Here is a 54653-nt window from a genome sequence, read left to right on the forward strand (position 1 = left end):
GCCGGACTTCCAGCGCCTGATCGACGGCGGTCAGCTGCTCGAATGGGCCGAGTTCGCCGGCAACCTCTACGGCACTCCGCGAGCCCAGGTCGACGCCTGGATCGCGCAGGGCTGGCCGGTGCTCCTGAAGATCGACCTGCAGGGGGCCCGGCAGGTGCGGGCCTCGATGCCCGACGCCCAGCTGGTGTTCCTGGCCCCGCCCAGCGTCGAGGAACTCAAGCGCCGCCTGATCGGCCGGGGCACCGACGACGAGGAGACCATCCGCCGTCGCCTGGCCCACGCCGACGAGGAACTGGCGGCCGAGAAGGAGTTCGACCGCACCGTCGTCAACGACTTCGTCGAGCGGGCGGCCGATGAGCTGGTAGGATTGCTCGGTTCGTCATTTCTGACGCCCGCGCAAGCCCCAGAACACTAAGGATTTGAGAAACTGTGGGAACCATCGCGAACCCCGAAGGCATCACCAACCCGCCGATCGACGAGCTGCTCGACAAGACCTCGTCGAAGTACTCGCTGGTGATCTTCGCGGCTAAGCGCGCCCGCCAGGTCAACGCCTACTACAGCCAGCTCGGTGAGGGCCTGCTCGAGTATGTGGGCCCGCTGGTCGAGACCACCCCGCAGGAGAAGCCGCTCTCGATCGCCATGCGTGAGATCAACGCCGGCCTGCTGACGGCCGAGGCGACCGACAACCCCTGATTGCGGGTTACCGACTCTCCGCGACACCCATCGATCCCGCGTCCCGTTCCGGGCGCGGGATCTTTGCTGCCCGCCCGCTTCTTCGCCGTCCGCCCGCGTCGCCGTCCGCCCGCGTCGCCGTTCGCCCGCGTCGCCGTCCGCCTGCGTCTTCGCTGTTCGGTCGCGTCACGTGCCTACCCCGCCCGACCAGGGGGCGGGCCAGACCCTACCCGGATCGTGAGGCTGCCGCGGGTTGTCCACAGGCCGTTTTCCGCGCCCGCCCGAGTTGTCCACAGGGCCGGCATCCGCACGACGCTTCGGTGCGCGCCGGGCTAGCGTGGTCAGCGTCGTCCGGCGTACGGAAGGTGGGACCACGGTGACCGAAGTGGTGTTGGGTGTGGGTGGGGGCATCGCCGCCTACAAGGCCTGTGAGCTGCTGCGCCTGTTCACCGAGTCGGGGCACAAGGTGCGTGTGGTGCCGACCGCGTCGGCGCTCCAGTTCGTGGGCGCACCGACCTGGGCCGCGCTGTCCGGGCGGCCCGTGTCGACCGAGGTCTGGGACGACGCCCACGAGGTGCCGCACGTGCGGATCGGGCGGGCGGCCGAACTCGTCGTGGTCGCCCCGGCCACCGCCGACCTGCTGGCCAAGGCGGCCCACGGCATCGCCGACGACCTGCTGACCAACACGCTGCTCACGGCCACCTGCCCGATCGTGTACGCGCCGGCCATGCACACCGAGATGTGGGACAACCCGGCCACCCAGGCCAACGTGGCCACCCTGCGCTCGCGCGGTGCCGTGGTGATCGAGCCCGCGGTGGGCCGGCTCACCGGGAAGGACACGGGCAAGGGCCGGCTGCCGGAACCCGTCGAGATCTTCGAGCTGGCTCGACGCGTACGGGAACGCGGGCTTGATCTTGATCTGGCCGGTCGGCATGTCGTGGTGACCGCGGGTGGGACGCGCGAGCCGCTGGATCCGGTGCGTTTCCTCGGGAACCGTTCGTCCGGCAAGCAGGGGTACGCGCTCGCCAAGGCCGCAGCCGCGCGCGGTGCCCGAGTGACGTTGATCGCAGCGAACGTCACCCTGCCCGATCCGGCCGGCGTCGACATCGTGCGCGTCGGCACGACCGAGGAACTGCGGGTCGCGGCCGTGAAGGCGGCCGTCGACGCCGACGTCATAGTGATGTCGGCCGCACCCGCGGACTTCCGGCCCGCCACCGTCGCCGGCGAGAAAATCAAGAAGAAAGACTCGGGCGCCCCCGAACCGATCGCACTCGTCACCAACCCGGACATCGCCGCCGAACTGGGCGCGGGCAAGCGGCCCGGGCAGGTCCTGGTGGCGTTCGCGGCCGAGACCCACGACGCGCTCGAGCACGCACGGGCCAAGCTGGTCAAGAAACGTGCCGACCTGATCGTCGTTAACGAGGTGGGAGTGGACCGCGTCTTCGGCGCCGACCACAATGAGGTCACGCTGCTCGGGGCCGACGGGAGCACGTCCGCCTCCGCCGAAATCCCCAAAGACGACGTGGCCGATATGATTTACGACCATGTCGTGACGCTCCTGGATCGCCAGGTCGCGCACGATGGGACGGCGTAGCACCCAGGCGACTCCGGTCAGGCGCGGTGGCTACACTTCCGCGTTACGTTGTATTCGACAAATCTGAGGAGCACCGTGGCACGCCGCCTGTTCACCTCCGAGTCGGTCACGGAAGGCCACCCGGACAAGATCGCTGACCAGATCAGCGACGGCATTCTCGACGCCCTGCTGGCGCAGGACCCCCGCAGCCGTGTCGCGGTGGAGACGCTGATCACCACCGGCCAGGTGCACGTGGCCGGCGAGGTCACCACCCAGGCGTACGCCGACATCCCGAGCATCGTGCGCGAGACGATCCTCAAGATCGGATACGACTCGTCCAAGAAGGGCTTCGACGGCGCGTCCTGCGGCGTCAGCGTCTCGATCGGCTCGCAGTCGCCCGACATCGCCCAAGGCGTGGACAGCGCGCTCGAGCTGCGCGAGGGCGACAGCGAGCACGTGCTCGACTCCCAGGGCGCCGGCGACCAGGGCATGATGTTCGGTTTCGCCTGCTCCGAGACGCCCGAGCTGATGCCGCTGCCGATCGCGCTGGCCCATCGCCTGGCCCGCCGGCTGTCGGCCGCCCGCAAGGACGGCACGATCCCCTACCTGCGGCCCGACGGCAAGACCCAGGTCACGATCGAGTACGACGGTCTCAAGCCGGTCCGCCTCGACACCGTGGTCGTCTCGTCGCAGCACGCGGCCGACATCTCGCTCGAGTCGCTGCTGACGCCCGACATCCGCGAGCACGTGATCGCGCCCGAGCTCGAGGGCCTGGGCATCGACACCGAGGGCTACCGCCTGCTGGTCAACCCGACCGGCCGCTTCGAGATCGGCGGCCCGATGGGCGACGCCGGCCTCACCGGTCGCAAGATCATTGTTGACACGTACGGCGGTTACGCGCGCCACGGCGGCGGCGCGTTCTCGGGCAAGGACCCGTCCAAGGTGGACCGCTCGGCGGCCTACGCGATGCGCTGGGTCGCGAAGAACGTCGTGGCGGCCGGGCTGGCCGAGCGCTGCGAGACCCAGGTCGCCTACGCGATCGGCAAGGCGCACCCGGTGTCGCTGTTCGTCGAGACGTTCGGCACCGAAAATGTGCCGGTCGAGCGGATCGAGAAGGCCATCAACGAGGTGTTCGACCTCCGGCCGGCCGCGATCATCCACGACCTCGACCTGATGCGGCCGATCTACCAGCAGACGGCGGCCTACGGGCACTTCGGGCGGGAGATCCCGGAGCTGCGCTGGGAGAGCACGGACCGCGCGCAGGACCTGAAGAACGCCGCGGCCTGATCCACGCTTGATCGAACGGCGTCCCGCATCGCGCGGGGCGCCGTTCGTCGTTTCCGCCGGGCGGTCGCCGGGCCGCGGTGCGTCGTGCTGCGGTGGCCGGGACCCGACTTGCGCATGTCGTGAGTGATGACGCGCGCCAGACCGTGTCGTCCTCGACTGCGCCGGGCGGCGGTGCGTCGTGCGGCGCTGGCGTGCGGTCGGGCCGCGGTGCGTCGTGCGGTCGTGCGGCGCTGGCGTGCGGTCGTGCGGCGTCGGCGTGTGTCGGGCGGAGTTGGCGTGTGCTGGGCGACGTCGGCGTGCGTCGGGTGGCTAGAAGAGGGCGGCGGGGTCGATCTCGATGCGTACGGTCAAGGGGGCTTTTTTCGCACTTCGGACTGCGGCGGTCTCGTGCAGGGCGCGGGCCAGGGGCGCGGCCTGGGACCGGGGGACCCGCAGGAGCATGCGTTCCTGCTCGTCGTCGGCCGGGACCGGGCCCAGGATCTCGGTGTCGGCCGGCAGCCGCGCGATGTCGAGGAACTCGGCCACGGCCTCGGCCTTGCCGGTGAGGCTGGCCATCCGCGAGGCCGGCGGGAACGACAACTCGCGCCGCTCGGTCAGCTCGCGCAGCGCGAACCAACCCGGATCCCAGCGGATCAGCGCCTGCACCGTGGCGAGCGACCCGTCGGCCACCACGACCACGCGCCCACCCTCGGGAGCCGGCTTGGCCAGGGCGGCCGCGTTGAGCCAGCGGCGCATCGTCTCTTCGGCCGCGCGCAGGTCGGAGCGGGTGAGCAGGGCCCAGCTGTCCAGCAGCAGAACCGCGCCGTAGCCGCCCTCGGCCACCGGCTCGGCCCCCGGCGTGGCCACGACGACAGCCGGATCGGAGTTGACCGTGTCGAGGATCTCGTCGCGCCCGGACGTGCGTACGGCTGCGCCCGGGAAGGCTCGGCCCAGTTCCTCAGCCGTACGACGGGCGCCGGTGATCGAAGCCCGCAACCGCCGCCCTCCACAGGTCGGGCAGGAGTAGGCGGCGGCCGCGCGGCCACACCAGTTGCAGGTGGGGACGTCGCGGGCGCCGTGCAGGGCCAGCGGCCCCGAACACTGTGGACAGCGGGCCGGGGTGCGGCAGTCGTTGCAGGCGATCGACGGCAGATAACCGCGCCGGGGAACCTGGACCAGCACCGGGGAGCCGGCCTTGAGTGCCTGGCGGGCGGTCTCCCACACCAGGCTGGGCAGGCGGGCGGTGGCGGCGCCGGGGTCGCGGGCCATCTGCGGGTCGTCGCCGGTGGGTGCGATCGCCGGGGCGTGGGCGCGGAGCACCTCGCGGGATGCGCTGATCTCGCGGGCCCAGCCGGTTTCGAGCAGGAGCTGCCCTTCCCCCGTACGGGCGAAGCCGGCCACCAACGCAGCGCAATCGGCCAGCTGGGCCCGGGTCAGCAGCACCTCGCGGGCATGCGGATAGGGCGAGCGGGGCTCGGCGTGCAGGTCGTCCCCGTCGTCCCAGATGACGACCAGGCCCAGCTTGGCCACCGGCGCCCACATGGCGGCCCGCGTGCCGACCACCACCGGCACCTGGTGACGGCTGGCGGCGAGAAAACGCCGGTATCGCTCGGCGGGCCCGAGCGCCGCGTTCAGCGCAACGTGGCGGCCGGGGCCGAGCGTCTTGGCCAGCGCCCGATCCATCCGGTCGAGATCCCGGGCATCGGCGACCACGATCACCACGCCGCGCCCGCCGCGCACCGTCGCCTCGGCCGCCTCGGCGATGCGGTCCGCCCAGTTCTCACCCGGGAGCGCCGCCCACACCGCGCGGGCGTTGCGTCCCTCGGCCAGGGCCCGCAGAAACGCAGGTCCGGCGACGTATTCGCTCCACCCGCCCGGCGCCGCTTCATACGGAACCGGCTGCGCGTCGCCCGCAGCCGCCGTGCTGGGGACGTGTGTGCCTGGGTCGGCTGCGGTGTTGTCGCTGCTCGGTGTGCTGGGGACGTGTGTGCCTGGGTCGGCTGCGATGCCGTCGCTGCTCGCTGTGCTGGGGACGTGTGTGCCTGGGTCGGCTGCGATGCCGTCGCTGCTCGCCGTGCTGGGGACGTGTGTGGCTGCGGTGCCGTCGCTGCTCGCTGTGCTGGCGTGGGCCGTCGGAGCTAGTCCGGCCGCCGTCTCGCTGGCGGCCGGCTCCGGGTGGGGCGTCTCGCTGTCGAGGCTGTCCTTCGGAGTTTTGGTTTGCTGGGCCTCGACCCGGGCGTGGCGGGGCGGGACGGCCAGGCGGAGGACGTCGATCAGGTTGCCCGCGTAGCGGTCGGCCACGGCCCGGGCCGCATGCGCCACCTCGGGGTCGAGCACCTGCTCGGCGGAGACCACCTTGTCGAGGTAGGCCAGCTTGCCGCCGTGGGGTGACGACTCCACCCGTTCGAGCAGAAAGCCGTTGATCAGCTGGCCGGCGAACCGGACCTTGACCCGTACGCCCGGCTGGGCAGCCTCGTCGTCATCGGCCGACACAAGGTAGTCGAACGGCCGGTCGAGGTGGGCGAGTGGCACGTCGACGCACACGCGGGCCACCGGCAGCCGCTCGGCCGGCTCCCGTTCGCTGCGTCCACGTTTCGTCGCCATCGCCGAACATTCTGCCCGCCGCCCCCGACATTTCCCGGCGTCCCACCCCGCCGGCCGCCGCGCAGCCGCCCAAGATCCGCGGAGCAGCCGCCGCGCAGCTGCCCAAGATCCGCGGAGCCGCCGCCGCGCAGCCGCCCAAGATCCGCGGAGCAGCCGCCGCGCAGCCGCTCAAGATCCGCGGAGCCGCCGCCGCGCAACCGTTCAAGATCCACGGAGCAGCCGCCGCCTCCCCCGCCCACCCAGGGACGTGGAGGGGACGGTACGCCGAAGTCAAGCCGGGGCGCCGAGTTATCCACAGGGCGCGGGCGCTGCGCCCCGGTCGGACCACCGACACCGCCGACTCCATCTGCCGGCGCGACGCGATAGAACATATTGGTGACGATCACTGACGATGGGCGGATGAGCGCCGCCCAGGCCGTGGCGGTGCTGCTTGACCCCAAGGCCAACCACGAACCGGTCGCGGCCTATGAAGCCCTTCACGCGCACGGCCCCATCGTGCAGGTGGCTGACGGCTACTACTTCGTGTCGGGATATGAGGCCGTCGCCGGTGTGCTGCGCGATCCGTCGACCGAGGCGTACGACGCGCGCCGTCTCGATCAGCAGTGGTCGGACTGGCGGGAGAACCGGGCGGTGGAGATCTTCGCCGACTCGATGTTGCGGACGAATCCGCCTCAGCACACCCGGATGCGACGGCTGGCGGCCGGCGTGTTCACCGCCCGCCGGGTCGCCGCGCTGCGTGACGTGATCACGGCCCAGGTCGAGGAGGCCCTCGACGCGCTGCCACCGGAGGGTGACCTGGTCACCCATCTGACCTATCCGTTGCCGATCGGGGTGATCACGGCTCTGCTGGGGGTTCCGGCCGAGGACCGGGGGAGGTTCCGGCGGCTGGCCGAGGCGCTCACCGCCGTGCTCGAGGTGCGCTGGACGGCCGAGGATCGGCGGCTCGCGCATGAGGCCGCGCTGGAGCTGGAGGACTACTTCACGCACCTGCTCGCGCAGCGCCGGGCCGAACCGCGGGAAGACCTGGTCACGGCCCTGGCCGCGGCACACGACGCGGACGGTGGGCAGCTGACCGCGGCCGAGCTGATGGCCAACCTCACCCTGTTGCTGGTCGCCGGGTTCGAGACGACGACCAACCTGCTGAGCAACGGGATCGTGCTGATGCTCGAGCACGGGAACAAGATTGACGACCCCGCGGCGTACGTGGAAGAGGTCTTGCGGTTCGACTCGCCGGTCCAGTTGACCGAGCGCTACACCTCCAAGAAAACCCTGGTCGGTGGGGTCGAGGTGCCCGCCGACGCCGAGCTGGTGCTGCTGCTGGGGGCGGCCAACCGCGATCCGGCCCGGTTCACCGACCCGGGCGTGTTCGATCCGGGGCGTACGGGAAACGCGCCTTTGTCCTTCGGCGCCGGCGCCCACTATTGCCTGGGTGCCCCGCTCGCCCGGCTGGAGGCGCAGATCACCCTGCCTGCGCTGGCACGGCGGTTTCCCGGCCTCACACCACAAGGAAAGCCGGTGCGGCGGCCGCGGATGAACCTGCGCGGGTGGTCGTCGGTGCCGGTCACTCTGGAAGGGTCCGTAGACTAGTCGGGTGCCGAGCCGAGATGTCAGGAGTCTGCCCGCGTGACCGTCCAGTCCATCCGTCTGTTCGGCGACCCGGTGCTCCGGTCGCCGGCCGATCCCGTCGTCGACTTCGACAAGGAACTGCGCACCCTGGTCAAGGACCTGACCGACAGCATGCAGGAGGAGGGCGGGGCCGGTCTGGCCGCGCCGCAGATCGGTGTCGGCCTGCGCGTCTTCACGTTCGACGTGGATGACGTGGTCGGGCACATCATCAACCCGGCGCTGTCGTTCCCCGACGACGAGGAGCAGGACGGGCCGGAGGGCTGTCTCTCGATCCCGGGCATCTACATCGACACCAAGCGGCGGCAGAACGTGGTGGCGGCCGGTTTCAACGAGCTCGGCGACCCGATCCAGATCGTCGGCACCGGCCTGATGGCGCGTTGCGTGCAGCACGAGACCGACCACCTCGACGGGGTGCTGTTCCTCGACCGGCTCGACGCCGCCTCCCGGAAGGAAGCGATGAAGCAGATCCGCTCGGCCGACTGGTATGACGCGGCCAAGCCGCCGACGGTCAAGGCGAGCCCGCACGGTCGCGGCCTCTTCGGGTTGGGGCGGTGAGTGGCATGAAGATCGTTTTTGCCGGTACGCCGTCAGTCGCGGTCCCGAGTCTCGACGCCATCGCCGCTTCCGGTCACGAACTGCTCGCCGTCGTCACCCGTCCCGACGCCCCGGCCGGGCGGGGCCGCCGTCTGGTGCGCTCGCCCGCCGCGGCCTGGGCCGACGAGCGGGGCATCGAGGTGCTCACGCCCGAGAAGCCGCGCGAGCCCGAGTTCCAGGAGCGTCTGCGCGCGCTGGCGCCCGATTGTGTGCCCGTGGTGGCGTACGGCGCCCTGGTGCCCCCGAGCGCCCTCGAGATCCCCAAGCACGGCTGGGTCAATCTGCACTTCTCGCTGCTGCCCGCCTGGCGCGGCGCGGCCCCGGTGCAGCACGCCGTCCTGCACGGTGACGAGGTGACCGGCGCCAGCGTGTTCGAGCTCGAGGCCGGCCTCGACACGGGCCCGGTCTACGGCACCCTGACCGAAGACATCCGCCCCACCGACACCTCCGGCGACCTGCTCGACCGGCTCGCCACCGAGGGCGCGGGCCTGCTCGTGGCGGTGCTCGATGCGATCGAGGCCGGCACTGCCCGGGCCCACCCGCAGCCGGCCGACGGCATCTCGCTGGCCCCGAAGCTGACCGTCGACGACGCGCGCATCCGCTGGAGCGACCCGGCGTTCGCGGTCGACCGGCGCATCCGGGCCTGCACCCCGGCCCCGGGCGCGTGGACGACGCTGCGCGACGACCGGCTCAAGCTGGGCCCGGTCAAGCCGGTGGCCAACGGTCCCGATCTCAAGCCGGGCGACCTGCTGGTCGAGCGCACCCAGGTGCTCGTCGGCACGGCCACCACGCCGGTCTTGCTGGGCGAGGTGCGGGCCGCGGGCAAGAAGCCGATGGCCGCCACCGACTGGGCCCGCGGGCTCCGCATCCAGCCGGGGGAGCAGCTCCAGTGACCGAGCACAAGGCCGATCGCCCGCACGGTTCGGGACGTCCGCGGCGGCCCGGTGGCCCCGGCGGCGGCTACGACCGTGACGCACGCTCCGGCCGGGCACCGCGGGCCGGGCGCCCGCCGTCCGACCCGGCCCGCCAGGCCGCTTACGAGGCGATTGCGGCTGTGCACCGCGATGACGCGTACGCAAACCTGGTCCTTTCCGACATCTTGCGGGGAATGGCGCTCGACGGACGTGATGCCGCGTTCGCGACCGAGCTGACCTACGGCACGCTGCGCATGATGGGCACGCTGGACCGGATCGTGGCCGACGCGGCCGGGCGCGACGTGGCCCGGATCGACCCGCCGGCCCGCGACGCGCTGCGGCTGGGCGCCTATCAGCTGCTGCACACTCGCGTTCCGGCGCACGCCGCGGTCAACCAGACCGTCGACCTGGTGCGTTCGGTCGCGCCCGGGGCGGCCGGGTTCGCCAACGCCGTGATGCGCACGATCGCCGAGACACCGCTGGAGAAGTGGCTCGAGAAGCTGGCGCCCGACTACGAGACCGACCCGATCGGCAACCTCGCGGTGCACCACAACCATCCCGAGTGGATCATCCGGGCCTTCTCGGAGGCGCTCGGCGGCGATCTGGCCGAGACCACCCGGCTGCTGATCGAGGACAACCAGGCGCCGGTGGTGCACCTGTGTGCCCGTCCGGGGCGGGTCGATGCGATCGAGCTGGCCGATGAGGTCGGGGGAGTTCCAGGAGCGTTTTCCCCGTACGCCGTATATCTCAACGGTGGCTCCCCACGTGAACTGAAAGCGATCCACCAGGGCCGCGCCCACGTGCAGGACGAGGGCTCCCAACTGGTGGCGGCGGCCCTGCTGGCCGCTCCGCTCGAGGGGCGCGACACGCGCTGGCTCGACCTGTGCGCCGGTCCGGGCGGCAAGACCGGTCTGATCGGCGCGATCGCCGCGGCCCGGGGCGCCGAGGTGACCGCGGTCGAGGTGGCCGAGCACCGAGCCCGCCTGGTCGAGCAGGCCACCACGGGCATGCCGGTGACGGTGCTGCCGATGGACGGCCGGTCGGTCGGCCGCGACCCCGATCTGCCCGAGGAGTCGTTCGACCGGGTGCTGGTCGACGCGCCGTGCACCGGTCTCGGCTCGCTGCGGCGCCGGCCCGAGTCGCGCTGGCGCCGGTCGCCCGCCGACCTGCCGCCGCTGACCAAGCTGCAGCGGGAACTACTGGTCGCGGCCCTGCGCGCGGTCCGGCCGGGCGGCGTGGTGGCCTATGTGACCTGCTCGCCCCACATGGTCGAGACGCAGGTGACGGTGACCGAGGGGTCGCGGCGCAGCGGGGTCGAGGTCGACTTCGTGGACGCGCGTCCGCTGCTGCCGCCGGGCATGCCGGGGCTCGGTTCGGGGCCGACGGTGCAGCTCTGGCCGCATCGCCACGGCACCGACGCGATGTTCCTGGCCGTGCTGCGGAGGACCAGCTAGCGACTCACGTAGTGGATCTTCAGCTTGCGGGGGCCGGCATCACGATAGGTGCCGGTCATCCGCTCGCCGTTGAGCCACAGGAAGCAGCGGACCGCGCGGTCGCCCAGCTTCCACGACGCGGCGTCGGGCGGGAAGCCGAGCCAGCCGACCCGGTTGCGCACGGTCCCGTCGTCGGCCAGGCCGGCGAACTTCGCGATCACCGTGTGGCAGCCCTTCTCGAGCTCACCGGCGCTCGTGCCCCGGCTCGAGAAGACGCCGGCGAACTCGGCGGTGTGCTCCCGCGCGCAGTTCACCGCCACGAGCGCCGTGACCCGCTCCTTCACGACGGTGGGGTTCGCGCACGTCATCCGTACCGGTCCGGCGCCTTTCAAAGATCCACGGAGGCTTCCCGTACGCCGTACGAGCTCCCCGCTGACCGGCGACGTCTGCACCAGGTCGCAGCGGTACCAGCGTGCGCCCCCGGTCCACGCCGCCGCGCTCGGCAGCACGGGCTGCAGGACCAGCCAGCCGGTTCGCCAGTCGGCGCCCAGGAAGTCGCCGACCCGCTTCGAGCACTCGCGGAAGGCCCGGCCGCGGCCGGTCGCGACGGTCTCGGACCCGGGCAGGTCGGCGATCACGGCCGTCTCGGCGAGATGTGGCTCGTCGCACCCGACCGGTGCGTAGTCGTCGGCCGACTCCCGCTCGACGACGTCGGCGTGACACGCGAGCGCGGGCCGGAACTGTTCGGCCACCGGCACCGCCGGCCACCCGTCGGTCAGGTCGCCGTCGACGCCCGCGGGCAGATCGGCGCAACCGGCCAGGGCGAGCACGAGGAGGCCGGCCAGCCACCGTCGCATCGCGTTCTCCGCCCGCTGTTCGAATCAAGGGGCGTCACTCTATCCCGGCGGTTATCCACAGGGTCGCGAGCGCGTAGTGCTCGACGCCATAGAATTCCTCCCGTGGAGCCATCACTGATCATCGCCCCGAGCATCCTGGCCGCCGATTTCGCCCGTCTCGCCGACGAGGTGCACGCCATCGAGGGTGCGGCCGACTGGGTGCACGTCGATGTCATGGACAACCACTTCGTTCCCAATCTGTCGATCGGGCTCCCGGTTGTGCAGAGTCTGCGCAAGGCGACGACCATCCCGTTCGACGTGCACCTGATGATCACCGACCCCGAGCGCTGGGCGCCGGGCTACGCCGAGGCCGGCGCCTACAACGTCACCTTCCACGCCGAGGCCACCAACGACCCGGTCGCGCTGGCCAAGACGCTGCGGGCGGCCGGAGCCAAGGCCGGCCTGGCGATCGACCGCGACACCGACGTCACGCCCTATCTCGATCTGCTGCCCCATGTGGACACCGTGCTGATCATGACGATCAAGGCCGGCTTCGGCGGGCAGAAGTTCCTGCCCGAGACGCTCGACAAGGTGCGTGCGGTGCGCCGCCGCATCGACGCCGACGATCTCGAGATCCGGCTCGAGGTCGACGGGGGCATCGCGGCCGACACCATCGAGCGGGCGGCCGAGGCAGGTGCCGACGCGTTCGTCGCGGGCACCGCCGTCTACGGTGCTCACGATCCGGCCGAGGCCATTCGTAAGCTGCGAGCACTCGCGGGAGGTGCCGGGTGACCACCGGGATTGTCGACCCCAAGCCCGAGGAGTTCGGTCCCGAGCCCGAGGACCAGCCCGACCTGATCCTGGTCGTCGACGACGACCAAGACATCGCCAGTTTCGTCGAGTTCAACCTCAAGGTGCACGGCTACGACGTGATCCGCGCCCGCGACGGCGAGCACGCGCTCGAGGTGATGGACACCCGCCGCCCCGACCTGGCCGTGGTCGACTGGATGATGCCGCGGATGGACGGTGTCGAGCTGACCCGCCGGCTGCGCGCCGAGCCGCTCACGTCGGCCCTGCCGGTGATCATGCTGACCGCCAAGAGCATGACCGTGGACAAGGTGGTCGGGCTGACCGCCGGGGTCGACGACTATCTGGTCAAGCCGTTCGACACGGCCGAGCTGATCGCCCGGGTGTCCTCGACGCTGCGCCGCAACAAGGAGTTCCGCGAGGTCTCGCCGCTGACCGGCCTGCCCGGCAACGCGCGGGTGCGGCGCGAGATCGCCGACCGGATGAAGGCCGGCGGCGAATACTCGGTGGGCTACATCGACATCGACCGGTTCAAGAGCGTCAACGACGTGTACGGGTTCGACCGGGGCGACGAGTTCATCACGGCGCTCGCCCGCTGCCTGCACCGCGCGGTGACGACGGTGCAGCCGCCGTCGATCTTCCTGGGGCACATCGGCGGTGACGACTTCGTCTTCATCTGCGCGCCCGACCAGGTGCTGCCGCTGACCAAGCGCACGGTGACCGATTTCGAGCAGGCGGCCGACCAGCTCTACGACGCGCGCGACGCCGAGCGGGGCTACATCGAGGTGCCCGACCGGCGCGGCAACAAGAACCGGGCCGCCCTCATCACGCTCTCGATCGGGGTGGCGCAGGCGACGGTCGACGGGCGGCGTTTCACCGACCCGCGGGTGGTCATCGCGGTGGCGTCCGAGATGAAGAAGGTCGCCAAGTCGCAGCCGGGATCGTATGTGGCGATCGACCGCCGCCGCGCCGAGGGCGACGAGGGCTGACCGGCGACCCGGCGCGGGCGGGGCCTGAGCTGCGCCGTGCGGGCGGGGCGGGCCTGAGCTGCGCGTACTCCGTGTCCGGGCGGCCGGGTTGTGAGATGGCTCGCCCTTGGGGTGGCAAAAACTGGTTGTCGTGTCAAACTCGGGGGTGACCCACCACGCGCTGGCGGGACTCGGTGAAATTCCGAACCGGCGGTGATCCAGTCGTTGACTGGTAAGCCCGCGACCCGGACGTCGTACCAACGACGGACGGTGGACCTGGTGAGATTCCGGGGCCGACGGTTGATCGATAGCGATATCGGTCAGACAGTCCGGATGGGAGACAGCGCGCGGAATCGGACCCTGGGCTGACCAGCTCATGGCCGGGGTGCGCGAAGCGTACCCTCCTGCCCGATTCCCGGCGTTTTCTCCCATTGCTCTCCGCGCGTGAACGCACCGCGCCGTGAGAGGAACGACCGATGGTGACCGAGGACGAGGCGATGCGCCGCGCGATCGCGCTGGCCGCCCGGGGCCTCGGCACGACCAGCCCCAACCCGGTGGTCGGCTGCCTGCTGCTCGACACCGAGGGCGAGGTCGTCGGCGAAGGCTTCCACGCGTACGCCGGTGGCCCGCACGCCGAGATCGTCGCGCTCGCCCAGGCCGGCAACCGCGCCCGCGGCGGCACGGCGATCGTCACCCTCGAACCCTGCAACCACACCGGTCGCACCGGTCCCTGCAGTCAGGCCCTGATCAACGCCGGCGTGCGGCGCGTGGTGATCGCGGTCGACGACCCCACACCCGTCGCGGCCGGTGGCGCGGTCACCCTGCGCGCGGCCGGGGTGCAGGTCGAGACGGGCATGCGCCGGCGCGAGGCGAGCGAGGGCAACGTGGCCTGGCTGACCGCCGTGCGGCGCGGGCGCCCGTACGTGACCTGGAAGTTCGCCGCCACCCTGGACGGCCGCTCGGCCGCGTCGGACGGCACCAGCCAGTGGATCACCTCGTCGCCCGCCCGCTCCGACGTGCACGTGCTGCGCGGCACGGTCGACGCGATCGTGGCCGGGGTGGGCACGGTCATCGCCGACGACCCCCAGCTCACCGTGCGCGACCTGCGTGACAACAGCCTGGCCATCAAGCAGCCGCTGCGTGTGGTTGTCGACTCCGGGGGGCGTACGCCGGAAAAAGCGCGAGTGCGCGACGCCGCCGCACCCACCTGGATCGCCACCACCGGCGAGCTCGGCGCCGGCCCGGACGGCCGCGTCGACCTGAACGCGCTGCTCGGCGCCCTGTTCGGCCGGGGGATCCGCTCGGTGCTCCTCGAGGGTGGCCCGACGCTGGCCGGCGCCTTCCTCGAGCAGGGGCTGGTCGACCAGGTCATCGGCTACGTCGCGCCCAAGCTGCTCGGCGCCGGGAAGCCCGCGCTGGTCGACGCGGGCGTCGCCACCATCGGCGACGCGATCGAGCTCGACCTCAAAGACATCACGCAGATCGGTCCCGACCTGCGCTTCACCGCATCGCTCCGCGCGAAGCCGTCCGACCACCCCGCCCGCCACCCTTATTCGGAATAGGGAGCCTCCGTCTATGTTCACCGGCATCGTCGAGGAAATGGGCGACATCGTCCGCCTCGAGCACACCACCGACGACTCCGCAGTGCTGGCCGTCAGAGGCCCGGTCGTCACCGAGGACGCGCGGCACGGCGACTCGATCTCGGTCAACGGCGTCTGTCTCACCGTGATCGACAACGTCGACGGCGTCTTCACCGCCGACGTCATGGGCGAGACCCTGCGGCGTTCCTCGCTGGGCGCGCTCGAGGTGGGCAGCCAGGTCAACCTGGAGCGGGCGGCCGCGCTGGGCAGCCGACTCGGCGGGCACCTGGTGCAGGGCCACGTCGACGGGGTGGCGCGGATCGTCGCCCGCGAACCCGCCGCCGACTGGGAGGTCGTGCGCTTCTCGCTGCCCGCCGAGCTGGCGAAATACGTGGTCGAGAAAGGCTCGATCACCGTCGACGGGGTGTCGCTGACCGTCATGGCCGTCGACGACGAGACGTTCAGCATCGGGATGATCCCGACGACGTCGAAGCTGACCGTGCTGGGTTCCAAAGCCGTCGGCGACCCCGTGAACCTCGAGGTCGACGTGATCGCCAAGTACGTGGAGAAGATGCTGGGAGGCCGCAATGTTTGAGCAGGTCGAGCGGGCCATCGCGGACATCGCGGCGGGACGCCCGGTGATCGTGGTCGACAACGAGGACCGCGAGAACGAGGGTGATCTGATCTTCGCGGCCGAGAAGGCCACGCCGGAGCTGGTCGCCTTCATGGTGCGGTACACGTCGGGCTACATCTGCGTGCCGATCACCGAGGAGGAGGCCGACCGGCTCGACCTCCCGCCGATGTTCCACACCAACCAGGACGCGCGGGGTACGGCGTACGCGGTCACGGTCGACGCCCGCGAAGGTGTGGCCACCGGCATCTCGGCCGCCGACCGGGCCCGCACCATCCAGCTGCTGGGCTCGGCCGACACCAAGCCGTCCGACCTGTCCCGCCCGGGCCACGTCGTGCCGCTGCGGGCCAAGCCGGGCGGGGTGCTGCGCCGCCCCGGCCACACCGAGGCCGCGATCGACCTGGCCGTGATGGCCGGTCTGCGTCCGGCCGGGGTGCTGTGCGAGATGGTCAACGACGACGGCACCATGCAGCGCCGCCCCGACCTCGAGAAGTTCGCCGTCGAGCACGACCTGGCGCTGATCAGCATCACCGAGCTGATCGCCTACCGCCGGCACCGCGAGACCCAGGTCGAACGGGTCGTCGAGACTCGGCTGCCGACCGAGCACGCCCTGTTCACCGCGGTCGGCTACCGCTCGCTGACCGACGACAGCGAGCACGTCGCGCTGGTGCTGGGCGAGATCGGCGACGGCGAGGACGTGCTGGTCCGGGTCCACTCCGAGTGCCTGACCGGCGACGTCTTCGGCTCGCACCGCTGCGACTGCGGCCCCCAGCTGGACGCGGCGATGCAGCGGGTGGCCGAGGTGGGGCGCGGGGTGGTGCTCTACATGCGCGGGCACGAGGGCCGGGGGATCGGTCTGCTGCACAAGCTGCAGGCCTACCAGCTGCAGGACCGCGGGTTCGACACGGTCGACGCCAACCTCGAGCTGGGCCTGCCCGCCGACGCCCGTGACTACGGCACCGGCGCGCAGATCCTCTACGAACTCGGCGTGCGTTCGATGCGCCTGCTCACCAACAACCCGGCTAAGCGGGCCGGGCTCGAGGGCTACGGCCTGACGATTACCGGTCGCGAGGCGCTGCCGGTGCGCCTGCACCCGGAGAACGTGCATTACCTGCGCACCAAGCGGGACCGGATGGGCCACCTGTTCGAGGCATTGGGCTGATTTCCCACCCGTACGGGGTGAGGATGGTTTTACTCAAGAGGGGGACATATGGCCGGCTTCGGCGATCCGCGTATGGAGAATGTCGACGCGTCCGGGCTCAAGCTCGGCATCGTCGGCTCCCGCTGGCATGACGAGCTGGTCGATCACATGATCGAGCGGGCCAAGGCGGCGGCGGAGGAGTGTGGCGTCACCGACGTGGTGGTGGCGCGCGTGGCCGGTTCGGTCGAGCTGCCGATCGTGGCTCAGGCCATGGCCCGCAAGTTCGACGCGGTGGTGGCCCTGGGCGTGGTGATCAAGGGCGAGACCGACCATTTCAAGTACGTCTGCAACTCGGTGACCGACGGCCTGACCCGGGTCGCCCTCGACGAGAGCACCCCGGTCGGCCACGGCGTGCTGACCGTGATGAGCCTGGGCCAGGCCCGCGACCGGGCCGGCCTGGAGGACTCGGTGGAGGACAAGGGCTGGCAGACCACGGTGGCCGTGCTCGACGCCGCCCTCGCCCTCCGCGAGCTGGCTAAGCCGTAGGGCTAATTCTGCAGCCGGGTGTGCTGACGGAGCGGCGTGGTGAAGCACGTCGCGCCGTCGCACCCGGCGATCACGATCTCGAGCTTGGCCCCGCCGCGCTCGAAGGGTGCTCCGGTGACGGCCGCGGTGGCCCGCGAGATCTCCAGCTTGCCGGAGCCGGTGCAGAGCTGGTCGTCGGTGACCTTGCCGCCGGCGAGCAGGCCGTCGTCACGGGTCTGGGTGACCGAGACGGTGGCGGTGCCGGTGAACCCGGCCGGACAGGTGACGCCGAAGTTCACGTCGACGGCGACGCCCCGGGCCACCAGCGTGGTCCAGAAGACGTCGATCTGAGCTCCGGCTGTCTCGTCGGCGCGGGCCGGTGCGGCTACGAAGGCGATGGTCACGAGGGCCAGGACAATGGCGAGCAGTTTGCGCATCAGCTGATCCGAATCGTCTCGTCGATGGCGGTCACGTCGCAGGCCGAGCTGTCGCAGACCTTCCGTACGGTCCGCGCGGTGGCCTGACCCACGATGAAGATGGCGCCGACCGGGTCGCGTTCCACCCGCATCTCGGTGGTCTGGGCGACACCTGTGCAGTCGAGACGCTTCACCCGGCTGCCCTGAGCGATCCGGGTGTCGTTGGCGGCGGTGACGGTCACGTCGAGCTTGATCGTGGCCCCGGCCGGACAGGTGACGGCGAGATGCACCACGACCCGCTCACCCTGAGCGGCCCGATCAACCGAGTCGATGCGAGTGGTGGCCGGCCCGGTGTCGGCCTGAGCGGCCGGCGAAACCAGCAGCGCACCCGTGATCACGGTCGACAGAAGAGTAGGAAATACCAAGGAACGACGCATAGCGGTCCTCTCAGCTGACAGAGGGCCGCCTTCCCCGTTATTCGGCGGTTCACCCCCGTGCCCGCCGTAACACGATGTCACGCGATCGACGCGCTGCGCGACACCTTTACATCCAAATATTCAAGACCTTCGACCAGACCCCTAATTTCCCAGCCGGGTGTGCTGACGGAGTGGCGTGGTGAAACACGTCGACCCGTCGCACCCGGCGATCACGATGTCGAGCCTGGCCCCGCCACGGTCGAAGGGCGCCCCGGTGACGACCGCGGTCGGCCGCGACAGTTCGGGCCGGCCGGTGCCGGTGCACACCAGATCGTCGGTCACCTGGCCGCTCGCGGACAGGCCGTCGTCGCGGGTCTGGGTCACCGAGACGGTCGCGGTGCCGGTGAACCCGGCCGGGCAGCTGACGCCGAACGAGACGTCGACGGCGACGCCGCGGGCCACCAGCGAGGTCCAGAAGACGGTGATCTGGGCCGTGGCCGGCTCGTCGGCGCGGGCCGGGGCGGCCACGAACATGACGGTGGCGAGGGCCAGGACTGCGGTGAGTACCTTGCGCAGGTTCATCAGCTGATCCGAATCGACTCGTCGAGGGCGGTGACGGCACAGGCCGAGGCGTCGCAGACCGTCCGTACGGTCCGCGCGGTGGCCGGACCGACGATGAAGAGGGCGCCGACCGGGTTGTGCTCGGCCCGCAACTCGGCGGTCTGAGCGGCACCGGTGCAGTCGATCCGCTTGACCCGGTTGCCCTGCGCGATGCGGGTCTCGTTGGCGGCGGTGACGGTCACGTCGAGTTGCATCGTGGCGCCGGCCGGACAGGTGGCGGTCAGTTGCACCACGACCCGTTCGCCCTGAGCGGCCCGGTCGACCGCGTCGATGCGTGTGGTGGCCGGCGCGACGTCGGCCTGCGCGGCCGAGACGGCCGGCAGGGCACCGAGCGCGATGGCGGTGAGAAGGGCGGGTAAGAGCCAGGCACGACGCATGACGGTCCTCTCAGCAGGGCAGAGGGCCGCCTTCCCCGTTATCGGCGGTTCACCCCCGTGTCCGCGGTGCACGATGTCACGCGCCTGACCTGCGGCACCACCCGTTTGCATCGAAATATTCAAGATCTTTGCCCGTTCGGCCGCGCGGAAAACGGGTCGGGCTCGATCGGGCGTCGGTGCTACGGTTCCGGCGCTGAAAAGGGGTCACCGTGCCGAAGCTGAACCAGATCATCGCCGTGGAGAAGGGCGTCAAGAGCAAGGCGTTCGCGGAACTGAGCGACGCCCATCACGCCGTGCAGAAGACCGCGCCGCTGGCCGGTATCTCCCGGACCTATCAGCCCAAGGACGAGGAGGGTGAGCAGCTGCCGCCCGAGTCGACCCGGGTGCAGATCAAGGCGGAGGACATTCTGCGCGACGTGTCGGGGACGCTGACCCGGCTGTTCGACGTGACGGCGACCAAGGACTGGACGAACTGTGAGGCCCGCGCCGACGTCGTGGTGGACGGTCGCACGATTGCCGCGCAGGTGCCGGTCACCTATCTGCTGTTCCTCGAGAAACAGCTCGTCGACCTGCACACCTTCGTCAAGAAGCTGCCGGTGCTCGACGCGGCCGAGTCGTGGATCCGGGACGACTCCACCGACAGCTGGCGGACCGAGCCGGTGCGTACCAACCGCACCAAGAAGGTGCCGCGCAACCACGTCAAGGCCGAGGCCACCGAGAAGCACCCGGCCCAGGTCGAGGTGTACTACGAGGACGTCACGGTCGGCTACTGGACGACGGTGAAGTTCTCGGGTGCGCTGCCGGCCAAGCGGGTCAACGAGATCCTCGACCGGGTGCTGGCGCTGCAGACGGCGGTCAAGTTCGCCCGCGAGGAGGCCAACAGCGCCGAGGTCACCGACCAGCGGGTCGGTGCCGCGGTCTTCGGCTACCTGTTCGAGTAGCCGTCATGGATTCCCCCGTGGGAGCGCGGGGGTGCGCCGGGGAGCCGGCGTAAAGCTGATGACTGAAGCTGAAACTGAACAAGCCGGTGACAGTGCGGGTTCGAGTCCCGCTCCCCGCATTGTTCGTGCGGGGGTAGCCCAACTGGCAGAGGCAGCCGGCGATGAGACTCAGATTCTCGCTCCAACATCAGCATTCACCACTGATCACCGGATCGAACGAGCGGGACGACGACAGCGGATGCCGGTTCAAGTCCGGTCCGCCGCGCTTCATGCAGCGGTAGTTTAAAGGCAAAACACGTTGTCTTGATGAATGATCCGCGCTCTTAAACGTGCCGGTGTGTGCAATTCAGTGGTAAAGCGAGGCCCGGGGATTGGCCATATCCCCGGGCTTCACCAAATCGAAATTACAGACGCCCGGCCTCGATGATGCGGGACAGGAACTGCCGCGTGCGCGCCTCGACCGGATCGCCGAGCACCTGCTCGGGCGGGCCCTGCTCGAGCACCCGTCCCTTGTCGAGGAAGGCCACCCGGTCGGCCACCTGACGGGCGAACCCCATCTCGTGGGTCGCCAGCACCATGGTCATGCCCTCGCCCTTGAGCTCGCGGATCATCGTGAGCACCTCGCCCACCAGTTCCGGGTCGAGCGCCGACGTCACCTCGTCCAGCAGGAGCAGGCGCGGGCTGTTGACCAGCGCCCGCACGATCGCGACGCGCTGCTGCTGACCGCCCGACAGGCGATCGGGATAGCTGCCCGATTTGTCGGAGAGGCCCACCCGGGAGAGCCACTCCATCGCCTGTTCCCGCGCCGCGGCGACCGGGCGCTTGTGGACCCGTACGGGAGCAAGGGTGATGTTGTCGAGAACGGTCATGTGCGGGAACAGGTTGTAGCTCTGGAAGACCAGACCGATCTTCTGCCGTACGGCGTCGGGGTCGACCCGGGGGTCGGTGATGTCCTCGCCGTCCAGGGTGATCACGCCGTCGTCGATCTCGGTGAGCAGATTGACGCAGCGCAACAGGGTCGACTTGCCCGAACCGGAGGCGCCGATCAGGGCCACCACCTCGTGCTCGTCCACGTCGAGGGACAGGTTGTCGAGCACGACGTTGGCCCCGAACTCCTTGCGGATGTCGGTGCAGGTGAGCAGCATCAGGTCCCCGCGTTCTGCCGGCGCGCGGCCCGTAGCGTCACCCAGTCGGTGACCCCGATCAGTGGGAGCGCCATCAGGACGAAGAGCACACCCGCGACCACGTACGGGGTGAAGTTCGCCGTGCCGGCCTGGTTGATCTGCGCGGCCCGGATGGCGTCGATCGGACCGGCCAGCGAGATCAGCCCGACGTCCTTCTGCAGGGCCACCGTGTCGTTGAGCAGCGGCGGCGTGACCCGGCGGATGGCCTGCGGCAGCACCACGTGACGCATGGTGCGGCGGTAGCTCAGGCCGAGCGAGCGGGCCGCCGCGACCTGGCTCGGGTGCACCGACTCGATGCCGGCCCGGAACACCTCGGCCAGATAGGCGCCGTACGTGACCACGATGGCCGCCGCGCCCAGCACGGTGACGCTCGGGGTGCCCTGCAGACGCAGACCGGGGATGCCAAACGCGAACAGGTAGATCACGATGATCAGCGGGAGACCCCGGAACGAGTACGTGTAGGTCGTCGCCAATGCCCGTACGGGAAAAGCCACCGGCCCGCGCAGGGTCCGCAGGATCGCGATCAGCAGGCCGAGCGCGAGCGCGCAGGCGGTGCAGATCACCATCAGGCGGATGTTGAGCCACAGCCCCTCGAGGACCGACGGGTAGTTGTCGCGACCGGTCAGGGCCTGGACCGCGATGTCCCAGTCGAAGAACGAGCTCTTCACCCGTTCCCAGCCGGGCGAGCCGGTGACGCCGAGGTAGAGCAGCAGGCCGACCACGGCGGTGGAGAGGGCGGCCAGCAGCGTGGAACGGATCGCCCGCTTGCGGCGGTACGCGATCCGTTCCAGCTGGATCTTGCTCGGCTGGTGGGAGGAGCTCACTGGAGTTCGGGAGCTCCGCCGGTGTCGGCCAGCCAGGTCTTCTCGAGCACGGCCAGCGTGCCGTCCTGGCGCAGCTGGTCGACGGCCGTGCTGACACAGCTGGTCAGCGCCGAACCCTTGTCGAGCACCAGCCCGAACTGCTCAGGCACGCCCACCTGGGGCAGCTGACCGACGATGACGCCGTTGTCGAGCTCGGCCGCGGTCATGTAGAACGCGGTCGGCAGGTCGACCACGATGCCGTCGACGGTGCCGTTGACCAGCGCGGCCTTCGCGTCGTCGTTGTTGTTGAACACCGACGGCTGGCTGCTCGGCTTGATCAGCTCGGTCACGGCCTGGTAGCTCGTCGTCCCGACCTGGGCGCCCAGCTTGGCGTCCTTGAGCTCGGCCAGCGTCTTGGCCCCGGCGATCTTCGAGCCCTTGGTCGTGATGACCGTCTGCCGGACGAGATAGTAGGGCGACGAGAAGTCGACCGCTTTCGCCCGTTCGGGGGTGATCGAGAACTGGTTGATGTCGAAGTCGAACGCCTTCGGACCAGGGGCGATGGCGTTGTTGAACGTCACAGAGGCCCAGATCACGTTGTCCTGCGAATAGCCCAGACGCTGGGCGACCTGATAGGCCACGGCCGACTCGAAGCCCTTGCCGTTCTTCGGGTCGTTGTCGGAGTACCACGGCTCGTAGGCCGGGGTGTCGGTGCCGATCGTGAGCTTGCCGGCGGTCTTCGTGGCAAGGGCGCCAGCTGGGCAGACGTCCGCGGAAGCGCTGGCCGACGTGGTGGGGGCGGCGTTCTCCTCGACGGGGGAGCAGCCCGCGAGGGCGGCGAGCGCGAGCACGGCGCCGCCAGTGGTGAGAAGGGTGAATCGGCTGACCATGCCCGGGAGCCTAGAACACGTCTCACCTGCTGGGGCCGTTCGTAGCTATCCCGTGACGAGTTGGCAAAATAGCCGCCGTGAAGACGTTCGAAGAGCTGTTCGCCGAGCTGCAGGCGAAAGCGGCGGAGGGAACCCCGGGTTCCGGCACCGTCGCCGCCCTGGAGCGCGGAGTCCACTTCATCGGGAAGAAGGTCGTCGAAGAGGCGGCCGAATCCTGGATGGCCGCCGAGCACGAGGGCCCCGAGCGGGCCGCCGAGGAGATCTCGCAGTTGCTCTACCAGGCCCAGGTCCTGATGATCGCGACCGGTCTCGAGCTGAAGGACGTGTATCGACATCTGTGACGTGTGACCCCGACTCTCCCCACCGCGAGCTGAAGGAGCACGTCATGCTGCGAATCGCCGTTCCCAACAAGGGGACCCTGTCCCAGCCCGCCTCGCAGATGCTGCGCGACGCCGGGTACCGCCAGCGCACCGACCCCAAAGATCTGATCTGCCGGGACGAGGCCAACCACGTCGAGTTCTTCTACCTCCGTCCGCGTGACATCGCGACGTACGTGGGCTCGGGCGACCTCGACCTCGGCATCACCGGCCGCGACCTGCTGGTCGACTCGGGTGTGCCGGCCACCGAGGTGCTCGACCTCAACTTCGGCGGGGCCACGTTCCGCTGGGCCGCCCCGGCCGATTCGCTGACCTCGGCCGACGAGATCGGCGGCAAGCGCATCGCGACCGCCTATCCCGGGGTGGTCGAGCGCTACCTGACCGAGCACGACCTCAAGGCCGAGGTCGTCCGGCTCGACGGCGCGGTGGAAAATGCCGTGCGCCTCGGTGTGGCCGACCTGATCGCCGACGTGGTCGAGACCGGTGCGACGCTGCGTCAGGCGGGCCTGGTCACGCTGGGCGAGCCGCTGCTGCGCTCGTCGGCGATCATGATCGGACCGGCCGAGGGCGAGGCCCCGGCCGGGGTCGCCCAGCTCATCCGCCGGCTCCAGGGCGTGCTGGTCGCGCGTTCCTACATCATGCTGGCGTACGACGTACGGGCCGATCTGCTCGACCAGGCCGGCGCCCTCACCCCGGGCATCGAGTCGCCGACCGTGTCGCCGCTGCACCGCGAGGGCTGGGTCGCTGTGCAGGCGATGGTGCCCCGCAAAGACGTGCACCGCGTGATGGACGAGCTCTACGAGCTGGGCGCCCGCGCTATCCTCGTGACCGATATCGCGAATTGCAGGTTGTGATGGTCACTTATCGCCCCAAGAAGATCCGTCTGGTCGCCATTCCGATCGCCGTGGCCGTGGCGGGGCTGTTCACCGTGCTCAGCTTCGGCCTCAAGGGGTCGACCGGCTTCGACAACTCGGGCTCGTTCCAGCGCGGCGACCAGGCCGCGATGATCGGGCTGGGCATCCTGATCGGCCTCGGCGTGCTGACGTTCCTGCGGCCGCGGGTGATCGCCGACGAAGAGAAGATCACCATCCGCAACGTCATCGGCGGCTACGAGCTGCCGTGGTCGGTGGTGCGGGCCGTGCGCTTCGACCGGAACTCGCCGTGGGCCCAGCTCGAGCTGCACGACGAGGAGCAGGTGTCGATCCATGCTCTGCAGGCGGCCGACAAGGACTACGCCGTCGAGGGTGTGCGCACCCTGCGAAAGCTGCACTCGGCGGCCGTGGACGCGTGAGAAAAGCCGCCTGGTAAGCTTGACGTCGTCGACCACGCATGTTCGTCAGATCATGCGCGAAAGAGGAGCCCGCAGGTTCCCACCCGACGCCCTTTCCTTGAGGGCCGGGTCCGGTCACCTGAGCGCTGGGGAATAACCAGCGCTCGGGGAGCGTCCTCATGGGCGCCGATGACCGGTCGAGCGGGCCCTGGCATGTCTCATGCTGGGGTCTTCTGCTTTCCCGGCCCTGATACAAGGGGCGACGGGGCCGACCGACATTGGCATATGTAACCGTTCTGAGGAGGCCCCATCAGCGTCGAACCACGCGTTAACGAACAGATCCGGGCACGAGAGGTCCGACTGGTCGGCCCCGAGGGTGAGCAGGTGGGCATCGTCCCGCTCGAGCGCGCTCTCCAGCTGGCCGCGGACGTCGATCTGGACCTGGTCGAGGTTGCTCCCATGGCGCGGCCGCCGGTGTGCAAGCTCATGGACTTCGGCAAGTTCAAGTACGAGAGCGCACTGAAGGCACGCGAAGCACGGCGCAACCAGCAGCAGACCGTCATCAAGGAAATGAAGCTCCGCCCGAAGATCGACCCGCACGACTACGAGACCAAGAAGGGTCACGTAGTGCGGTTCCTCAAGGCGGGCGACAAGGTCAAGGTGACGATCATGTTCCGCGGTCGCGAGCAGAGCCGCCCCGAGCTGGGATTCCGGCTCCTGCGCAGGCTCAGCGAGGAGATCTCGGAGCTCGGCTTCGTCGAGGCCAGTCCGAAGCAGGACGGCCGAAACATGATCATGGTGCTCGCACCGCACCGGGCGACCAAGGCCGCCGCCGTGGCCGCCGTGGCGACCAAGCCGGGCCGCGAGCCCCGCGAGGGCGAAGCGCCGGCCGAAGCACCGGCCGCGGCCGCGGAAACCACCGCAACCGCAGAGTAGTCAGCTTTTCCGCACGTAGGGGGCCGCAACGGGCCCCCTGACGTGCGGAAAGATCAGAAAGAGGCTCCACGTGCCTAAGTTCAAGCCCCACACCGGCACCGGCAAGCGGGTGAAGGTCACCGGTAAGGGCAAGATCGTCCGCGAGAAGGCCGGCAAGCGCCACCTGCTCGAGGGCAAGTCCTCGCACGTCACCCGGCGTATGACCGGCACCATCGAGGTCGCCAAGGTTGACACCCCGCGAGTTAAGAAGCTGCTGGGCCGCTGACGCGCGCGCCACACACGTTCCCCTGTTAGGAGTACCGAAATGGCACGCGTCAAGCGGGCAGTAAACGCCCAGAAGAAGCGTCGCACGTTGCTGGAGACCGCCAGCGGATACCGCGGTCAGCGCTCCCGCCTTTACCGCAAGGCCAAGGAGCAGGTGCTGCACTCGATGCAGTACTCGTACCGCGACCGCCGTGACCGCAAGGGCGACTTCCGCCAGCTGTGGATCACGCGCATCAACGCGGGGGCCCGGGCCAACGGCCTGACCTACAACCGTCTCATCCAGGGTCTTCGCCTGGCCGAGATCGAGGTCGACCGCAAGATCCTGGCCGACCTGGCCGTGAACGACGCCGCCGCTTTCGCGGCGATCGTCGAGGTGGCCAAGGCCGCCGTCGCGGCTGAGGGCACCGGCGGAGCCCCTAAGGCGGCCTGAGTTCCACGTTTCGCAGGCGTCTCCCGAGTGCGGGAGGCGCCTGCGGTCGTTTCCACCGAGCTTTGGGACTGGTTCATGACGTTCACTTCCCGCACCCCGAGGGTGGTCGCCGCGCGGAAACTTCAGCGGCGTCGCGATCGCGATCAAGCCGGGCGGTTTCTGGCCGAAGGGCCGCAGGCGGTGCGGGAGGCGCTGGCGTCCGGCGTGGTGGTGGAGCTGTTCGCGACCGCGGCCGCGTTCGAGCGGTACGCCGAGCTGGCCGCGCACGCCCCGGTGGCGTCGGAAGTGAGCGACGAGGGCCTGGAGTCGCTGGCCGAGACGGTGCAGCCGCAGGGGCTGGTGGCGGTCTGCGAGCAGGTGGACGTGTCGCTGCGGGACGCGCTGGCCAAACAGCCCCGTCTGGTGGCAGTGGTGGCCGAGATCCGCGACCCCGGAAATGCGGGCACCGTGCTGCGCACGGCGGACGCCGCCGGGGCCGGTGCCGTCATCTTCGCGGGGGACGCCGTGGACCCTTATAACGGCAAGTGCGTCCGCGCGTCGGCCGGATCGTTGTTTCATGTAGATGTGGTGCGAACAGCGATAGACGTGGTGACGCCGCTGCGCGAAGCCGGCCTGCAGGTGCTCGCGACCAGCGGCTACGGCGCCGACGACCTGGACACGCTGGCCGACGACGGGGCGCTGGCCGCCCCGACCGCCTGGCTGTTCGGTTCCGAGGCGCACGGTCTGCCCGAGGAACTGCTCGACGCGGCCGACCGCCAGGTCCGGGTGCCGATCTACGGCGGGGCCGAGAGTCTCAATCTGGCCGCGGCCGCCGCGGTCTGCCTCTACGCGTCCGCGCGGGCCCAGCGCTGATGCGGGCCATCGTCTACGACGCCGTGGGAACGGCGCCGCGGGTGGCCGAGGTGCCGGAACCCGCCTGCCCGCCAAGCGGTGCCGTGATCGACGTCCGGGCCACCGGGATCTGCCGCTCCGACTGGCACGCCTGGCGCGGGCACGACCCCGTCCCGCTGCCGCACATCCCCGGCCACGAGTTTGCCGGCGTCGTCGTGGCCGTCGGGTCCCTGGTCAGCGGGTTCTCGCTGGGCGACCGGGTCACCGCGCCGTTCGTCAACGGGTGCGGCGTCTGCGCGTTCTGCCGCGAGGGCCGGGCCCAGATCTGCCCCGACCAGACCCAGCCCGGCTTCACCCATCCGGGCTCGTTCGCCGAGCGGGTCGTGGTGCGGGCGGCCGACACCAACCTGGTCCGCCTGCCCGAGAACGTCGACTTCGTGAAGGCGGCCTCGCTGGGCTGCCGGTTCGCCACCGCCTTCCGGGCCTTGACCGGCCACGGTCCGGTCGGGGACGACGCCGTGATCGCGGTCTACGGCTGCGGCGGGGTCGGGCTGTCGGCCGTGTTGATCGCGGCCGCCCTCAACCTGCGGGTGCTCGCCGTCGACCCGTCGCCGGCGGCCAACTCGCTGGCCGCCTCGCTCGGTGCGGTGATCGTGCACGAGATCGACCAGGAAGCCGACATCAGCATCGACGCGTACGGGTCGGCCGCCACCGCCGAGGCCTCGGTGCGGGCCCTGCGCCGTGGCGGCCGGCACGTGCAGGTCGGCCTGATGCTGGGCGACGAGGCCCGGGCGCCGCTGCCGTGGGACCTGGTCGTGTCGCGGGAGCTGCAGGTGGTCGGCTCGCACGGGATGGCCGCGGTCGACTACCCGCCGATGCTCGACCTGGTGGCTCGCGGGCGCCTCGACCCGGGGCTGCTGATCGGGGCCCAGATCCCGCTCGAAGCAGCCGGGGTCGCGCTGACCGCCATGGACTCACCGATTCCCGCGCACGCGGGCATCACCGTCGCTGTCCGCGAGCCGTGACCGCTCCTGCTTCGGGGCGGGGGATCGCTGCGGTTGGGGCGCCTGTGGACGCGTACGGGGAAACGGGTCGTCAAAGGGGAATCGGGGCGCGATATGCTCACCGGGTGGGGACCCTGATGACGCTGTTTAGCCGGCCCGCTGGTCGCGGGCTGCGGGTCTGACACCCTTCTCCCGACCGGCGGGCTGCGGCCCAGCCGTGCCTCCGTACACTGCCGTCTGGCATCACCGGTGTGAGGGAGACCATGTCCTACCGCAACGATCCGTACGACCCGAAGCAGGCCGCCCTGCTCGACCCGGCCGCGCTCGAGAGCGCCGTCGACGAGGCCCGCAAAGCCTTCGACGCCGCGTCCGACCTGGACGAACTGGCCACGTTGAAGTCCGCGCACCTCGGTGACCGTTCCGCCGTGTCGCTGGCCCGCCGCGAGATCGGCTCTCTGCCGCCGGCCGCCAAGTCCGACGCCGGCAAGCGGGTCAACCTGGCCCGGCAGTCGGTGCAGGGCGCCTACGACTCCCGCCTCGAAGAGCTGGAGATCGAGCGCGCGGCCCGGGTGCTCGTCGAGGAACGCGTCGACGTCACGCTTCCGTGGGACCGGCGTCCCCGCGGCGCCCGCCACCCGCTGACCACACTCATGGAACACATGGGCGACCTGTTCGCCGGCATGGGCTACGACATCGTCGAGGGTCCCGAGCTCGAGCTCGAGTGGGCCAACTTCGACGCGCTCAACATCGGACCCGACAACGCCGTACGCGGGTCGATGGACACGTTCTACGTCGACCTGCCCGGCCTGGTGATGCGGACGCACACCTCGCCCGGCCAGGTGCGCTCGATGCTCACCCGGCAGCCACCGATCTATGTGGTCAGCCCGGGCCGGGCCTACCGCTCGGACGAACTCGACGCGACCCACTCGCCGGTGTTCCACCAGATCGAGGGCCTGGTCGTCGACGAGGGCATCACGATGGCCCACCTGCGGGGCACGCTCGACCACTTCGCCAAGGCGATGTTCGGGCCCGACGCGCGGACCCGCTGGCGGCCGCACTACTTCCCGTTCACCGAGCCGTCGGCCGAGTTCGACGTCTGGTTCGCGCAGCACCGCGACGGCCCGCGCTGGGTCGAGTGGGGCGGCTGCGGCATGGTCAACCCCAAGGTGCTGGTCGCCGCGGGCATCGACCCCGCGCGCTACTCCGGCTTCGCGTTCGGCATGGGCGTCGAGCGCACCCTGATGTTCCGCAACGGCGTCAGCGACATGCGCGACATGGTCGAGGGCGACGTGCGGTTCACCACCAACTTCGGAATGGAGGTCTGAGCATGAAGACGTCACTGTCCTGGCTGCGCGAATTCGTCGAGCTGCCCGCCGGCCTCACCGCCGAACAGCTCGACGAGGCGCTGACCAACCTCGGCATGGAGGTCGAGTCGATCGTCGACCAGGCCGCCACCGTCAAGGGCGACCTCGTCGTGGGCCGGGTGCTCACGATCGAGGAGCTCACCGGTTTCAAGAAGCCGATCCGGTTCACGACCGTCGACGTCGGGCGGTCCGAGCCGCAGGAGATCGTCTGCGGTGCGCGCAACTTCGCCGAGGGTGATCTGGTCGCCGTGATCCTGCCTGGTGGCGAGCTCCCGGGCGGATTCAAGATCGGGGCCCGGAAGACGTACGGGCGGAACTCGAACGGCATGATCTGCTCGGCCGCCGAGCTGGGCCTCAGCGGGGATCACGACGGCATCATCGTGCTGGCTCCGGATGAGGCCACGCCGGGTCAGGACGCTCGCCCCGTCGTGGGGCTGGCTGACGTGCTGGTCGAGGTCGAGATCACGCCCGACCGGGGCTATGAGATGAGTCTGCGCGGGTTGGCGCGGGAGCTCTCGTACGCGTTCGAGGCTGCCTATACCGACCCCGCCGGTGTTGTTGTTCCTTCCGGTGCGGCCGGTGTTCCTCACCCGGTTTCCGTCGAGGACACCGTCGGCTGTGACCGGTTCTCGGCCCGGGTCGTGCGCGGTATCGACCCCGACGCGCCGTCGCCCGCGTGGATGCAGCAGCGCCTGGTCGCGTCCGGCATCCGCTCGATCTCGCTGCCGGTCGACATCACCAACTACCTGATGCTCGAGCTCGGCCAGCCGATGCACGTCTTCGACCTCAACCGGCTGAACGGCGGCCTGGTCGTGCGCCGGGCCCGGCCCGGTGAGAAGCTGACCACCCTCGACGGCGTGGCCCGGGTGCTCGACGCCGAAGACATGGTGATCTGCGACGACACCGGCCCGATCTCCCTCGCGGCGGTGATGGGCGGCGAGACCAGTGAGTGGCAGCCCGACACGGTCGACGTGCTGCTCGAGGCCGCCCACTGGGACGCCGTGATGGTCGGTCGCACGGCCCGTCGCCACAAGCTGTTCAGCGAGGCGGCCAAGCGCTGGGAACGCGGCGTCGACCCGCAGCTCACCCTGGTCGCGCTCGAGCGTGCGGTGCAGATCCTGACCGAGCACGCCGGCGGCACGGTCGACCCGGCCGTGCTCGACATCGATCACGTGGTCGCCCCCGCGACGATCACCCTCGACCCGGCGCTGCCCGCGCAGCGGATCGGCCTGGCCTACGACACTTCGCAGGTGGAAACACTGCTCGGCCGGGTCGGCTGCCAGGTCACCGGGGCCGGCCCGCTCGAGGTCACCCCGCCGTCGTGGCGGCCCGACCTGCTCGCCCCGATCGACCTGGTCGAAGAGGTGGCCCGGCTCGGCGGCTACAACGACATCCCGTCGCTCCTGCCGCCCGCCCGTGGCGGCAGCGGTTTCACGCCGTCGCAGCGGCGCCGCCGTACGGTGGGCCGCGCGATGGCCGAGAACGGGTACGTCGAGGTGCTGTCCTACCCGTTCGTGGCGCCCGCCGCGGCCGACCAGCTCGGCTACCCGGCCGACGACCCGCGCCGCAGTGCCGTCCGGCTGACCAACCCGCTCTCCGAGCAGGAGCCGCTGCTGCGCACGTCGCTGCTGCCGACCCTGCTGGGCACGCTCAAACGCAACCTGGGCCGGGGCAAGCGGGACGTGGCCCTGTACGAGATGGGCACGGTGTTCCGGCCCCGCCTGGCGTCGGCGGCGCCGCCGGTGATGGGCGTCGACCGGCGTCCGTCCGACTCGGAGTGGGCCGCGGCCAACGAGATCGTGCCGGCCCAGCCGTGGCACCTGGCCGTCGTGCTGACCGGCGAGATCGAGCCGGCCGGCTGGTGGGGCGCGGGCCGGGCCGCGTCGTGGGCCGACGCGATTTCCGCGGCGCAGATCGCCCTGGCCGCAGCGGGTGTCTCCGGTGTCACGGTGGCCGCCGCCGAACTCGCACCGTGGCATCCTGGCCGCTGCGCCGCGATCTCGGTCGACGGTGTCGTGGTCGGCCACGCGGGTGAACTGCACCCGGCCGTGGTGTCCTCGTTCGAGCTGCCCAAGCGCACCTGCGCGATGGAACTCGACCTGGACGCGCTGCCGCTCCCGCCGGTCACCCAGGCCCCGGCCATCTCGTCGTTCCCGCCCGCGCTGATCGACGTGGCCCTGATCCTGGACGCTTCGGTGCCCGCGGCCGAGGTCTCCGCGGTGCTGGCCGCCGGGGCGGGTTCGCTGCTCGAGTCGGTGTCGCTGTTCGACCTGTACGAGTCGGAACAGCTCGGCGAGAACAAGAAGTCGCTGGCCTACAAGCTGACGTTCCGGGCCCCCGACCGCACCCTGACCACGGAGGAGACGCTCGCCGCCCGCGATGCCGCCGTGGCCGCAGTCGGTTCCCGCTTCGGAGCCACCCTGCGCGGCGCATAGCCACTGGTTCGGTCGCGACGGCACCTGCGTGCCGTCGCGACCATCCGGACGGGGCTTCAGAGCTCCGAGCCATCGCGCGAGGCGGCGCGAGCCCGCACGCGGCGCTGACGTCGAAGGCGGCACACGAGGATCGTGATTCGCTGTTCCAGACGCAGGAGCGCGATCACGAGCCGGACAACGATCGTCGCGTAGACCAGGTACCTGATGATCGGCGGCTGTGACATCAGCGCGGTGACGACGTCACCGAACAGCTGCTGCAGAACCATCAGGGCGAGGCCGATCTCGTTCGGGTAGTGCATGACTGACTCCTCCTGCTCGCGGGTGTGAGACCCAGCAAGCCCGTCCGGAAGCACCGGCCACTCCCGTCGGCGGAGCTGCGCGGACCCCGCTCGGACGCAGGGTGTCCGAGCGTCCGGCCACTGTCTGGCGTCCGGTGTCCGGTCCCTTCGCGACGGCTACGTTGAGCGCCATGACCGACGAACGTGGAACATCGACCGCCTCGAACAGCCCGTCCTACGCCGAGGAGCTGGCTGTCGTCAGTACCAAGGCGGACCTCGCTCGGTGCATGAAACGGCTGAAGGAAGACGGAAGGATCTCCCTTCGTGAGCTGGAGACGTGGGGTCTGAATCACGGCCGTCCGCTCGCCCGAGCCTCTGTGGGCGACGCGCTTGCCGGCCGGCGGCTTCCCAGCGAACGGCTGCTGCGCGATTTCCTGAACGCGTTGAAGGTGCAGGAACCAGGTCTCAGGCGCGCGTGGTTCGAAGCGCTCAGCCGGGCACAGACCGCCGAGCCCACCGACCGGTCACGTAGCTATGCCGAGCGGGCCACTGGTCCCGTGCCGGCCCGCAACTTCTTCGTCGAGACGGACGACGTCGACGAGATCTACCGGTCGGTCACGAGCATTCAGGATCAGGTCTGGCTGCTCGGCACGACGCTGTCCCGCCACATCCCCTACCTGGAGGAACCTCTGCGGCGCGCCGTCGCGAACGGTCGACGGGCACGGATTCTGCTGATCTCGCCGGGCAGCGCCGCGATGGACATGTCGGTGCTCCGCGCCGGCCCACTGGGTTCTGGCCGGGAACAGCAGGAGCAGCAGCTGACGAGCAATCTGAACACTCTGCGCCAAGTGGCTCAAGCCGGGAGCGGCCTCGAGGTCCGGCTCATCGACTACCTTGCGCCCTACACGCTGTACGCCTACGACCCGGGACTCGACATCGGGCGCATGGAGCTGCGACTCGGGTCGTTCCACGGCGAGCACCACCTGCGACCCACCTTTCAGGTGCAGCGCTCCCGTGACGAGTCATGGTTCGCGTACTTCTACGAGCAGTTCGTGTCGATGTGGGATGCGGCCGAACCGTACGACCTCGGCCGCTGAGGATGGGCCGGCTTCACGCTCAGGGGAGGATCTCGACCGGGGTTCCTGAGGTGGGGCGGCCGAACGTGGTGGCGGCGCTTCCGCCTCGTCTGAGGAGTTCGTAGAACGGCTCGCCCCAACCGGAACTGCCCGGCGCGAAGGACATCGCGCCCTCGGGGACGCTGAAGACGCCGTCGGTCACGATGGCCTTTGCGATGTGGGTGCCGATTTTCACGCGTACGAGGGAACCGGTTTCCGCCGGAGGCTCGTGCCATGACGTCTTCAGGTTTCCGTAGCCGTCGGTGTAGACGACCGCATTGGTGGGCGGCGGCGGCATCGTCAGCTCCTCGCCGAGCAGGTCCTCGCCGTGGGCCAGCGCGGCCAGCGCCGCCGGGAAGACGTCGCGCGAGCGGAACTGGGAGCCCGCGTCGGCCGCCTTGACCGCCCGCACCGGCGCGCCCAGGAAGGACAGGCTGAACCCCGACGCCACCCCGACGACCAGCACACCCGAGTCGAGCTGGGCGGCGGCCAGCGACTCGCCCGCGTTGTCGGGGCGCGGATCGGCGTCGTCGAAGCGTGGGGCGACGTTGGCGAAGACGATGCGGTCGGCGGGACCGTCGGTCAGGGCCAGCTGGGCCACGCAGAAACCGGCGCTCACCGTGTCGAACGCCGGCACCGGCACCGCGCTGACCTCGGCGTGCGGCATCAGCTGGGCGAACCGCTGGCGCACCTCGGCGAAAGCGAGATCGCCGACCCCGTAGTCGGCCACCACCGTGATCAGCATGTCCGCAGACTAACCCGGCTAATCGGTCGTGAAGCCCCCGTTCACCGTGATGCGCTCGCCGGTGACGAAACGGGATGCGTCGGACGCCACGAAGGCGACCACGTCGGCGATGTCCTGCGGGGTGCCGAGCCGGCCCAGCGGGACGCCGGCCACGTAGTCGCGGCTGTCGTCCTCGGTGACCTCGCCGTGGCGCTCGACCGGGATCCAGCCGGGTGCGACCACGTTGACCGTCACGTTGTGGACGCCGAGCTCGCGCGCCCACGTGCGGGCCAGGGTGAGCTGGGCGCCCTTGGCCGCGTTGTAGGCCGAGAAGCCGGGCAGGGCCCGCTCGACCATCTCGGAGCCGATGTGGATGAACCGGCCGGTGCCGAGCTGCTTCATGTGCGGGAGGGTGGCCTGCAGCAGCAGGGTCGGGCTCTTCACAAAGAACGTCAGCTGGTCGAGATGCTGCTGCCAGGTCGTCTCCTCGGCCGGCGCCGCGGGTTGCGGGCCGGTCGCGTTGACCACGACCACCTGCACCGGGCCGATTTCGGCGACCATCCGGCGTACGGAATCCTCGTCGGTCACGTCAGCCCGGACCGCCGTCGCCTGTCCGCCGGCCGCCTCGATGCCGGCCACCACCCGGGCCGCACCGTCGGCGTCGGAGCGGTAGTTGACCACCACCGGCCAGCCGTCCGCCGCCAGCCGCCGGCAGATGTGTGCGCCGAGTCCTCGCGACGCCCCCGTGACCAGCGCGGATCCCTTATCTGTCACGCATCGACATTAGCGATCACGACGCCGGTCCGGGCCCACGGGCCGCCGTACCAGAAGCGCCAGCCGAGATCGCGGATCGTGACGCCGGAAAGACCAAGACCGACAAGCAGTTCCCCGTACGCCCGTACGTGCCGGAAGTCCGCGATGATCAAGCGGCCACCGGGGCGGAGGATCCGAGCCGCCTCGGCGATCGCCCGGGCCCGCCCGGCATGGTCGGGGATGTTGTGGATCGCCAGGCTGCTCACCACCACGTCGACCGAGCCGGTGGCGAACGGCAGGGCCCGCATGTCACCGGTGATCAGTTCGACGGCCACCCCTTCGGCGGCGGCGTTCGCCCTCGTCCGGGACGGGTCGTTGCCCGACTGGTCGACCGACCGCCACAGATCGACCCCGATCGCGCGGCCGCCGCGCCTGGCCACCAAGGTCAGCACCGCGCCGCGGCCGCACCCGAGATCGACCACCCGCTCGCCGCCGTCGAGCTGCAGCAGGCCTTCCCACACCACGAACTTCCCGCGGCGGGTCGTGTAGACAAAACTGACCAGGCTGAACCCGAAGAACAGGGCGTAGGCCAGCGGGATGAAGGCCCACCAGCCCCATCGCAGGCCGATCACGACCGTGGCGGCGAGCGAGACGGCCGCGCCCACCGCGAGCCCGACCGGGACCGCGGGCGCGTCGAATCCGTAATCAGCGCGCTGGCTCACACCTGCACCGTACGACCCCGAGTCTCGTGGCAGGGTGGACGAGTGACGACGCGAGCGCTGCGCAAGATGGGCTTCCTGACGATCGGGCTGTTCGACGGCGACGACCCGCGGGCCGGCCACGAGTCGACCCTCGAGATCATCAAGCTGGGGGAGGACCTGGGCTTCGACAGTGCCTGGGTGCGTCACCGCCACCTGCAGTACGGCATCTCCTCGCCGATCGCCGTGCTGGCCGCGGCCTCCCAGCGCACCTCGCGCATCGAGCTCGGCACGGCCGTGATCCCGCTGGGCTGGGAAAATCCGCTGCGCCTGGCCGAGGATCTCGCGACCGTCGACATCCTCTCCGGCGGGCGGCTCAACCCGGGGGTCAGCGTGGGCCCGCCGATGAACTGGGAGACCGTCCGGGAGGCGCTCTACCCCGACACCGCCGACGCCGAGGACTTCAGCTACCGGCGGGTCGAGCGCCTGCTGAGTTTCGTCCGGGGCGAGCAGGCCACCGATTTCCGTGGCGCGCAGGGCGTGGTCGAGGTGTTCTCGAACCGGGTCGAACCGCACGCGGCCGGTCTGGGCGACCGGATGTGGTACGGCGGGGCCAGTCTGCGCTCGGCCCGGTGGGCCGGCGAGAACGGCATGAACTTCCTGACCAGCAGCGTGGTCAAGGCCGAGGAGGGCACGGATTTCGCCGAGATCCAGCTTTCCCACGTACGCACGTTCCGCAAGCACCACCCGCAGGGCGACCAGGCCCGGGTCTCCCAGGGCCTGGTCGTCATCCCCACCGACTCGGCCACCCCGGAGCAGAAGGCGAGATACGCCGCGTACGTCGAGAAGCGCACCCCCCGTACCGCCGAACCCCAGGGGCCGGCCCGGATGCTCTTCTCGCGCGACTACCTCGGTTCCTCGGCCGAGATCGCCGAGCAGTTGGCCGCCCACGTCGCGTTCCGTGAGATCGACGAGGTGGCGTTCGCGCTGCCGTTCAGCTTCGAGCACGCCGACTACGTGCAGATCCTGACCGACACGGCGACCCACCTCGGTCCTCTGCTGGGCTGGGCTACTTCAGCGCCCGTACGCTGACCGGCTGCCCGTCGGTCAGGCCGGCCACCGGGATCAGGGCGGCCGGCCCGCCACCCATCAGCACCAGCGTGGTCGCGTCCATGGCCTTGAGCTTGGGCACCTCGCCGGCCGCGACGGTGACCCGGCCGTCCTTGCGGGCGGCCTCGACCTCGCCGAGCGGCCCGTCCAGCACCAGGCACAGCTTCGTGTCGCCGTCCTCGGCGAAGTAGGTGTCGGCGTCGCACATCCGGAACAGCCCGGGGTCCTTCTGCGTCTCGCCGGACAGCTCCTCGACGAGCCCGTACACCTCGACCTTGTGACTGCCCGGCAGCTTGAGCGGGTCGTTCGTCACCAGGACGGTGACCGCCGTCGCCGCTACCGCTGCCGCCAGGATTCCGGCCGTCCAGGCCCACTTCCGTCGCTTCGACATGTCCCACAACCTATGAAGCCGGGCCGTTCCCGGGCCTGAGTAGCCGCACTCAAACCGGGGGTAGGGCTAGGCCTACCCCCGATCCGGGTGGCTGCCTCAGCGACTTCGCCGTCGGCCGAAAATAGCGTCAGGGCATGACGACAACACTGATTCTTTCCCAGGCCGCCGTAGCCCTGCACGGTGTGAGCCGGGTGTTCGGGCGAGGACCGTCCGCGGTCCACGCGGTCGACGATGTGACGCTGGAATTTCCGCGCGGCGGCTGGACGGCGGTGATGGGTCCGTCCGGCAGCGGCAAGTCCACCCTGCTGCACTGCGCGGCCGGGCTCGAGCGGGTGGACACCGGGCGGGTGATGCTGGGCGACACCGATCTGAGTGCGGCCACCGACTCCCAGCTGACGGCCCTGCGCCGTACGCGGATCGGCTTTGTCTTCCAGTCCTTCAACCTGATCGGGTCGCTCACCGCCGAGCAGAACGTGGCGCTGCCCCTGCGCCTGGCCGGCAAACGACCGTCCCGCTCGGTGGTGCGCGCCACCCTCGACGCCGTCGGGCTGGCCGACCGGGCCCGGCACCGTCCGCGCGAGCTGTCCGGCGGCCAGCAGCAGCGGGTGGCGATCGCGCGGGCCATGGTGACGCGGCCCGAGGTGCTGTTCGCCGACGAGCCGACCGGTGCGCTCGACTCCACCGCCGCCCGCACGGTGCTCGACCTGATGCGGGCCATGGCCGACGCCGGCCAGAGCATCGTGATGGTCACCCACGACCCGGGCGCTGCGGCCCGCGCCGACGCCGTGATCTTTCTGCGCGACGGCCGGGTCGTCGACCGGCTGTCCGGCGCCGACACCCGTCAGGTCGCCGACCGTCTCGCCGCCTGGGAGCACTGACATGTTGCGGATGAGCCGGGCCGGACTGGCCGACCGCTGGACGCTCTTCGTCGGCGCACTGCTCTCGGTCACTCTCGGGGTGGCGCTCGTGCAGTCCTCGTTGCTGCTGCTCATCTCGGCGGCCACTTCCTCTTTGGAAGATGGTGATGCGGCCGTCGCCATGCTGGGCATCATGCTCGGCGGGGCGACCTTCCTGGCCGGGTTCATCATCAGCTCGACGTTCGCCTTCACCGTCGACCAGCGCCGCCGCGACCTCGCCCTGCTCCGCCTGGTCGGCGGCAGCCGCAGTCAGGTGCGGCGGCTGCTGCTCGGCGAGGCGCTGCTGCTCGGCCTCGGCGGGGCAGCCCTGGGCGTACCGGCCGGACTGGTCGTGATGGACGTGCAGGAGTGGCTGATGCACCGGTTCGAGTTCGTGCCCGAGGGCTTCACCGGTCAGTGGCGCATGTGGATTCTCGGCGTTTCCGTCGGTACGGGCCTGCTCCTCGCGATCGCCGGAGTGCTGGTCGCCGCCCACCGCGCCGCCCGCGTGCGGCCGCTCGAGGCGCTGCGCGAGACCGGCCCGGCGGCCCGGGTGATGACGGCCGGACGCTGGATCGCCGGTCTGCTGTTCTTCGGCGGTGCCCTGGCGCTGATGATCGTGGCCCCGCACGGCGGTCCGGCCGGCGGTCAGGCGATGGCGATGAACGTGGCCATGCCGGCCGCGGTGGCCGTCGTGGCGTTCGCGCCGCTGCTGGTGCCGCTGCTGGCCCGGCTGATGCCGTTCGGCGGCGGGGTGCTGGGATCGCTGGCCCGGGCCAACGTCCGCGACGCGCGCCGCCGGTCGGCCTCGGTCGCGGCCCCGCTGATCGTGCTGGTCGCGCTGGTGGTCGGCAACACCGGCGCCGGCACGACGTTCACCACCAGCGGCATCGCCGAGGTCGCCCGGTCGACCCGGGCCGACCTGGTCGTGCAGGGCCGGGTCCCGGCCGGCTTCACGGACGGAACCGTGTCGACCGAGCTGTCGCTACCGGGCGAGATCACCACCGGACAGGGGGAGGACCAGGAGACCGAGGCGATCTCGGTGCTGGTGGTCGACCCGGCGGCGTACTCGGCCGTGCACACGACCCCGGTGGCCGTCCGCGGCAAGGCCGTCGTGGCCGGTCCCGGCGGTGATGTGCCGACGAGCGGAACCGTCCACGTGCGGCTGCCGCAGGGCGACCTCGGCGAGCTGCCGGTGGTGGGCGCGGTCCCGGCCACCATGAGCGGCGGTGCCAACCTGCTGCTGCCGCCCGGACTGGTCCCCGAAGCCCAGCTGGCTTCGGCGTCGGCCGTGTCCTATGTGGCGCTGAAGCCCGGCGCCGACCCGGCCGCCGTCCGCACGGCGCTGGCCCGCTTCGGACCGGTGACCAGTGTCGGCGATTGGCTGAAGTCCGACGCGGCCGCCCGGAACGACATCAACCAGAAGGTCCTGCTGATGGTGCTCGGGCTCGGCGCGCTCTACGCGCTGATCGGGGTGGTCAATGCGATCGTGATCGGGGCCGCCACCCGCCGCCGCGAGTTCGCCGAGGCCCGCGTCACCGGTCTGACCCGGGGCCAGGTCGTCCGGGCGGCGCTGCTCGAGGCATACGCGGTGACCGGCGCCGGACTGCTGCTCGGGGCCCTGGCCGCAGCCTCCGCGCTGATCGCCGCCGTCGCCACGACCTCGGCCGTGACCGGCACCGCGACGCTCGACCTGCCCTGGACCCTGATCGGGGTGACGGCCCTGGTGGCCCTGACCGTCACCGGCCTGACCAGCCTGATCACCTCATGGTCGGCCACCCGCCGGGCCCCGGTGACCCTGCTGGCCGCCCGCGAATAGCCGCTTACCGAAGGCGGACGACGTCGGCGATCACGGCGTCGTCCGCGGTCAGGCGTACGGCGGCCGGGCTGTCGTAGACCACGAGCAGCCGGCCGTCGCCGTAGTTGCTCAGACCCTCGGCGTGGTCGTCGCCCTCGCCGAAGGTCAGCTCCAGGTCGCGGGTGATCAGGTCGCCGCGCACGATTGTCGGCTGCTCGGTGCGGCAGGCGTCGTGCCAGCGGTAGACCCGCACCGGCCCGTCCAGGTCCATCGTCGGGCCGGCCAGGATCAGCAGGTCGTCGCCGTCGGGGCACAGATCGCGCACGCCGAGCCCGTCGAGCCGCAGCACGTGCTTGCGATAGGTGAACCCGTCGTCGAACTCGTGCAACCGGAGACGATCGGGTTCGTCCGGATCCACGTACGGGCGCAGCTCCAACACGAACGCCCACCCCCGCAGCACCGGCCCGCGCAGGCCCAGATAGACCCGGTCGCCGCTGACCGCGATGCCCTCGATGTCGAGCCCGTTGTCCTTGCCCGGGATCTCCAGGAACGGCGCCAGGTGATCGTCCTTGCGGAGCAGTCGTCGCAGGTCATCCTTGCCGCCCAGAGCCGCCGCGCAGTGCTTCACACCATCAACTTCGGTTTCCCGTACGGGCGTGGGCAACCCGTCCACCTCGGCGATCGGGAGCCGGACAAGGATCTGACGGTTCTCCTGCCCCTCGATCCGGGCCAGCCGGCGCAGCGCCTTCTCCCCGTCGTGGTGCGGCTTGATCTGCTTGCGGCGCAGGCTGTGCGAGCCGATCGCCCACAGGAACGGGCCGGTGCGGGCCAGCCCCTCGACGTCGGCCTCCTCCTCGATGTCGGTGCCGGGCAGGCTGATGAAGTCGCCGAGCCGGTAGGTGGTCTCGTCGCCGAACTCGGCCGGCCGCGCCGGGTCGTCGGCGACCAGGCGTTCGATCGTGGCGGTCTCGTCACCCGCGATCCACAGGACGGGTCCGTCGAGGCGTACGGCGGAAAGGTTGGTGTGGGTCGCCATGGCGCGCGACTTGTCGCCGAAGCGCAGTCGCACCGTGTGATCGAGCGTCATAGCCGTCATCGTGGCACCGGACGGCCACTCCCGGTGTCAGCTGGACGGTTTGGGTGCGGCGGCCGGACCGCGGTGGCCGTCGGAGTCGATCGCCCGTACGCCGAAATAGACGTTGTCCTTCGACAGGTCGATCGTCACCGTCGTCACTTTTCCGACCGCACGCGAATGCTCCCAGTCCGGGGCGGTGGTCTCCCGCCAGACGACCTCGTAGCCGGCCAGGTCGGGTTCGGTGCCCGGCTCCCAGCGCAGCGTGGTCTCGTTGGTGAGCTGGGTGGTGTCGATGACGACCCCCTTGGGCGTGCCCGGCGCCTGCGACAGCGCCCAGATCGCCGACGCGTTGACCCGGGCCACCCGGGCGATGTAGCCGAAGTCGCAGAACTCGGGCAGGTCGCCGTACTGGACACCGCCCTCGACCCGGACGTCCTGGTGCTCGTGGGCGAAGTTCTCGCGCGGCTCGGTGAAGCGGGCGGCCGGATAGCCGCGCAGCAGGAACGAGATGTGGTCGCTGCCGCGCAGATAGCGGTCGCGGCGCCAGACGACCCGTACGTCCATGCCGTCAGGTTCGGCGTCCTTGACGAAGCGGCCCAGTTGCCGCGACGGCCCGTCGTTCTCGCCGCCGACGCTCTTCCGAGTATTGGCCTCGGCCGCGGTCTCCGAGGTGGGCACACCCTCGACGAAGAGCCGGACCGTCCGCGGGTCGTTGCGGGTGCCGTCGTGGGCGTCCCCGGTGCCGACGATGTCGTTGCTGAACATGCCCTGGATGTCGACGCCGCGATCCTTGTACACCTGGGCCATGTGGTCGGAGCCGTAGAGCCCCTGCTCCTCGCCGGCCACCGCGGCCAGCACGATGGTGGCCTCGGGCCGGCGGGTGGCCAGCACCCGGGCCAGCTCCATGACGACGGCGACGCCCGAGGCATCGTCGTCGGCGCCCGGGGCGTCCTTGACCGCGTCCATCACGTCGGTCACCCGCGAGTCGTAGTGGCCGGTGACGACATAGGTGCGTTCCGGCGTGACACTCCCGGCGAGCGTGGCGATCACGTTGGTGATGACGGTCGGCACCGGAATCCGCGACGAGACCGGCTGCACGAACGACTGCAGCTCGACGGTCATCCGCCCGCCCGAGGCGGCGGCATACTTCCGCATCTCGGCGAAGATCCAGTCGCGGGCGGCCCCGATGCCCCGAACCGGATCGTCCTGACTGGACAGCGTGTGCCGGGTGCCGAACGAGACCAGCTTCCGCACGATCCCCTCGATCCGGTCCGCGTCGATCTCCCGCAGGATCTTGCGCAGCTCGGGGTCGGGGCGGCTCTTGGCTGCCTTTGCCGTCTCACCTGCTACCAGTGGCGCGGCCGCAGCCGCCGCAGACGCCGTCAGAAACACCCGCCGACTCGTGTTGGCCATGCCGTCCACTCTGGCCCGCGAGCGTTCACATGTCCATGCTCATCGATGCCTGAACGACTTCGGGCGTCGACCGCGGGTGCGCGGCCGTCACCGCGTGAAGCGCCCGCCACACGACTTTCACCAGGTCCGCGAATCGGGTCCGGATCGGGTCCGGTGCTTCGTCCGGGAACCAGAGAAAGGCGAGCCGGCCGGCACAGATGAAAGCGTCGGGCGTCTCCGGGTCTACCCGCGGACCTGTCCATGAGCCGCCGACCACTTCGGTCGGCAGATATTGCACCTGTGGGCCGGTCGGGACCTTCTCTTCCGTCAGCCGAAGGAACGCCTGTGCCTCGCCGGTGAGCGCGTCGCCGAGTGACTCGTGGATGGTCACGGACCGGTCCGATCTGCGGGAATCGGTCGACCAGCAGGCGAGACCGTCGATGTTCGGCGCCAACATCTCGTCGAACGCCCGCACATCGGCGGCCAGCATGAAGGTGGAGGTCTGCCGCGACTGTCGACCGCGCTCGTAGGGCATGGGTTCAGTCTGTCAACGGCGCGAGCTGATGTGGGTGATCGGCGGAAAGCCGGCGGCCGACCGAGCGGCGTGGGGCAACGCTGACGCCAAGGGCCGTGAGGCCGCTGGTGCGGTTGTGGGGTCACACGACTCGTACGGGAAATGCAGAATGAGCCGTATGCGCCGCAACCTGACCGCTGTTCTGCTGGTTTTCGGGCTGGTCGCGGGATGCGCGTCGCCCGGCATGCGGCCGGTGGGGGACGGCGCGGCCCGCACCACACCGCCCCCGCCGCCGACGCCGACCGTGGCCAAGGCGCCCGTGCAGCTGGATGTGACCGCGGTGCATCGGACGAAAGACCCCAAGACCGTGCTGCTGACGGTTTCGCGGCTGGCCGGGGCGGAGGGGTGTTCGAGCAATCCGCAGATCGGCTATCACACGGCCGAGAACAACATGATCTATGCGAATGTGGTGCAGGACTCTCCGCGGTCGGACGAGGTCGGAGTCTGTGTCGGGCACACGCCGGGTGAGGTGCGGCTGACGTGGGCCGATCCGATCGGTGACCGGGTTCTGGTGCTCAACCAGGAGGCGTGGCGGCCGCTCGGTGACTATGCGTACGAGAAGTGCTCGAAGACCTTGGGGTGTGATCCGCCGCCGTCGGATCACTGTGATCCGTTCTGGGTGCAGGTCACCGTGCAGGCGATGGATGTGTCGCGGCATTCCACGGGGCATCAGGAGGCCTGTGCGGAGCCGTGGATGGTGATGACCGTGCCGGACGATCCGGCGGTCTGCGGGGCTGAGCCGCGCGACGGGTGTGACGCGACCACGAACACGTGGCGTTACTTTCTCAAGTGGAACAACGCGGGGTGGCAGACGCTCGCGCGCGGGGCCGGTGCCGGCTGCGCGGGGGCACCGAAGGAGTTTCCGCGCAAGCTGTGCGTCGGACTAGCGAAGCCGTAGCTGCCAGTTGCGGAAGACGAAACGGTGCACCGACTTCAGGCCCACCCACAGGGCCGGCGCGAACCAGCGGCTCGCCGAGACCGTGGTGGTGCGGGTGATCCGCGTGCCGGTGCCGTCGGGGGTCAGCTCGAAGACGTCGCCCAGGCCGTCGACGATCTGGCCGAAGCAGAGGTCGGTCTCTTCCATGTGGAAGGCGAGGCGGGCCGGTGGCTCCCAGACGGTGATGCGCTGACGGACCGTGCCCTGCTCGGAGACGCACTGCCGCGCGGCGCCGACCTCGCCGTGACCCTCCGGAAGCCGGCACTCGGTGGGGCGGGGCGTGCCCAGGCAGAAGACGGGGCAGCGCGGCGTCAGCTCGACGCGCGAGTCGCACAGGGCCGGCCACAGCTGTTCGGGGGTGTGCGGCATGGTCCAGCGCGTACGCACGATCATGAGGTGACTGTAGACGGCTCGAACGTTGTGGGCTGACCCGTCGCCTCGAGCACCGACATCCACAGGTCGCCGGACGGATCGACCTGGTTGCGGGTGGAGACGGCGACCGGGATCGGGACGTGCACGAAACGGCTGCGCCAGGTGCCGACGACCATCTCGGTGCGGCCGGCCATCGCGGCGTGCACGGCCGCCTGCGCGAGCCGGAGGCAGTAGACGCTGTCGTACGGGTTGGCGGGCACGCTGCGGATGACGTAGCTCGGGTCGATGTACTTGAGGTTGACCTCCTCGGCCGCCGCCGCGAAGTCGTCGAGGATGCGCCGGCGCAGGTAGACGCCGAAGTCTCCGAGGCGTGTGTTGCCCGAGGCGTCGGTGCCGTTCGGGGACAGGTAGCTCTGGCCGGCGCCCTCGGCGACCACGACCAGGGCGTGCCCGCGGTCGCGGACCCGGCGGCGCAGGTGCGGCAGGAAGTCGTCGACGTCGACCGGCACCTCGGGGATCAGCACGTAGTCGGCGTCGTTGGTGGCCAGCGCCGCATAGCAGGCGATGAACCCGCTGTGCCGGCCCATCAGCTGCACCAGCCCGATGCCGCCGGGTTGCGCCTTGGCCTCGGTGTGCGCGGCCCGGATCGACTCGGTCGCCTTCCCGAACGCGGTCTGGAAGCCGAAACTGTGGCCGATGAACGGGATGTCGTTGTCGATCGTCTTGGGCACGCCGACGACCGCGATGCGCCGGTCGCGTTCGGCGATCTCGCGGGCGATCCGCTGGGCGCCGCGCATCGAACCGTCGCCGCCGATCACGAACAGGATGTTGACGCCGAGCTGGTCGAGGCAGTCGACGATCTCGGCCGGGTCCTGGTTGCCGCGCGAGGTGCCGAGGATCGTGCCGCCCTGCTCGTTGATGTATTCGACGCCGTCCGGGGTCAGCTCGACCACGTCGTGCCCGTGCCGCGCGACCAGCCCCTGATAGCCATGCCGGAAACCGAGAATTTTCCGTACGCCGTAATGGCTGGTCAATTCGAGCACGAGCCCGCGGATCACGTCGTTGAGACCGGGGCAGAGCCCGCCGCAGGTGACGATCCCGACCCGCGTCTTGGCCGGGTCGAAATAGATCTGCCGGCGCGGCCCGCCCGGCTCGAACGAGGGCGGCTCACCGTCCCGTGCGGCCAGCATGGCCAGGGTGTCGTCGAACAGCACCCGGTCGTTCTCGTCGACGTAGTGCTCGGTCGTGCCGCGCCGGGTCACCAGGGCGCCCAGCGGCGACTCGGTCCGGCAGGCCCCGAGGGACCGCACCCGCAGATCGGCCGCTTCCATGCCGCGAGGCTAGGCCGCCCTCGTTACGACAGTGCTTCCTGCACGGTGGTTTCCTGGCGGCCCAGGAAGATCGGGTCGCGGTGGGTGATGACGTCGGCCACCGCCTTGAGGTTGGCGCCGCGCTCGCGGATCACCGAGTTGCGCCACGGCTCCTTGTAGATCTTGACGGAGTCGTCGCCGACGCCGGTGGCGTCGATGCCCTCGGTGCGGCACAGCGCCACCGCGCGGTCGAGATGATACGTCTGGGTCACCACGATGGCCTCGCGCACGCCGAAGATGCGCTTGGCCCGCACACACGAGTCGTACGTGTCGAAGCCCGCGTAGTCGAGCGCGATCCGCGACGCCGGCACGCCCCGGGCCACCAGGTAGACCTCGGACGAGCCGGGCTCGTCGTACTCCCAGCGGCTGTGGTCGCCCGAGATCAGGATGGCCCGGACCTTGCCCGCCTCGAGCAGGCGCTGGGCGATGTCGAGCCGGGCGGCCAGGAACGGCGAAGGGCTCCCGTCGTCGTAGACCTGGGCGCCGAGCACCAGGGCGACCGGCGCCGCGGGCACGTCGGCCTCGCTGTAGGTGTGGCCGTGGGCCGTGCCCCGGGTCCACAGTTCGCCGCTTGCCGAGGCGAGGACGCCGAGGCCCATGATCAGGGCCCCGGCGACCAGCATCCGCTTCCTGGTGATCCGCACCCGGCTGACGATGCCAGCCGGTGTCAACCTCACGCGATCCGGAATCCCGCCCGGAGCAGGTCACGCTCGCGGGACGACGGGCCGACCAGCAGCTCGAAGTCGCCCGGTTCGACCACCCGGCGTCCGTCCGCGGTGACCAGGGAGCAGTCCGCGGCCGGGAGTTCCAGATCGACGGTGACGCTCTCGCCCGGCGGGACCGAGACCTGCTTGTACGCCTTCAGCTCGCGACCCGCCCACGTCACCGAGGTGACCAGGTCGCTGATGTAGACCTGCACCGTCTCCAACGCCGGCCGGGTGCCGCTGTTGGTCAGCGTGACCGTCGCCTGCACCGTGTCGCCGGCACCCACCGAGGGCGTCGTGACGGTCAGTTCCCCGTACGAGAGGGTGGTGTACGAAAGCCCCTCCCCGAACGCGAACAGCGGGTCCTGCGTCAGGTCGGCGTAGCGGCTGCCGTGCTGGCCGCGGATGGTGTTGTAGTAGACCGGCTGCTGTCCGACGTGCCGGGCGACCGACAGGGGCAGCCGGCCGCTCGGGTCGATCAGGCCCAGCACCAGCTCGGCGATCGCCCGGCCACCGCGCATGCCCGGGTTGAAGGCCTGGATGATGGCGGCCGCGCCCAGCGCCGAGGGCGGCAGCACGGTCGGCTTCGAGTTGACCAGCACCACGATCATCGGCGTCTTGGTGGCGGCGATCGCGTCGAGCAGGGCGATCTGGCCGCCCTGCAGCTCCAGGGTCGCCGTCGACTTGTGCTCGCCGGTCAGGTTCACCGTGTCGCCGATCACCACGACCGCGTAGTCGGCGCGAACCGCCTTGTCGCGGGCCACGTCGATCAGGTGGTGGTCGACAGGCGCGCCGACCGAGATCGGCGGCCGCGGCTGGCCGTCGGGGTAGGTGTCGCCCTCGGGGTCGGGCACCAGCCGTTCGATGTCGGCGCCGCGGGCGTGCTCGATCACCCAGTTGTCGGGGGCGACGGCGCGGAAGCCGTCGAGCACCGTCTCGGTCAGCTCGCGCGGGTGGCCGTCGGGCAGCCAGTCGACCTGGCCCGAGTCGCCGGCCCAGTCGCCGAGCTGCGCCGACACGTCATCCGCGTTCGGCCCGAGCACCGCGATGCGGCGGAAACCGGCCGACGGGTCGATCGGGAGCACACCGTCGTTCTTGAGCAGGATCAGCGAGCGACGGGCCACCTCGAGGTTGAGCTCGGCGTGTTCGGCGGCACCGACCACCGACGCGATGCGCTCGTTGGAAGGGGCCCGCGGGTCTTCGAACAGCCCCATCTCGAACTTGAGGCGCAGGATCCGGCGTACGGCCTCGTCGATCTCCGCCTCGGTCAGCAGTCCGCGCTCGACCGCCTCCTGGGCGCCCTCGAAGAAGCCCGGGGTGACCATGACCAGGTCGTTGCCCGCCTTCACGGCGACCGCGGCGGCCTCGGCGTAGTCGGCGCACACCTTCTGCTCCCACACCATGCGGCCGACGTTGTCCCAGTCGGTCACCAGCGTGCCGGTGAAGCCCCACTCGCCCTTGAGCACGTCGTTGAGCAGCCACTTGTTGGCCGTGATGGGCACGCCGTCCATCGACTGGTAGCCGAGCATGAAGACCCGGCAGCCCTCCCGGGCCACCCGCTCGAACGGCGGCAGGAACCACGAGCGCAGCTTGCGCGGGCTGATGTCGGCCTCGCTGGCGTCGCGGCCGCCCTGCGTCTCGGAATAGCCGGCGAAGTGCTTGGCCGTGGCCAGGATGGCGGTCGGGTCGTCCAGGCCGCCACCCTGATAGCCGCGGATCATCGCCGAGCCGAGCTCGCCGATCAGGAACGGGTCTTCGCCGAACGTCTCGTCGACCCGACCCCAGCGCAGGTCGCGGGTGATGCACAGGACGGGGGAGAAGGTCCAGTGGATGCCGGTCGCCGACACCTCGGCGGCGGTGACCCGGGCGACCCGTTCGAGCAGGTCGGCGTCCCAGCTCGCGGCCATGCCGAGCTGGGTCGGGAAGATCGTCGCCCCCGGCCAGAACGAGTGACCGTGGATGCAGTCCTCCGCCGTGAGCAGCGGAATCTGCAGCCGGGTCTTGGCGACCAGGTCGATCGCCTCGAGCATCTTGGCCGGCGAGGTGTGCAGGATCGAGCCCGCCAGCTTCTCGCTGACGATCTCCTTCACATCGCCCCGGGCGTCCAGCTGGAGCATCTGCCCGACCTTTTCCGGCAGGCTCATCCGGCCCAGCAGGTCGTCGACCCGCTGCTCGACGGGTAGTGCAGGATCCCGGTAAGGGACGTCAGCAGGCATCGCGCGCCTCCGGTCGTCATGACCGCGGTGGCACGGTCTGCGAAACACGAACAACCGGGAGTCTTCCAGCCCGGAACCGGTTACGGGAGCCCGGTACGGTTCCGGAACTTTTCACTTAGTTGTCAGAATCACTTTCGTCGATGCTCGGCACCTCGATGCCGGCCGCCTCCAGGGCCTCCAGCCGGGCCTCTTGCGCCTCCTTCTCGCGCTCGGCGAGAGCCGCGTACTCGACCAGCACGGACGGGTCGTCGGTGTCCTCGATCCGGTCGAAGAACCGCTGCGTGGTGCGGACTGCCTCGGCGTAAGCCAGGGCGGCCTCGCGGAGGGCGATGATCGTCTTGTCAGCCATGGATGAAGTCATATCACCACGGCAACACACCGGCTCGATCGAAGAACCCGCCGGTCGGTCCGTCGGGGCCGATCTGGGCCAGCCGGACGGCGGCCTCGCTGCCCTCTTGCACCGTCTGGGTGCCCTGATGTCCGTTGAAGTCGGTGGCCGTGAAGCCGGGATCGACGCAGTTGACCCGGAAGTGGGGCAGCGCCTTGGCGTATTGCACGGTCAGCATGTTGACCCCGGCCTTGGCCGCGCCGTAGGCGAACGGCGTGAACGCGGAGGCGATCGACTCGGGGTCGGTGGCCAGATGCAGCGAGCCGAGGCCGCTGGTCACGTTGACGATGACCGGGTGGGCCGACTTCTCGAGGGCCGGCAGGAACGCCTGGGTGACCCGGACCAGGCCGAACAGGTTCACCTCGAACATCGGGCGCATCGAGTCGGGGGCGAGGTCGTGGGCCGAGGGCAGCGTGCCGGGGATGCCGGCGTTGTTGATCAGCACGTCGAGCGCGCCCACGGTGGCGACGGCGGCCGCGACCGAGGCGTCGTCGGTCACGTCGAGCTGCACGAAGCGCCCGCCCAGCTCGCGGGCGGTCCGCTCGCCGCGCTCGGGGTCGCGAGCGCCCATCCAGACGTCGTGACCCGCGGCCAGCAGCTGCTTGGCGGTCTCGTAGCCGATTCCCTTGTTGGCGCCGGTGATCAATGTCGTTGTCATGGGATCGACTGTGCGGCGGCCGCGGACCGCGGAGAAGGCACTGTCAGTACCAGGTAAACCGGCGCGAACCGAGGAAGAGTGGGGGCATGGCAACCGAGTTCGCGCGTGCGGTTCGGCGCTTCCGAGAGAGGCTCACCCCGGCCGAAGTGGGCCTGATCGCGGGCGGGCGGCGGCGTTCGCCCGGGCTGCGCCGCGAGGAGCTGGGGCGGCTGGCCGGCATCTCGGTCGACTACGTCAACCGCCTCGAGCAGGGCCGTGCGACCGCCCCGTCGCCGCAGGTGGTCGAGGCGCTGTGCCGGGCCCTGCGGCTCGACGCGGCCGAGCGTGAGCGGTTGTTCGGGCTGGCCGGCCTGCAGGCGCCGGGCCGCGGCACGGTTCCCGGCCACCTCACCCCGGGCGTCCAGCGCCTCCTCGACCGCCTGTCCGGCACGCCGGTGGCCGTCTATGACGCGGCCTGGAACCTGATCAGTGCCAACGACCTCTGGACCGCCCTGTCCGGCGGCCTGCTCGAACGCAACGTGGCCCGGCAGCACTTCCTCGGCGTCGCCCCGAGCGTCTACGAGTCGGCCGCCGACGTCGCCGCCTTCGAGGCCGCGCTCGCCGCCGACCTGCGGGCGGCCCAGGCCCGTTACCCCGCCGACGCCGAGCTGCGCGACCTCGTCGACGACCTGTGTGCGGGCAGCGCGGTGTTCGCCGCCCTGTGGGAGTCGGCCGTGACCGGCACCCACACGGCATCGCGCAAGACGATCGATCACCCCGCAGTCGGGCGGATGGAGCTCGACTGCGACGTGCTCACCGTCCCCGGCAGCGACATCCGCATCGTCGCCTACACGGCGGCTCAGGGCTCCGAGGCGGCGTCAAGACTGGCGTTGCTCGACGTCCTCGGAGCCCAGATCGTGCGGGCCTGACCTCAGGAAGGCTGCTGGCCCCACTTGTTTCGTAGCCGGGCCAGCTCGGCGTCACCGTGTTTCTGGGTCAGCTTGCGGCCGAGGTCGCGGGCCAGGTCCTGTTCCAGGTCACCGTCCAGGTCCATGTTCTTGATCGCTTGGAGGGCGGCCCCGTATGCGCGTTCGACCCCGGCCTGCGGCGGTTGTCCGGTTGCGGGCGTGGCCGTCGTCTGGGGTGGGGGATGCTCGCGGTGCCGCCCGGCGGGGACCAGTTCAACGGAAGCCACGACGTCGGGGGCCTTTTCCGGTGCCGGTCGTACGGTTTCCGGCTCGACCCGAATTTCCTGTTTGCGGGCCACCGATTTTCTTTTCAAAAGCCATGACCACGGAGCCATTGCCGGATCCTCCGCTGTTCTGATTCGGTGAGGAACGGGAGGGCGTCCACCGCATTTCGGACGCCCTGTTTGATGCGGTACTTGAGAAGAATCGGATAGATGTCCAGCAGGTAGTGCTTGGCGTAGTGGAATCGGTAGGTGGCCTCGTCGGCCCAGGCCTCGACGGCGGAGGTCCCGCGCTGATCCCACCGCTCGAGCGCGGACACCTAGAGCGCCGCTCGGCGGTGAGCGCGCTTTACCTCCAGGTCGGCCAGCAGGTCACTCTGCAGGTCGCTGTCCAGGCCGGACGAGCGTGCGGCGTTGCGCGCGTGCTGGAACGCGTTGGCCATGGCCAGCACCGGGACGATCTCGTTGCGGACGACCTCGTGGTAGGCATTCAGGTACTCGATGCGGGTGCGGTTCTCGTGGTCGACCTTGACGAGGACGCGCTTGACACCATGGGCGAGGCCGGCGAGGGCCTCGGCCCCGGCCAGCACCGTGGGCAGAATGACGCTCTGCAGTACGGCCGCGGGCAGGGAGTCGGGGACAATGATCTGAAAGTTCTGGCCGCCGGCGGCAGAAACCATTTCCTTACCCATGCTGACCTCCACCGGTTGCGATCCCGATCGCCTTTGCGTAATGCGGAAAGCGCTCGTTGATCATCTGAGGAAAGCAACGGTACGGCGTCGATCAAAGCTCGCCCACAGGAAGCGTGGTGTCGAATGAGCCCTGAACGAGAGGAGTGCCAAAACGTGGGTAATCGGACTTAATGCAGAGTTAATGTGCGGGGCCGGAGCGACCGGCTCCCACGTCCTGATCGGAAAATCGGGCGTATCGGGGTCGATCGCACGGGCAGAATCCGATGCGAGCAGGGTAAGGCACCGGACCGGGTGGCGCTCGTTGAGCGGGCCCTGAGTGACCGTTCGGCTCGGTCGTTGTGGCGCTTCGCCCGGGCGAGTGGAGTTCGCGGAGAGTCTTCAGTCGGACTCGTCGGGTGACGATGTTGCTCGGGGCAAGTGTGAGTTGATACGGTCTTCTGCATAGTCATGCGGAGGTTGGTATGGGAATTCGGGTCGCGGTTGCGGGAGCCAGTGGGTATGCGGGCGGCGAGTTGCTGCGCCTGCTCGCCGGTCACCCGGAGTTCGATCTCGTGGCGGCTACGGCGCACTCGCAGGCGGGGACGCACGTCACCACCGTTCACCCGCAGCTGGCCGGTCTCGACCTCGTTCTCGGGGCGACCGACGCGGCGAGTCTGAGCGACGCCGACCTGGTGTTTCTCGCCCTGCCGCACGGGCAGTCGGCGGCCCTCGCGGCCCAGCTGCCCGACAGCGTCAAGATCGTCGACCTGGGTGCGGACTTCCGGCTGCGCGACGCGGCGCTGTGGGAGCGGTATTACGGCGGTGCGCACGCCGGCACGTGGACCTACGGCCTGCCCGAATTGCCCGGTCGGCGCGAGCTGATCGCGGCCTCGTCCCGGGTGGCCAACACGGGCTGTTATGCGGCCACCATCACACTCGCGCTCGCCCCGCTCATCGCGGCCGGCGTCGCCGACCCGGCCGACGTGGTCGTGGTGGCGAGTTCGGGCACCAGCGGCGCGGGGCGCAGCGCCAAGGTCAACCTGCTGGCCAGTGAGGTCATGGGTGATCTCTCGCCCTACAAGGTGGGTGCCCACCAGCACGTGCCCGAGATCAAGCAGGCGACTGGGGCGACGTCACTGTCGATGACACCGGTGCTGGCCCCGATGCCGCGCGGCATTCTGGCCACGGTCACGGCGCGTGCCGTCGGAGACGCGGATCCCCGCGAGGTGCTCCTCGCGGCGTACGGGAACGAAGCTTTCGTCCATGTCCTTCCGGAGGGTTCCTGGCCGCACACGGCCGCGACCGCCGGATCCAACTCGTGCCACCTGCAGGCCACCGTCGACGTCGACTCCGGCCGCATCATCGTGGTGAGCGCGCTCGACAACCTCGGCAAGGGCGCCGCCGGCCAGGCCGTGCAGTGCGCAAACCTCATGTCCGGCCTGCCCGAGACGATGGGCCTGTCCGTGTTCGGAGTCGCACCATGACTGTCACCTCCCCCAAGGGCTTCCGGGCGTCGGGCGTCGCCGCCGGTCTCAAGCCCTCCGGCAACCTCGATGTCGCCCTGGTCGTCAACGACGGGCCCGACTACACCGCGGCCGCCGTCTTCACCGGCAACCGGGTCAAGGCCGCGCCCGTGCTCTGGAGCCAGCAGGTGCTCAAGGGTGGCATCGTGCGCGCCGTGGTGCTCAACTCCGGCGGCGCCAACGCGTGCACCGGCACCCAGGGCTTCCGCGACACGCACGCCACCGCCGAGCACACCGCCACCGTGCTCCGCGGCGGCCCGAAACCGCAGATGATCGGCGCCGGTGACGTGGCGGTCTGCTCGACCGGCCTGATCGGCGAGCTCCTGCCGATGGACAAGCTGCTGCCCGGCGTGACCGCGGCGGCCAAGTCGCTCGACAAAGACGGCGGCGGCCAAGCGGCCGAGGCGATCATGACGACCGACACCGTGGCCAAGAACGCGGTGGTCCAGCGAGAAGGCTGGTCGGTCGGCGGCATGGCCAAGGGCGCCGGCATGCTCGCGCCCGCCCTGGCCACCATGCTCGTGGTGATCACGACCGACGCCAGCGCCGGCAACGAGGTGCTCGACGCGGCTCTGCGCGAGGCGACCCGCCTGACCTTCGACCGGATCGACGCCGACGGCTGCATGTCGACCAACGACACCGTGATCCTGCTGGCCAGCGGTGCCTCCGATGTGGAGCCCACGGCCGCGGAGCTGACCGCGGCGGTCCAGGAGGTCTGCCACAACCTGGCCCAGCAGCTGATCGCCGACGCCGAGGGCGCCACCAAGCACGTCGCCATCCAGGTCCAGGGCGCGGCCAGCGAGGCCGACGCGGTCGAGGTCGGGCGCACCGTGGCCGGCAACAACCTGGTCAAGACGGCGCTGTTCGGCAACGACCCGAACTGGGGGCGCATCCTGGCCGCCGTCGGCACCACCCAGGCCCGCTTCGAGCCCGACCGGGTCGACGTGGCGATCAACGATGTCTGGATCTGCAAGGGCGGGGCGGCCGCCGAAGATCGCTCCAAGGTCGACCTGAGCGGGCGCGACGTGACCATCACGATCAACCTGCGCGAGGGCGAGATGGACGCGACGATCTGGACCACCGACCTGTCGCACGCCTACGTGCACGAGAACTCGGCCTATTCGTCATGAGCGCGGAGCTGTTCGTCATGAGCGCGGAGAAGGCCAAGTGAGCGTCGAGAAGGCCGAAGTCCTCGTCGAGGCGCTGCCCTGGCTGGAGCGGTTCCACGGGAAGATCGTCGTGATCAAGTACGGCGGCAACGCCATGATCAACCCAGAGCTGCAGCAGGCCTTCGCGGCCGACATGGCGTTCCTCCGGTACGCCGGGATCAAGCCCGTCGTCGTGCACGGCGGGGGGCCGCAGATCAGCCGGATGCTCGACCGGTTCGGCATCGAGAGCGAATTCCGCGGCGGGCTGCGGGTCACCACCCCCGAGGCCATGGAGGTCGTCCGGATGGTGCTGACCGGCCAGGTCGGGCGCGAACTGGTCGGGCTGATCAACCGGCACGGCCCGCTGGCCGTCGGGCTCTCCGGTGAAGACGCTCATCTGTTCACCGCCGTCCGGCGCGGCGCCCTGATCGACGGCGAAGAGGTCGACATCGGCCTGGTCGGCGACGTCGACCGGGTCGACACCTCGGCCGTCGACGACCTGATCGCGGCCGGGCGCATCCCGGTGATCGCCAGCGTCGCCCCCGACGCCGACGGCGTGGTGCACAACGTGAACGCCGACACCGCCGCCGCCGCACTGGCCGAGGCCCTGGGCGCGCAGAAGCTGGTCGTGCTGACCGACGTGCCCGGCCTCTACACCGACTGGCCCGACACGTCGTCGCTGGTCACCGAGATCGATGAGGACGCGCTGGCCAAGCTGCTGCCCCGGCTCGAGTCGGGCATGGTGCCCAAGATGGAGGCCTGCCTGCGGGCCGTCCGCGGTGGCGTGCCGGCCGCGCATGTCATCGACGGCCGTGTGGCCCACTCGACGCTGCTCGAAGTCTTCACCCCGGAAGGAATAGGAACAATGGTGGTCCCCTCATGAGCTCGCTCACCGAGCGGTGGTCGGTTGCCGGCATGAACAACTACGGCACCCCGCAGGCCGCCCTCGTGCGCGGCGAGGGTGC

At 70.3% G+C, this 54653-nt stretch carries 60 protein-coding genes, 1 tRNA gene, 1 pseudogene and 1 riboswitch (2 of these 63 only partly in view); of the genes and pseudogenes, 36 read left to right on the forward strand and 26 right to left on the reverse strand.

What is annotated here, in order from left to right; translation table 11 throughout:
* The 4 genes from gmk to metK form a co-directional block, all read left to right on the forward strand.
* Positions 1–415, forward strand: the 3' portion of a protein-coding gene (gene gmk / locus KOI35_RS24850) for a guanylate kinase (protein WP_215790552.1). Its footprint begins 185 nt before the window's first position; only the last 415 of its 600 coding nucleotides appear in the window; its start codon lies beyond the left edge, outside the window; the stop codon is at positions 413–415.
* A gap of 14 nt (positions 416–429) precedes the next feature.
* Positions 430–693 carry a DNA-directed RNA polymerase subunit omega gene (rpoZ, locus tag KOI35_RS24855; protein WP_015623990.1) on the forward strand — a complete coding sequence of 88 codons (264 nt, stop codon included), beginning with the start codon at positions 430–432 and terminating at the stop codon, positions 691–693.
* Positions 694–1048: 355 nt separating this feature from the next.
* Positions 1049–2266: a bifunctional phosphopantothenoylcysteine decarboxylase/phosphopantothenate--cysteine ligase CoaBC gene (coaBC, locus tag KOI35_RS24860; protein WP_215790554.1), complete on the forward strand. Its 1218-nt coding sequence runs from the start codon at positions 1049–1051 to the stop codon at positions 2264–2266.
* Between the two features lie 75 nt (positions 2267–2341).
* The gene (gene metK / locus KOI35_RS24865; RefSeq protein WP_215790556.1) at positions 2342–3532 is read left to right on the forward strand and encodes a methionine adenosyltransferase; all 1191 of its coding nucleotides are present in this window, start codon (positions 2342–2344) and stop codon (positions 3530–3532) included.
* 309 nt (positions 3533–3841) lie between these two features.
* On the opposite strand, the gene KOI35_RS24870 is transcribed toward metK, so the two are convergent.
* Positions 3842–6115 (reverse strand): primosomal protein N', encoded by a 2274-nt coding sequence (locus KOI35_RS24870; protein WP_215790560.1) that lies wholly within the window; start codon positions 6113–6115, stop codon positions 3842–3844.
* Between the two features lie 399 nt (positions 6116–6514).
* On the opposite strand from KOI35_RS24870, the gene KOI35_RS24875 reads away from it, so the two are divergent.
* The 4 genes from KOI35_RS24875 to KOI35_RS24890 are packed head-to-tail and all read left to right on the forward strand — an operon-like array spanning position 6515 to position 10703.
* Positions 6515–7702: a cytochrome P450 gene (locus KOI35_RS24875; RefSeq protein WP_215790877.1), complete on the forward strand. Its 1188-nt coding sequence runs from the start codon at positions 6515–6517 to the stop codon at positions 7700–7702.
* A 36-nt stretch (positions 7703–7738) separates the two neighbouring features.
* Entirely contained in the window at positions 7739–8296 is a 558-nt protein-coding gene (gene def, locus KOI35_RS24880) for a peptide deformylase (protein ID WP_215790562.1), read from the forward strand.
* A 5-nt stretch (positions 8297–8301) separates the two neighbouring features.
* Positions 8302–9228, forward strand: a complete 927-nt coding sequence (gene fmt / locus KOI35_RS24885; protein WP_215790564.1) for a methionyl-tRNA formyltransferase — start codon at positions 8302–8304, stop codon at positions 9226–9228.
* The gene (locus KOI35_RS24890) at positions 9225–10703 is read left to right on the forward strand and encodes an RsmB/NOP family class I SAM-dependent RNA methyltransferase (RefSeq protein ID WP_215790566.1); all 1479 of its coding nucleotides are present in this window, start codon (positions 9225–9227) and stop codon (positions 10701–10703) included. Before fmt ends, KOI35_RS24890 begins: the two co-directional genes overlap by 4 nt.
* Here the strand turns inward: KOI35_RS24890 and KOI35_RS24895 are convergent.
* Positions 10700–11539: a septum formation family protein gene (locus tag KOI35_RS24895; RefSeq protein ID WP_215790569.1), complete on the reverse strand. Its 840-nt coding sequence runs from the start codon at positions 11537–11539 to the stop codon at positions 10700–10702. The two genes, KOI35_RS24890 and KOI35_RS24895, sit on opposite strands and share 4 nt — an antisense overlap.
* Before the next feature lie 102 nt (positions 11540–11641).
* On the opposite strand from KOI35_RS24895, the gene rpe reads away from it, so the two are divergent.
* The 6 genes from rpe (at position 11642) to ribH (ending at position 17191) form a co-directional block, all read left to right on the forward strand.
* Complete coding sequence (gene rpe / locus KOI35_RS24900; RefSeq protein ID WP_215790571.1) at positions 11642–12310, forward strand: ribulose-phosphate 3-epimerase; 669 nt, start codon at positions 11642–11644, stop codon at positions 12308–12310.
* The gene (locus KOI35_RS24905; RefSeq protein WP_215790573.1) at positions 12307–13314 is read left to right on the forward strand and encodes a GGDEF domain-containing response regulator; all 1008 of its coding nucleotides are present in this window, start codon (positions 12307–12309) and stop codon (positions 13312–13314) included. Before rpe ends, KOI35_RS24905 begins: the two co-directional genes overlap by 4 nt.
* Before the next feature lie 155 nt (positions 13315–13469).
* Positions 13470–13642: riboswitch (FMN riboswitch) on the forward strand.
* Between the two features lie 127 nt (positions 13643–13769).
* On the forward strand, positions 13770–14855 hold the full coding sequence (ribD, locus tag KOI35_RS24910; protein WP_215790575.1) for a bifunctional diaminohydroxyphosphoribosylaminopyrimidine deaminase/5-amino-6-(5-phosphoribosylamino)uracil reductase RibD: 1086 nt from the start codon (positions 13770–13772) through the stop codon (positions 14853–14855).
* A gap of 13 nt (positions 14856–14868) precedes the next feature.
* On the forward strand, positions 14869–15468 hold the full coding sequence (locus KOI35_RS24915) for a riboflavin synthase (protein ID WP_215790577.1): 600 nt from the start codon (positions 14869–14871) through the stop codon (positions 15466–15468).
* Entirely contained in the window at positions 15461–16666 is a 1206-nt protein-coding gene (locus tag KOI35_RS24920) for a bifunctional 3,4-dihydroxy-2-butanone-4-phosphate synthase/GTP cyclohydrolase II (protein WP_215790580.1), read from the forward strand. Before KOI35_RS24915 ends, KOI35_RS24920 begins: the two co-directional genes overlap by 8 nt.
* 48 nt (positions 16667–16714) lie before the next feature.
* Positions 16715–17191 (forward strand): 6,7-dimethyl-8-ribityllumazine synthase, encoded by a 477-nt coding sequence (gene ribH / locus KOI35_RS24925; RefSeq protein WP_215790582.1) that lies wholly within the window; start codon positions 16715–16717, stop codon positions 17189–17191.
* Positions 17192–17193: 2 nt separating this feature from the next.
* Here ribH and KOI35_RS24930 read toward each other — a convergent pair whose 3' ends face one another.
* From KOI35_RS24930 to KOI35_RS24945, 4 genes are all read right to left on the reverse strand, one after another.
* Positions 17194–17607 carry a hypothetical protein gene (locus KOI35_RS24930; protein ID WP_215790584.1) on the reverse strand — a complete coding sequence of 138 codons (414 nt, stop codon included), beginning with the start codon at positions 17605–17607 and terminating at the stop codon, positions 17194–17196.
* Positions 17607–17984, reverse strand: coding sequence for a hypothetical protein (locus KOI35_RS24935; protein WP_215790586.1), 378 nt, complete (start codon positions 17982–17984; stop codon positions 17607–17609). Before KOI35_RS24935 ends, KOI35_RS24930 begins: the two co-directional genes overlap by 1 nt.
* A 180-nt stretch (positions 17985–18164) precedes the next feature.
* A complete protein-coding gene (locus tag KOI35_RS24940; protein WP_215790588.1) occupies positions 18165–18584 on the reverse strand; it encodes a hypothetical protein in 420 nt (139 codons plus the stop codon).
* Entirely contained in the window at positions 18584–19000 is a 417-nt protein-coding gene (locus KOI35_RS24945; RefSeq protein ID WP_215790590.1) for a hypothetical protein, read from the reverse strand. The genes KOI35_RS24940 and KOI35_RS24945 overlap by 1 nt, the downstream gene beginning before the upstream one ends.
* A 209-nt stretch (positions 19001–19209) precedes the next feature.
* Between KOI35_RS24945 and KOI35_RS24950 the strand changes: the two genes are divergently transcribed.
* Positions 19210–19941, forward strand: coding sequence for a DUF7873 family protein (locus tag KOI35_RS24950; protein ID WP_215790593.1), 732 nt, complete (start codon positions 19210–19212; stop codon positions 19939–19941).
* A gap of 25 nt (positions 19942–19966) precedes the next feature.
* Positions 19967–20060, forward strand: a tRNA-OTHER gene (locus KOI35_RS24955).
* Positions 20061–20345: 285 nt separating this feature from the next.
* Here the strand turns inward: KOI35_RS24955 and KOI35_RS24960 are convergent.
* The 3 genes from KOI35_RS24960 to KOI35_RS24970 are packed head-to-tail and all read right to left on the reverse strand — an operon-like array spanning position 20346 to position 22818.
* Entirely contained in the window at positions 20346–21086 is a 741-nt protein-coding gene (locus KOI35_RS24960) for an amino acid ABC transporter ATP-binding protein (RefSeq protein ID WP_215790595.1), read from the reverse strand.
* Positions 21086–21949, reverse strand: a complete 864-nt coding sequence (locus KOI35_RS24965; RefSeq protein ID WP_215790597.1) for an amino acid ABC transporter permease — start codon at positions 21947–21949, stop codon at positions 21086–21088. The genes KOI35_RS24960 and KOI35_RS24965 overlap by 1 nt, the downstream gene beginning before the upstream one ends.
* Positions 21946–22818: an ABC transporter substrate-binding protein gene (locus tag KOI35_RS24970; RefSeq protein WP_215790599.1), complete on the reverse strand. Its 873-nt coding sequence runs from the start codon at positions 22816–22818 to the stop codon at positions 21946–21948. Before KOI35_RS24970 ends, KOI35_RS24965 begins: the two co-directional genes overlap by 4 nt.
* A 77-nt stretch (positions 22819–22895) precedes the next feature.
* Between KOI35_RS24970 and KOI35_RS24975 the strand changes: the two genes are divergently transcribed.
* The 10 genes from KOI35_RS24975 (at position 22896) to pheT (ending at position 31729) form a co-directional block, all read left to right on the forward strand.
* The gene (locus tag KOI35_RS24975) at positions 22896–23159 is read left to right on the forward strand and encodes a phosphoribosyl-ATP diphosphatase (protein WP_133875635.1); all 264 of its coding nucleotides are present in this window, start codon (positions 22896–22898) and stop codon (positions 23157–23159) included.
* 44 nt (positions 23160–23203) lie between these two features.
* Entirely contained in the window at positions 23204–24049 is an 846-nt protein-coding gene (hisG, locus tag KOI35_RS24980; protein ID WP_215790601.1) for an ATP phosphoribosyltransferase, read from the forward strand.
* A complete protein-coding gene (locus tag KOI35_RS24985) occupies positions 24049–24486 on the forward strand; it encodes a PH domain-containing protein (protein ID WP_215790604.1) in 438 nt (145 codons plus the stop codon). Before hisG ends, KOI35_RS24985 begins: the two co-directional genes overlap by 1 nt.
* A 288-nt stretch (positions 24487–24774) precedes the next feature.
* Positions 24775–25401 carry a translation initiation factor IF-3 gene (infC, locus tag KOI35_RS24990; protein WP_215790885.1) on the forward strand — a complete coding sequence of 209 codons (627 nt, stop codon included), beginning with the start codon at positions 24775–24777 and terminating at the stop codon, positions 25399–25401.
* A gap of 70 nt (positions 25402–25471) precedes the next feature.
* Entirely contained in the window at positions 25472–25666 is a 195-nt protein-coding gene (gene rpmI / locus KOI35_RS24995; RefSeq protein WP_215790606.1) for a 50S ribosomal protein L35, read from the forward strand.
* A gap of 39 nt (positions 25667–25705) precedes the next feature.
* The gene (gene rplT / locus KOI35_RS25000; RefSeq protein WP_215790608.1) at positions 25706–26095 is read left to right on the forward strand and encodes a 50S ribosomal protein L20; all 390 of its coding nucleotides are present in this window, start codon (positions 25706–25708) and stop codon (positions 26093–26095) included.
* Positions 26096–26170: 75 nt separating this feature from the next.
* On the forward strand, positions 26171–26947 hold the full coding sequence (locus KOI35_RS25005; RefSeq protein WP_215790610.1) for a TrmH family RNA methyltransferase: 777 nt from the start codon (positions 26171–26173) through the stop codon (positions 26945–26947).
* Positions 26947–27951 carry an alcohol dehydrogenase catalytic domain-containing protein gene (locus KOI35_RS25010; RefSeq protein ID WP_215790612.1) on the forward strand — a complete coding sequence of 335 codons (1005 nt, stop codon included), beginning with the start codon at positions 26947–26949 and terminating at the stop codon, positions 27949–27951. Before KOI35_RS25005 ends, KOI35_RS25010 begins: the two co-directional genes overlap by 1 nt.
* Before the next feature lie 242 nt (positions 27952–28193).
* On the forward strand, positions 28194–29255 hold the full coding sequence (locus KOI35_RS25015; protein ID WP_215790887.1) for a phenylalanine--tRNA ligase subunit alpha: 1062 nt from the start codon (positions 28194–28196) through the stop codon (positions 29253–29255).
* Positions 29256–29257: 2 nt separating this feature from the next.
* A complete protein-coding gene (gene pheT, locus KOI35_RS25020; protein ID WP_215790615.1) occupies positions 29258–31729 on the forward strand; it encodes a phenylalanine--tRNA ligase subunit beta in 2472 nt (823 codons plus the stop codon).
* Positions 31730–31785: 56 nt separating this feature from the next.
* Here the strand turns inward: pheT and KOI35_RS25025 are convergent, their stop codons facing one another.
* Positions 31786–32082, reverse strand: a complete 297-nt coding sequence (locus KOI35_RS25025; protein WP_215790617.1) for a hypothetical protein — start codon at positions 32080–32082, stop codon at positions 31786–31788.
* A gap of 47 nt (positions 32083–32129) precedes the next feature.
* Between KOI35_RS25025 and KOI35_RS25030 the strand changes: the two genes are divergently transcribed.
* Positions 32130–33104: a hypothetical protein gene (locus KOI35_RS25030; protein ID WP_215790619.1), complete on the forward strand. Its 975-nt coding sequence runs from the start codon at positions 32130–32132 to the stop codon at positions 33102–33104.
* 19 nt (positions 33105–33123) lie between these two features.
* On the opposite strand, the gene KOI35_RS25035 is transcribed toward KOI35_RS25030, so the two are convergent.
* The 3 genes from KOI35_RS25035 to KOI35_RS47590 are packed head-to-tail and all read right to left on the reverse strand — an operon-like array spanning position 33124 to position 35321.
* Positions 33124–33867 carry an SAM-dependent chlorinase/fluorinase gene (locus tag KOI35_RS25035; protein ID WP_215790621.1) on the reverse strand — a complete coding sequence of 248 codons (744 nt, stop codon included), beginning with the start codon at positions 33865–33867 and terminating at the stop codon, positions 33124–33126.
* Positions 33868–33885: 18 nt separating this feature from the next.
* A complete protein-coding gene (locus tag KOI35_RS25040; RefSeq protein ID WP_215790623.1) occupies positions 33886–34620 on the reverse strand; it encodes an SDR family oxidoreductase in 735 nt (244 codons plus the stop codon).
* Complete coding sequence (locus tag KOI35_RS47590; RefSeq protein ID WP_215790625.1) at positions 34617–35321, reverse strand: class I SAM-dependent methyltransferase; 705 nt, start codon at positions 35319–35321, stop codon at positions 34617–34619. Before KOI35_RS47590 ends, KOI35_RS25040 begins: the two co-directional genes overlap by 4 nt.
* A gap of 42 nt (positions 35322–35363) precedes the next feature.
* Here KOI35_RS47590 and KOI35_RS25050 point away from each other — a divergent pair, with 42 nt between their 5' ends.
* The gene (locus KOI35_RS25050; protein WP_308121139.1) at positions 35364–36389 is read left to right on the forward strand and encodes an LLM class flavin-dependent oxidoreductase; all 1026 of its coding nucleotides are present in this window, start codon (positions 35364–35366) and stop codon (positions 36387–36389) included.
* Here KOI35_RS25050 and KOI35_RS25055 read toward each other — a convergent pair.
* Positions 36367–36798: a hypothetical protein gene (locus KOI35_RS25055; protein ID WP_215790627.1), complete on the reverse strand. Its 432-nt coding sequence runs from the start codon at positions 36796–36798 to the stop codon at positions 36367–36369. The two genes, KOI35_RS25050 and KOI35_RS25055, sit on opposite strands and share 23 nt — an antisense overlap.
* A gap of 134 nt (positions 36799–36932) precedes the next feature.
* On the opposite strand from KOI35_RS25055, the gene KOI35_RS25060 reads away from it, so the two are divergent.
* Both KOI35_RS25060 and KOI35_RS25065 read left to right on the forward strand, forming a co-directional pair.
* On the forward strand, positions 36933–37676 hold the full coding sequence (locus KOI35_RS25060) for an ABC transporter ATP-binding protein (protein WP_215790629.1): 744 nt from the start codon (positions 36933–36935) through the stop codon (positions 37674–37676).
* Between the two features lie 10 nt (positions 37677–37686).
* Positions 37687–39513 (forward strand): FtsX-like permease family protein, encoded by a 1827-nt coding sequence (locus KOI35_RS25065; protein WP_246613655.1) that lies wholly within the window; start codon positions 37687–37689, stop codon positions 39511–39513.
* 4 nt (positions 39514–39517) lie between these two features.
* Here KOI35_RS25065 and KOI35_RS25070 read toward each other — a convergent pair whose 3' ends face one another.
* The 3 genes from KOI35_RS25070 to KOI35_RS25080 are packed head-to-tail and all read right to left on the reverse strand — an operon-like array spanning position 39518 to position 42494.
* Positions 39518–40579: a DUF3616 domain-containing protein gene (locus KOI35_RS25070; RefSeq protein WP_215790633.1), complete on the reverse strand. Its 1062-nt coding sequence runs from the start codon at positions 40577–40579 to the stop codon at positions 39518–39520.
* A 36-nt stretch (positions 40580–40615) separates the two neighbouring features.
* On the reverse strand, positions 40616–41980 hold the full coding sequence (locus KOI35_RS25075; protein ID WP_215790635.1) for a M28 family metallopeptidase: 1365 nt from the start codon (positions 41978–41980) through the stop codon (positions 40616–40618).
* A 25-nt stretch (positions 41981–42005) separates the two neighbouring features.
* A complete protein-coding gene (locus tag KOI35_RS25080) occupies positions 42006–42494 on the reverse strand; it encodes a hypothetical protein (RefSeq protein ID WP_215790637.1) in 489 nt (162 codons plus the stop codon).
* 157 nt (positions 42495–42651) lie between these two features.
* On the opposite strand from KOI35_RS25080, the gene KOI35_RS25085 reads away from it, so the two are divergent.
* A complete protein-coding gene (locus tag KOI35_RS25085) occupies positions 42652–43431 on the forward strand; it encodes a hypothetical protein (RefSeq protein WP_215790639.1) in 780 nt (259 codons plus the stop codon).
* Here KOI35_RS25085 and KOI35_RS25090 read toward each other — a convergent pair.
* The 6 genes from KOI35_RS25090 to KOI35_RS25115 form a co-directional block, all read right to left on the reverse strand.
* Positions 43417–43863: an SRPBCC family protein gene (locus KOI35_RS25090; protein ID WP_215790641.1), complete on the reverse strand. Its 447-nt coding sequence runs from the start codon at positions 43861–43863 to the stop codon at positions 43417–43419. The genes KOI35_RS25085 and KOI35_RS25090 overlap by 15 nt on opposite strands.
* Positions 43860–45173 (reverse strand): ATP-dependent 6-phosphofructokinase, encoded by a 1314-nt coding sequence (locus KOI35_RS25095; RefSeq protein ID WP_215790643.1) that lies wholly within the window; start codon positions 45171–45173, stop codon positions 43860–43862. Before KOI35_RS25095 ends, KOI35_RS25090 begins: the two co-directional genes overlap by 4 nt.
* Before the next feature lie 23 nt (positions 45174–45196).
* Complete coding sequence (locus tag KOI35_RS25100) at positions 45197–45856, reverse strand: SanA/YdcF family protein (protein WP_308121140.1); 660 nt, start codon at positions 45854–45856, stop codon at positions 45197–45199.
* 29 nt (positions 45857–45885) lie between these two features.
* Positions 45886–48132 (reverse strand): exo-beta-d-1,3/1,6-glucosidase, encoded by a 2247-nt coding sequence (locus KOI35_RS25105; RefSeq protein WP_215790646.1) that lies wholly within the window; start codon positions 48130–48132, stop codon positions 45886–45888.
* 115 nt (positions 48133–48247) lie between these two features.
* Positions 48248–48481 (reverse strand): nucleotidyl transferase family protein, encoded by a 234-nt coding sequence (locus KOI35_RS25110; protein ID WP_246613656.1) that lies wholly within the window; start codon positions 48479–48481, stop codon positions 48248–48250.
* A gap of 13 nt (positions 48482–48494) precedes the next feature.
* Positions 48495–49178 carry an SDR family NAD(P)-dependent oxidoreductase gene (locus KOI35_RS25115; RefSeq protein ID WP_215790650.1) on the reverse strand — a complete coding sequence of 228 codons (684 nt, stop codon included), beginning with the start codon at positions 49176–49178 and terminating at the stop codon, positions 48495–48497.
* 86 nt (positions 49179–49264) lie between these two features.
* Between KOI35_RS25115 and KOI35_RS25120 the strand changes: the two genes are divergently transcribed.
* On the forward strand, positions 49265–50086 hold the full coding sequence (locus tag KOI35_RS25120) for a helix-turn-helix transcriptional regulator (RefSeq protein ID WP_215790652.1): 822 nt from the start codon (positions 49265–49267) through the stop codon (positions 50084–50086).
* A gap of 2 nt (positions 50087–50088) precedes the next feature.
* Here KOI35_RS25120 and KOI35_RS25125 read toward each other — a convergent pair whose 3' ends face one another.
* The 3 genes from KOI35_RS25125 to KOI35_RS25135 all read right to left on the reverse strand — a co-directional run bounded on the left by KOI35_RS25125 (position 50089) and on the right by KOI35_RS25135 (position 51038).
* On the reverse strand, positions 50089–50352 hold the full coding sequence (locus tag KOI35_RS25125; RefSeq protein WP_215790654.1) for a hypothetical protein: 264 nt from the start codon (positions 50350–50352) through the stop codon (positions 50089–50091).
* 83 nt (positions 50353–50435) lie between these two features.
* Complete coding sequence (locus tag KOI35_RS25130) at positions 50436–50666, reverse strand: hypothetical protein (protein WP_215790657.1); 231 nt, start codon at positions 50664–50666, stop codon at positions 50436–50438.
* Complete coding sequence (locus KOI35_RS25135) at positions 50667–51038, reverse strand: hypothetical protein (RefSeq protein ID WP_215790659.1); 372 nt, start codon at positions 51036–51038, stop codon at positions 50667–50669.
* Positions 51039–51499: 461 nt separating this feature from the next.
* Here KOI35_RS25135 and argC point away from each other — a divergent pair, with 461 nt between their 5' ends.
* From argC to KOI35_RS25155, 4 genes and pseudogenes are all read left to right on the forward strand, one after another.
* Complete coding sequence (argC, locus tag KOI35_RS25140; protein WP_215790661.1) at positions 51500–52501, forward strand: N-acetyl-gamma-glutamyl-phosphate reductase; 1002 nt, start codon at positions 51500–51502, stop codon at positions 52499–52501.
* Positions 52498–53670 carry a bifunctional glutamate N-acetyltransferase/amino-acid acetyltransferase ArgJ gene (gene argJ / locus KOI35_RS25145; protein ID WP_215790663.1) on the forward strand — a complete coding sequence of 391 codons (1173 nt, stop codon included), beginning with the start codon at positions 52498–52500 and terminating at the stop codon, positions 53668–53670. The genes argC and argJ overlap by 4 nt, the downstream gene beginning before the upstream one ends.
* A 37-nt stretch (positions 53671–53707) precedes the next feature.
* Entirely contained in the window at positions 53708–54571 is an 864-nt protein-coding gene (gene argB / locus KOI35_RS25150) for an acetylglutamate kinase (protein WP_215790665.1), read from the forward strand.
* A pseudogene (locus KOI35_RS25155) lies at positions 54568–54653 on the forward strand (acetylornithine transaminase) (its annotated part continues 1181 nt past the right edge of the window); the annotation flags it as partial. The gene argB and the pseudogene KOI35_RS25155, both read left to right, overlap by 4 nt.

This window comes from Paractinoplanes bogorensis (assembly GCF_018829635.1).
Lineage (GTDB): Bacteria > Actinomycetota > Actinomycetes > Mycobacteriales > Micromonosporaceae > Actinoplanes > Actinoplanes bogorensis.

Excerpts from the sequence above, each read along its gene's own strand:
- KOI35_RS25090 (WP_215790641.1), bottom strand. The coding sequence starts at position 43,863 with ATGATCGTGCGTACGCGCTGGACCATGCCGCACACCCCCGAACAGCTG.
- hisG (WP_215790601.1), top strand. The coding sequence starts at position 23,204 with ATGCTGCGAATCGCCGTTCCCAACAAGGGGACCCTGTCCCAGCCCGCC.
- KOI35_RS24940 (WP_215790588.1), bottom strand. The coding sequence starts at position 18,584 with ATGAACCTGCGCAAGGTACTCACCGCAGTCCTGGCCCTCGCCACCGTC.
- ribH (WP_215790582.1), top strand. The coding sequence starts at position 16,715 with ATGGCCGGCTTCGGCGATCCGCGTATGGAGAATGTCGACGCGTCCGGG.
- KOI35_RS25075 (WP_215790635.1), bottom strand. The coding sequence starts at position 41,980 with ATGGCCAACACGAGTCGGCGGGTGTTTCTGACGGCGTCTGCGGCGGCT.
- KOI35_RS25005 (WP_215790610.1), top strand. The coding sequence starts at position 26,171 with ATGACGTTCACTTCCCGCACCCCGAGGGTGGTCGCCGCGCGGAAACTT.
- KOI35_RS25105 (WP_215790646.1), bottom strand. The coding sequence starts at position 48,132 with ATGCCTGCTGACGTCCCTTACCGGGATCCTGCACTACCCGTCGAGCAG.
- KOI35_RS25010 (WP_215790612.1), top strand. The coding sequence starts at position 26,947 with ATGCGGGCCATCGTCTACGACGCCGTGGGAACGGCGCCGCGGGTGGCC.
- KOI35_RS24985 (WP_215790604.1), top strand. The coding sequence starts at position 24,049 with ATGGTCACTTATCGCCCCAAGAAGATCCGTCTGGTCGCCATTCCGATC.
- KOI35_RS24945 (WP_215790590.1), bottom strand. The coding sequence starts at position 19,000 with ATGCGTCGTGCCTGGCTCTTACCCGCCCTTCTCACCGCCATCGCGCTC.
- KOI35_RS25110 (WP_246613656.1), bottom strand. The coding sequence starts at position 48,481 with ATGGCTGACAAGACGATCATCGCCCTCCGCGAGGCCGCCCTGGCTTAC.
- argJ (WP_215790663.1), top strand. The coding sequence starts at position 52,498 with ATGACTGTCACCTCCCCCAAGGGCTTCCGGGCGTCGGGCGTCGCCGCC.
- fmt (WP_215790564.1), top strand. The coding sequence starts at position 8,302 with ATGAAGATCGTTTTTGCCGGTACGCCGTCAGTCGCGGTCCCGAGTCTC.
- KOI35_RS24875 (WP_215790877.1), top strand. The coding sequence starts at position 6,515 with ATGAGCGCCGCCCAGGCCGTGGCGGTGCTGCTTGACCCCAAGGCCAAC.
- KOI35_RS24870 (WP_215790560.1), bottom strand. The coding sequence starts at position 6,115 with ATGGCGACGAAACGTGGACGCAGCGAACGGGAGCCGGCCGAGCGGCTG.
- KOI35_RS25015 (WP_215790887.1), top strand. The coding sequence starts at position 28,194 with ATGTCCTACCGCAACGATCCGTACGACCCGAAGCAGGCCGCCCTGCTC.
- KOI35_RS24920 (WP_215790580.1), top strand. The coding sequence starts at position 15,461 with ATGTTTGAGCAGGTCGAGCGGGCCATCGCGGACATCGCGGCGGGACGC.
- KOI35_RS24895 (WP_215790569.1), bottom strand. The coding sequence starts at position 11,539 with ATGCGACGGTGGCTGGCCGGCCTCCTCGTGCTCGCCCTGGCCGGTTGC.
- argC (WP_215790661.1), top strand. The coding sequence starts at position 51,500 with ATGGGAATTCGGGTCGCGGTTGCGGGAGCCAGTGGGTATGCGGGCGGC.
- KOI35_RS25120 (WP_215790652.1), top strand. The coding sequence starts at position 49,265 with ATGGCAACCGAGTTCGCGCGTGCGGTTCGGCGCTTCCGAGAGAGGCTC.
- KOI35_RS25035 (WP_215790621.1), bottom strand. The coding sequence starts at position 33,867 with ATGCTGATCACGGTGGTGGCCGACTACGGGGTCGGCGATCTCGCTTTC.
- KOI35_RS24970 (WP_215790599.1), bottom strand. The coding sequence starts at position 22,818 with ATGGTCAGCCGATTCACCCTTCTCACCACTGGCGGCGCCGTGCTCGCG.
- KOI35_RS25080 (WP_215790637.1), bottom strand. The coding sequence starts at position 42,494 with ATGCCCTACGAGCGCGGTCGACAGTCGCGGCAGACCTCCACCTTCATG.
- KOI35_RS25065 (WP_246613655.1), top strand. The coding sequence starts at position 37,687 with ATGAGCCGGGCCGGACTGGCCGACCGCTGGACGCTCTTCGTCGGCGCA.
- KOI35_RS25060 (WP_215790629.1), top strand. The coding sequence starts at position 36,933 with ATGACGACAACACTGATTCTTTCCCAGGCCGCCGTAGCCCTGCACGGT.
- KOI35_RS24960 (WP_215790595.1), bottom strand. The coding sequence starts at position 21,086 with ATGCTGCTCACCTGCACCGACATCCGCAAGGAGTTCGGGGCCAACGTC.
- KOI35_RS24930 (WP_215790584.1), bottom strand. The coding sequence starts at position 17,607 with ATGCGCAAACTGCTCGCCATTGTCCTGGCCCTCGTGACCATCGCCTTC.
- KOI35_RS25135 (WP_215790659.1), bottom strand. The coding sequence starts at position 51,038 with ATGGGTAAGGAAATGGTTTCTGCCGCCGGCGGCCAGAACTTTCAGATC.
- KOI35_RS25115 (WP_215790650.1), bottom strand. The coding sequence starts at position 49,178 with ATGACAACGACATTGATCACCGGCGCCAACAAGGGAATCGGCTACGAG.
- pheT (WP_215790615.1), top strand. The coding sequence starts at position 29,258 with ATGAAGACGTCACTGTCCTGGCTGCGCGAATTCGTCGAGCTGCCCGCC.
- KOI35_RS25070 (WP_215790633.1), bottom strand. The coding sequence starts at position 40,579 with ATGACGCTCGATCACACGGTGCGACTGCGCTTCGGCGACAAGTCGCGC.
- rplT (WP_215790608.1), top strand. The coding sequence starts at position 25,706 with ATGGCACGCGTCAAGCGGGCAGTAAACGCCCAGAAGAAGCGTCGCACG.
- KOI35_RS24915 (WP_215790577.1), top strand. The coding sequence starts at position 14,869 with ATGTTCACCGGCATCGTCGAGGAAATGGGCGACATCGTCCGCCTCGAG.
- KOI35_RS25055 (WP_215790627.1), bottom strand. The coding sequence starts at position 36,798 with ATGTCGAAGCGACGGAAGTGGGCCTGGACGGCCGGAATCCTGGCGGCA.
- KOI35_RS25095 (WP_215790643.1), bottom strand. The coding sequence starts at position 45,173 with ATGGAAGCGGCCGATCTGCGGGTGCGGTCCCTCGGGGCCTGCCGGACC.
- ribD (WP_215790575.1), top strand. The coding sequence starts at position 13,770 with ATGGTGACCGAGGACGAGGCGATGCGCCGCGCGATCGCGCTGGCCGCC.
- KOI35_RS25085 (WP_215790639.1), top strand. The coding sequence starts at position 42,652 with ATGCGCCGCAACCTGACCGCTGTTCTGCTGGTTTTCGGGCTGGTCGCG.